Genomic DNA, 57,671 nt, shown 5'->3' on the forward strand with positions numbered 1-57,671 from the left:
AAAATTGGATTTATTGGTGCAGGCTCAATGGCCGAGTCTATGATTAAAGGTCTTTTAAAGAGCGGCATTATGTCAAATGAAGATATCATTGTCACAAATAAAACAAATGAAAAACGATTAGAAGAATTAAATGGACGTTATGGAGTCAAAACAGATTTCGCTCGTTCCTTTATTTATGAAGAAGCCGATATGCTGGTGTTTGCTTTAAAACCAAAAGATGCAGAAAGTGGCATTTCTGAAGTAAGGCCCCATTTAAATGGACAGCTGATTATTTCTATTTTAGCGGGCATTTCTATTGAAACCATTCAGCATTATGCTGGCGCAAAAACGGCGGTGGTTCGTGCGATGCCAAATACATCAGCAGCCATACAACAATCAGCTACTGGCATTGCTGTCAGTGATGAAGTCACAGAGGCGCAAAAGGAAAAAGCAGTTCAGCTGTTTGAAACGATCGGTCATGTGACGGTTTTAGATGAATCACAGCTGAATGCGGTCACAGCCATTGCAGGCAGCGGTCCTGCCTTTATTTATCATTTGATTGAAGGAATGGAGCGAGGTGCATCGGAACTTGGGATGGACCAAGAGACAGCGAAATTGCTCATTTGTCAAATGATTGCAGGCGCTGCAAATATGCTTCAAGATAGCGGTAAGGAACCTGCTGAATTGCGCAAAGAAATTACGAGCGAAGGTGGAACGACAGAAGCAGGACTGAATACCCTTGCTTCCTATCAATTTGAAGAAGCGATTGTCGATTGTGTGAAAACAGCGACAAAACGTGCAGCAGAATTAAACGATATGTTTTCAGCGAGTACGTATAAGTGATATGAAAAAGCACCTGTTTTGATGACAGGTGCTTTTTTTACATATGTCCATCTATTTTTCCTCGCTCGTCATTGAATTCAAGCAGTGTGATTGATCTTTTGGTTCTTTCTGTTCTTTATTTAAAGCGGCTTGTTCTATTAGATAATCACGCGCTTGATAAAAATGAACATCAATCAACAATTCTTGGTGCTTCATTGATTAGCACCTCCTCATATAGATGATTTGCTCATGGATAGGATGGCTTTTATTTGGGCGAGGTGATGATTTTCATGTAAAGCAATGGTTTCAGCTAAAATTTGGACTGTCATCGCCCCTTCTTCAGGATGAAAGCCAGAGCAATCCCATGTATCCTCGTGTAATAGCTGGAGTGTGTTGTTTCTGCTCTCTTTTAGGCGCTCAATCAAAGCACGAATCTCTTGTGCGGTGTACCTTTCATAAGCTCTTTCCTTCACATAAATCTCAGGATCATACGATTGGAAAGGTATGTTCTCATTTGAAAGTACCTGCTCTATCCGCTTCGACCAGACTTCCTCTGTATCATACAAATGGCCAGTGATTTGTTTAATAGTCCACTTGCCTTCTTCTAAAGATTGATCTAATGTGCGCTCATCACATGCCTGCACTAGCTCCTCAAGCTCACGAATACTTTCTCGAAGTGATGTGACGATTTCTGTTTTTGTTAATTTTCCGGTTTCCATTGCGTAATCAAAGTCTCCTTTATAGTGAATGCATTTCTCTTTTGGATTCATCTTGCTGTTTCTCTTTTAGTAACAATAAGTTGTTCATCAAACCAGCTAATATCACAAGACCTGCCATACACATAGCAATGACATGAATAGGAATCAGATCTCCGATGAACGCCATAATGATAAATCCACTAATATAAAATATGCGTGATAATGCAAGACCTGCCGAAAAAACCCGGGCTCTTAAATGACTGCTTGCATATGTCATAATATTTGTAGAGTACAAAACTTCGACTGGGCTGTATAATAGATTCGCTAATAAAACAACAAATAAAAATCCAATAAAATTTGTTTGTTGATAGGACAGTGCATGTAATATCGCTAACAATATGATCGATACCGTTGACCATCTTTTATAAAACTGAAAGGAGAATTTCGCTTTTTTAAAATAAGCTGCGAGTGTAATTCCTCCGATTATTTGTCCTAGTCCACTTATTGTATGTCCAAGGCCCAAGCCAAAATTCCCTTCCTTTGCTACTTCTAAAATGTACAAACTAAACATGACATAAACAATGCTTAAAGCGAATTCTCTAGACATCAATATCCATATGGCACTTTGAATTTTGGGTGACCCTTTGATTTCTTCAATGCCCTCTTTAAAGCTTTGAACATATGACACATACTCTTTTTTTTCAGATGTTTCTTTCGCTTTAATAGGGATTAGCAGCATTGCCGATAATAAGAATGTCATCGCATCCACCAAATAAATGGTGGAAACGGACCAGATTTCTGTGACCAACCCGCCTACACCTGTCGCAATCAGCATTGAGGCACTAAAAGACGTTGCCAGTATACTATTTCCCTTAGAAAGCTGCTCTTTATCTAGGATTTCAGGTATCATAGATGAACGAGCAGGCAAGTATATACCTGAAAAAGCACCATTTAACGCTAGTAAAAAATAAAGGATAAACGGTGTCACATTCAATGTAACTACTAAAACAAAGCCTAGTCCTATTATAAAGCGTGCCAAATCTGCAAAAATCACAACTTTCTTATAAGAAAACTTATCTATAATTGGGCTTAAAAGCATAGATGTTAAAATGAGAGGAAGCATTGAACAAATAAATAGAATACTTAGGTGGGTCGCTCTGCCAGTAAGTTCATAGATTAAGCCAATCGTAGCAATCGTTCTAAACCAATCTCCAAAAGCAGATAAGTTTTGTCCAATAAAGAAACTGACAAAGTTCTGATTTTTAAAAAGCGATGTCGTTTCTTTCTTTAAAATCATTAGAGGAGCACCTCTGTCGTCTCATACCAGCCTAATTCTTTTTGCATAAACTCGACGGCTTGATCATAATTAGCTCTTTCTTTTTCTGGTATAAGATCAACTAAAATCGCAGGATACCAAGGTTTCGCTTCTTCTTTTATCACAAAATATTGCTCCGCCTCCTCAACTATCCCTCTTAACATGAGTAATTCTAATTTACGATAAATCTCTTCACGCTTTGGCATTTGATTGAGATGTGCTTTTTCTATTTTCATTGTTTTAGGGAAAAAGACAAGTCTTCTATCAAAAGCATGATACTCTCTAGATTTGACGATAGGTAACTCTTGATTTGTCAGGTTTTCAATATATTTTTGGGTATTTGCTTCATTTGCCCAAATCATACCTTGCATGTACGAGATGGCACCTGTGCCCAGTCCAATATATTGATCTTCATAACCACCGTAAATCACTTCGCCATATTGAAAACGTTTATTTTGATGCTCAGGAGCCATAAATGTATAGACATAATTTTGATGCCAGCCCTTCGTTTTTAAGTGACGATAGAGTGTATCGCTAAACTCAAACTTTTCTTTAGGATTGGGAGGCATAGGAACTTTGCCTTTATTTATTTTTGATAACCATCCCTTTGAACATGCAATGTATTCTAATGGATACGTATCAATACTGGTGCTTCCTAATGCCATCACTCCATTTATGTCCTCTATCATCTCTTCTTTCGTTTGCCCAGGCAGCTGATATAATAAATCAATATTATAGGATTGGAAATGCCGCTTCATTAAGTCTACCGTCTGAGAGATTTGATCAAAACTAGCTGTTAAATTGAACATTTTCCGATAATGTTCGTTTAATGTTTGGACACCAAAGCTCCCTCTATTTGCTCCACCTTCAGACATGGCAGCGACTCTTTCTGGTGTAGCTGTCTTTGCTTCACACTCAAAAGTCCATTCATAGTCAGGTGATAATGTGAAGTTTTCTTTTATTGCAGTCGAAAGTCGATAAATCAGCTCAGGAGGCATAATGGAAGGCGTCCCTCCACCAACAAATACCACATCAAAAGTCATCTTTTGAATATTAGTTGATTGTGATAGAATGCGCATCTCATTGATTAAAGCATCAATATATTTTCCGATCATAGGCTCATATTTTGTGGATTTAATAAAGGGGCAGAACGAACAGATGGTATCACAAAACGGGATATGTAAATATAAAGCATTTTTCCCTTTTTGAAATGTTCGTTCTTTTTGGATGAATTCTGTCACACGAGATTGTGCTCCTTCTTGGCTAGATTGACCAAAAAACGGATAAAGAAAATTCCATAAAGGCGGATGCTCTTCATAATAATTTTTCATATTTGACAATTCTCTCACCCAACTCTCATCTATTTTTAGTCCTTATACAAATTCACAGAGAAGCTAAATCATTCGCTTCTCTGCGGTACACACTGTTTTGTAAGTATTCGGTAATTTTTTAGATCGCAATCCATTCGTTACGTTTCATTTAAATCACCTCCTTACAATTAGGATAATTGTAACTTAATTACATAATTGATTATAATAGACTTTTCTGAATATTTCAATCATTTTAACTATTTTTTGTTAGTTCTATCGTTTCACATTGCCATTTCCATCTATAACTTCTGGCATAATGAAGAATAAAAAGAATATATATTCACAACAAAAAGCCCTATCATCACGATAGGGCTTATCACCACATATGCTTACTCTTTCTCTAATAAAGCATGAATTGTTGATTGTAAGAGCGACGGCAAAACGCCAAAAGAGAATGGGACATGCAGCCGTTCTGTCCATTTGTGCGCATCCTTTCCTAATGGACCAACGTTGATGACAGGAACGTTAAGAGCTTCTTTTTCTCCTTGTGGTAACGAGTAGCCTTTTTGGTATAGCGGCATGTTGGCTGTATAATCGTCTATATCTTGATTTTCAAGCTGTAAGTAGCTTAAATCAGATAAACCAGGAAAATATTTGACTTCTTCTACTTCGATTCCATAGATCTCTTTTGCTTCTCTTTGAATCTTCTTTAAGGTCGTTTGAATATGCAGATCGTTTGTTGAAGAAACTGATGGGTAAAATGGCGGACTATAAAACAACACAATCAGTGCTCCATCTTCCTTACAAAGGGTCGTCAGTTCTGATACAATTTTGGTTGAAAAATCACGATCCCCAAGCTCACCCCGGTTGGCAAAGGCGTAGTTGACAATTCGCTCGACCTCCTGCTTGCCGGATCGTTCAGCAGCTTTTTCGTACAGCTCATGATACGTTAACACCGTGATGTTTGTATCGATGGGTGTAAAATGTTTAAAGCGTTGAAATGCAGCGGTTTTCTGTTTGAGATTGGCTTCGATTTGAGCTGCTGCTTGTTTCGCAGTTTCATAGAGGAGCCCGTGAAGCTCTTCACTAGAGCGGTTCATCATCAGCACATTAAATAAAGAAACAGCCGTGTGAGGCGTTTGAACAGAGTAAGCTTCTTTCAAATCCTTTTGCATCAAATTGGTCGGAGGCGGTGTCACTTCACCATCTACTTCCTCACAATAATCACTATTCAGTTCTAACAGCCTGTTTAATTCAGATACCATAAAATTTGCATTTAATCCTGAGAATGGCTCACCTACATGTGTTTCAATTCCTTTGCAGAAAAATCCCGCAAGTACCTTCCCTATACTACCTGTATAGATGTATTGGTGCGCATCCCCGGGATACTTTTCAAACATCGGCTCACTGTTTAAACAAGCGGTATACTCAAGGTCATACTTCTGCTTGAGCTCCTTTAGTTTCGGAACAGCCTCCAGCATCCCCTGTGAATTCACTTCTTCATCTGGCACTGTGACGAGCAGAATATTTCCTTCAAACCTCCCCGCCATCGCTCTTTCCAGCATGGAAAGCTGGACGGTCAGGCCTGCTTTCATATCCATAGACCCTCGTCCAAACAGCCAGTCACCTGAAGCTAAATCCTCTCTTGCCCTTTTTGGAAGAAGTGCACTTTTTTGAGAAAAGGACGCCATTAACTCTTCGGGCTTACACGCCATATTTTGAAATTCTCCGTAATCCTCTGTATCGACGACATCAAAATGGCTGAGGAGTAAAACAGTACGTGGCAGCGTACTTCGTTTGACAAGTGCCGTTAAAAAATACCGGCCATCTTTCATTGGATGCAAAGCCAAGTGATCAGGATGCTGCTCAAAATATGGCCGCTCCCTCAGCAAGTAATATAAATATTCCGCTAATGCGACTTCTCCCGTTGTACCAGATATGCTTTCATACTGCATCAGAGCTGTGAGTAGCTCCTTTAGTTCACTTTCCGTTTGCCATTTCATCCGTTTATCCCCCTTTGATGTCCATATCTTTCATTATACAAAATCATGTTCAAAAGCTATATGATTTGAGCACCTTTTATGACGAATGTTTGAATGACTGTTATAATCGGCTATACCATTCTATGAGGAGGCGAAGGTAATTGGAAACAAAGCTTTTTTCACCTTGGACATTAAAAGGTGTCACACTCAAAAACCGCATCGTCATGTCCCCGATGTGTATGTATTCATCCTATGACCGTGATGGAAAATTACAGCCTTTCCACTTTGCACATTATATTTCCCGTGCGCAAGGTCAAGCCGGATTAATTATGGTCGAGGCAAGTGCTGTTTCACCTGAGGGAAGAATTAGTGATCAGGACCTCGGAATTTGGGGTGATGAGCACATTGAAGGGTTTGCCTCATTAAACGAACAAATCAAAGCGTACGGAACAAAAACGGCCATCCAGCTAGCCCATGCAGGACGCAAGGCTGAGCTAGATGGTGACATTCTTGCTCCATCCAGCATTCCATTTGACGAGCAATCTAAAAGACCTCTTGAGATGTCTATCGATCAAATAAAAGACACAGTTCAGGCGTTTCAAGATGCCGCTGTCCGCGCCAAGAAAGCTGGATTTGACATCATTGAGATTCATGGTGCGCATGGCTATTTGATTAACGAATTTCTCTCACCGCTTGCCAATCACCGGACAGATGAATATGGCGGTTCACCAGAAAATCGTTATCGCTTCTTGAGAGAAGTTGTTGATGCAGTCAATGAAGTGTGGGATGGACCATTATTTGTCCGTGTATCCGCTTCTGATTACACAACAAAAGGACTAGATATTGCAGATTATATTGGCATTGCCGCATGGCTGAAAGAGCAAGGAGTCGATCTAATTGATGTGAGCTCAGGCGCTGTGGTGCAAGCCAGTATTAAAACATTCCCCGGCTACCAAGTCACCTTTGCTGAGAAAATAAGAGAAGGTGCCGGCATCCAAACAGCCGCTGTTGGTATGATCACATCTGGTGTACAGGCCGAAGAAATTTTACAAAATCAGCGTGCTGACTTGATCTTTATCGGCAGAGAATTTTTACGGGATCCGTATTTCCCAAAAACAGCCGCTAAAGAGCTTCGTACATCCATCGAAAGCCCGCGCCAATACGATCGCGCTTGGTAACATCTTTAAGCAAAAAGGTGTCTATTTTTTGAAATAGGCATCTTTTTTGTTTTTAAGAGAAACATCTTTGCCTTTTGTGCCGTCTTTTAGCTAAAGAACCACTTAGAGGAGATGGAAGAATGAACTCGGCATTGATTGAAAGAACGTATCATATAGATGGACATCACTTTTATACAAGGCATCGTCAAGGAAAAAAGCAAGCCACCATTATTTTTGAAGCAGGATATGGAATTTCAGGCGATACGTGGGCGAATATCGCTCGTGATATTGACCCAGAGCTTGGTGTTTTCTTATATGACCGTTTAGGTAATGGAAAAAGCAGTGAAAGCAAAGAAGGAAGAACTTTGCATAATCTTGCGGATGATTTAGATACACTCTTACATCAAGCCAATATTCAGCCGCCATTTCTCATTGTGGCGCACTCATTTGGCTCTCTTGTCAGCCGCTTATGGGCAAGCCGCAGAAAAGAAGATGTTATCGGTATGGTCCTTCTAGACCCAGCAAGTGAGGAGCAAGAGCAGGTCATTCTGCCGCTCTTATCAAAGGAAGAACGCACTTCATATATGGCGCAGTTCACAGCAGAATGTACACATGAGGACTTTGAGCAAATGCTGCGTACGATCAAAGAGGAGCAAACGCATTATGGGATGATGCCCCTTCTTGTCATTTCATCAGGCAAAAGCCGCTTGTTTCATCCAGCACATGAAGCTTGGCTCAGGCTTCATAAACGAATGCTCACATTGTCATCCCAAAGCGGATGGATTCAGGCGCAGAACAGCTCGCACTATATTCATCACGATGAACCACATATTGTGCAGCTTGCGATTTATGATGTGTGGTGTGCAGCAAAACAGCCTGTCTCTTATTATCAAACAGCTAACTAAAAACAAAAACTCCTTGACCGGACATCAGTCAAGGAGTTTTTTCATTATACCGTTGGTGCTGATTGACTTTTCTCAGACAGCAACTTTTCAATGCTGACAAGCTGAACGCATAACGTAAAGATGTCAATCGCCTGCTCTAGTTCTTCAAGTGTTGGGAACGTTGGCGCAATACGGATGTTACGATCAAGCGGATCGTTTCCATAAGGATATGTCGCCCCTGCACCTGTTAGTGTCACACCGGCTTCTTTCGCTTTTTGCACAACAGCTTTTGCACAATGATCGAGTGTATTTAAGCTGATAAAATATCCGCCATTTGGTTTGTGCCACTCAGCGATGCCTGTTCCACCAAGCTTTTCATCAAGGATCGAAAGAACGAGGTCAAATTTCGGCTTAATAATCGCTGCATGCTTTTTCATATGTTCCTTCAATCCTTCTGGATTCTTGAAGAAACGAAGGTGTCTTAATTGATTGATTTTATCTGGCCCAATGGTTTGAACTGATAGCTGTTTTTGAATAAAGCTGACGTTGTCCTGACTAGATGCCATCAGTGCAACACCCGAGCCTGGGAACGTAATTTTAGAAGTAGAGGCGAACATAAACACACGGTTTGCATGTCCTGCTTTGTCTACTGCTTGAAAAATATCTTTTAACGTATCAGGCGTATCTGTTAGATGGTGGACTGCATAGGCATCATCCCAAAAAATACGGAAGTCGTCTGCTTTAGTCTGCATGGAAGCAAGACGGTCAACAACCTCATCTGAATACGTAATGCCGTCAGGGTTACTATATTTCGGTACACACCAAATCCCTTTGATGGCTTCATCTTCTGCAACCAATTTTTCCACCTGATCCATGTCAGGTCCATCCGACTTCATATCTACCGTAATCATCTCTATGTTAAAATGCTCACAAATGGCAAAATGACGATCATATCCTGGGCTTGGTGCAAGGAATTTTACCTTTGGAAGCTCTCCCCAAGGTATTTTGCTGCCATATACGCCGTGAGTCATAGCACGTGCAATTGTGTCATGCATCATATTCAGACTAGAATTACCGCCAATGATGATTTGTTCTGGCTTCAGATTGAGCACACTTGCAAAAAATTTCTTTGTTTCAGGAAGGCCTGTCAAGCCGCCATAGTTTCGCACATCTGTACCATCCTCAGCTGTCATTGCATCCTTTGATGTCACGACATCGAGCATGCCCATAGATAAATCGAGCTGTTTTGGTGAAGGTTTCCCTCTAGACATGTCTAAGTGTAAGTTTTTACTTTTGTACGTTTCATATTCTTTTTGTCGTGCTGCATATAGGTCATTTAATTCTGCTTCACTTAACGCTGTAAAACCGCTCATCTTTGATTGTGCCTCCCGTATTCTTCATAGTGTAATTCGTCATTTGTTTTTTCTTCACCATTTTACCACTACCTGAAAAAGAGCGTCATCATAAATATCAAAAAAATCACACAACTTTTTTTGACGATTCATCCAATTTTTACAGGGTACGGTCAATAGGAAAAGAAAAGAAATCATGTGCAGCTTCAGTCAGCGGGAATATATCGCGGGCTTCTTTGAGTAATTGTTTCAGTGACTCTTCCCCTTGGTACCGTGCACTAATATGGGTCAAAATCAGTCTTTTTGCGCCTGCTTCCTGCGCTGTTTTTGCTGCCTGTTCTGTCGTACTGTGATAATAATTATAGGCTAGTTCTGCATCTTCTTTCCCAAATGTTGCTTCATGGACTAACACATCCGCATTCTTGGCAAGCCTTGTTATATTCTCGCACAAACGGGTATCTCCTGAAAATGCAACGATTCTCCCTTTTTTAGGGGGTTCCAAATAATCGGTTCCATCAATCATTCTTCCATCTTCGAGTGTAACGGTTTCCCCATTTTTCAACTTCTGATACAAAGGTCCAGGTTTTACACCGATTTTTTTTAGGTCTTCGGCTTTTAATGCGCCTGGTACATCTTTTTCCACGACCCGATAACCGAAAGCTGGGATCCCATGAGACACTCGTCTTGCTTCTACTTGAAAGGTCTCATCTTCAAAAACGATCCCTTCCTCTATTTCTATGATATGCAGCGGATAAGTCAAATGCGTTTGTGTCGCTGAAAGTGCCGCGTTTACAAAAGCTTTAATGCCGCTTGGACCATATATCGTCAATTCATCTTCTCCGCCTTGAAAGGACCTGCTGCCAAGCAGACCCGGGAGACCATATACATGATCACCGTGCATATGCGTGATAAAGATCTTCTCAATTTTTCTTGGTTTAATCGTTGTATGTAATATTTGATGCTGCGTCGCTTCTCCGCAATCAAAAAGCCACACGGCTTTTCTCTCTTCTAAAAGCTTCAGCGCAGTGCAAGTGACGTTTCTTGTTTTTGCAGGAATGCCTGCACCTGTTCCTAAAAAGAGCAGTTCCATTACGATTTCCTCCTACAGCCGGTATACAATCTCTTCATTCATATAGAATACATGAAGACAGGATAAATGTGAATTCAGCGGAATTTTTGAAAAAAGTCAAACTCGAGCAGAAAAAGTCGAATCAAATGTTTGCTTTACGAACAATGAACCTTTAAAATAAAGAAAATGTACATACATTCTCGGTTTTTACAACAATGCTACGAATAAAGTGAGGTACTTTTCGTGAATACAGAAACTAACTATCCAAAAGCAGTCATTGTCATTTTTGGCGCAACAGGAGACCTTGCAAAACGCAAGCTCTACCCTTCTATACATAGACTTTATCATAGCGGAAAGCTTGGAGATCAATTCGCCGTTGTAGGTGTTGGACGTCGTCCTTGGTCTCATGAAGACCTAAGAGCTGTGGTAAAAGAATCGGTCTCTTCTGATGATGCAGAAGCAAAAGCAGAGGAATTTATTTCTCATTTCTATTACCATGATTTTGATGTCTCAAGCCCTGCTTCCTATCAAGCACTGAACACACTTCTTTCTGGTCTTGAAGATACATACAGTATCCCGAATAACCGGATGTTCTATTTAGCGATGGCACCAGAATTCTTCGGAACGATTGCGAAGTTTTTAAAAAGTGAAGGCGTATCAGAAACGACTGGATGGTCTCGACTTGTTATTGAAAAACCGTTTGGTCATGACCTGCCTAGTGCCAAAACATTAAATGAAGAGATCCGAGATGCATTTACAGAGGATCAAATTTATCGTATTGACCACTACCTCGGTAAACAGATGGTGCAAAACATTGAGGTGATTCGTTTTGCGAATGCGATCTTTGAACCGCTTTGGACAAACCGCTATATTTCAAACATTCAAATCACATCGAGTGAATCATTAGGTGTCGAAGACCGTGCGAGATATTACGAGAGTTCTGGTGCACTGAGAGATATGGTACAAAACCATATGCTTCAAATGGTTGCACTACTAGCCATGGAGCCACCGATTAAGCTCAATACAGAGGAAATCCGTAGCGAAAAACGGAAAGCATTGCGTGCGCTTCGTCCATTCTCGAAAGATGAAGTGGATCAATTCTTTGTCCGCGGACAGTATGATGCAGGAACGATTGATGGCAATATGGTTCCTTCCTATCTTGAAGAGCAAAATGTGGACCCAAACTCCAACACAGAAACATTCGTTGCAGGAAAACTTCTCATCGATAACTTTAGATGGGCCGGGGTACCATTTTACATTCGTACAGGAAAACGTCTAGAAAAGAAATCCACTCAAATCGTGGTGCAATTTAAAGACATTCCGATGAACCTGTACTACGGAAACGGGAATTCCATGCATCCAAACTTACTGGTGATTCACATTCAGCCAGACGAAGGCATCACCCTTCACCTGAATGCTCGCAAGCTTGATGGCGGAACGTATGCTAAACCAATTAAGCTTGACTATCAAACAAATTACAACGACATCATGAATACACCAGAAGCGTATGAAAAGCTAATTCATGACTGTTTGCTAGGTGACGCAACAAACTTTGCCCACTGGGATGAAGTAGCACTGTCTTGGAACTTTGTTGATCCAATTTCAGAAAAATGGGCTGAAACCAAAACGTTAAAACCAAATTATCCTGCTGGTTCTATGGGACCAAAAGAAGCAGATCAGCTTCTTGAAAAAGATGGATATCACTGGTGGAATATATAAAATCAACAAAAAAAGAGCAGTCTCCCGATTGAGGGGGTTCTGCTCTTTTTTTAAAGTCGTGTTTTCGTAATTTCAACCGTTGAAAAATCAAATTTATCATAGCGATGATGGCTAAAGGAATATTCAAACGGACGGCCTGTGTTTAAATAAGCCACCTGCTCCACTTCTAGCACCGGATCCGTAGGGTCACAGCCTAAATATTGCTGATCAAGCTGATCTGATTTAGCCGCTCTAATTTTTTTGTGCGCTCCTGCTACTTTTAATTGCAGTGTGTTTGTAATGTAGCTATAGATGGAACCCAATAAAACCTCTTCATCTATTCCCTTAATGACATTGACAGGCATAAAGGTTTTTTCTAATACATATGGCTCTTCTTCTACCAAACGGAGCCGAATAATGTCATAGACAGGTGTGCTTGAGTCAATGGATAAATGAGCTGCCACCTCTTCACTTGGAAAATGCACATCAAAGCGAATGATTTGGCTCGTCACGTTTTTATCTGCCATCACTTTCGTGAACCCTTTATTTTCATGACCTGATACGTTGATCGCACCTTGATTTAGTGCTGCCTTCACAATAAATGTGCCATGACCTCTTTTTCTAAAGAGCAGACCTTCCGCCACTAAAAGATCGAGCGCACGCTTCATCGTCATTCTGCTGCATTTAAATTCAGCGGCAAGCGAGTTTTCATCTGGAATGGGTTGATCTTCTGGATAATATGCTGTTCCTATTCTTTTTCTAATTTCTTCTGAAATGAGTTCGTACTTTGTCATCTCACACCACCAACTGACTTGTTTTTTCATATCCTATTATAGCGCTTTCTAGCCTTCCTCTCATTCTACACTAAGCCTAGTGCGCTTAAAAGGTTCGAGCCACTTTCATTTCACCCCTTTCATCTTTACATAAGAAAAATACTTGCCCTTTTCAAGGAAAGAGCAAGTATCTTGATTAGAAACCATTATTCTCTGAAACCGATTGAAACCAATAGCCACTTTTTTTGATGGTACGTTTCCCGTCTTCCTCAAGGTCCACTGAGACAAATCCATAGCGATTTTTATAGGCATTCGACCATGACCAATTATCCATAAACGTCCACAGATGATAGCCTTTTACATGACTTCCTTCTTGAATGGCTTGATGCACCCATTTAAGATGCTCAGAAATAAAATCAATGCGGTAATCGTCATGAATCATTCCTTCTTCATCCTGAAACCGCTCTTCTCCTTCAACACCCATTCCATTTTCAGAAATAAAGCATTCAATATTCCCATAGTCTGTCTGGACTTTTTTCAATATATCGTAAATACCCTTTTCATAGATTTCCCAGCCGCGGTACACATTCATTTTTCTGCCCGGCATTTCAAAAGAATCAAAATAATGATCTGGCATAAATGGTGCATCAGGGTGAGGCATATGTTCCTTTGCTTTCACTCTTCTTGGCTGATAATAGTTGATGCCGAGAAGGTCGATCGTGTTCTCTTGAATGAGTTCAAGGTCTCCTTCCTCCATAGCCGGCATCAATCCTTCTTTCTTTAACACGTCCACTAGCTTCTCAGGGAAATGTCCTTTCACTGCTGGATCTAGGAAGGACCGGTTAAAGAAGGCGTCAGCCATCTCAGCTGCTTCGACATCCCGCGGATTCTGGCTTCGTGGATACGAAGGAGTAAGGTTCAGGATAATGCCTATTTTCCCATCCTGCTTCATCTCTTTATAAGCCGCAATGGCCTTAGCATTTGATAAAATCTCATGAAATCCAACTTGCACTGCCTTTTGGAAATCAACTTCGTTTGGATAATGGAAGCTATACATATATCCACCCTCTACAGGGACAATCGGCTCATTATGGGTAAACCATTTTTTCACTCGGTCGCCAAATAGCTGAAAACACAATGTCGCATAGCTGACATAATCGTCTACAACCTGCCTGTTTACCCATCCTCCCGTCTCCTGCAACGCCATTGGCATATCAAAATGATACAAGTTCACAAACGGTTCAATGTCACTCGCTATCAGTTCATTGATCACATCATTGTAAAAAGCCACAGCTTCTTCATTAATAGCCCCTTTTCCCTCAGGTAAAAGGCGTGACCATGAAATAGATAGACGAAACGAGTTGTGCCCAATCTCCTTCATGAGTCGGATATCCTCTTTGTATTTACGATAAAATTGTGAGGTTACACCTGGACCGACGCCCTGAAAAAAACGATTCGGCTCTTTTTCAAACCAGTGATCCCAAATGTTCGGTCCCTTTCCATCTCCTGGATAACTGCCTTCTGTTTGCGTAGCAGAGGCAGAAGATCCCCACCAGAAACCTTCTGGAAATGTATATGATTGACTGTTAGTTTCCATCGACATGTATTGAGTCTCCTTCACCTTTGATGTTTGTTTGTTTCGTTTTTTCTGTCGTGACTATTTTTTCATTTTTCACATTCATACGATCAATAAATTTTAGGAACGGGAACCAAATGACAAACACAATCATTAAATTAAACAGCTGAAGCAGACCGCCCGCTAATGAATTTGTTGCCATGACTCCGCTAATAAAGATCGGGACTGTCCAAGGAATATTCACGCCTGTCGGAGGCGGCACAATACCTGCGGCCATCGCAAAATAAGAAATACAAGTAATCACCATTGGCGCCAAAATCCACGGAATGAGAATAAGCGGGTTCATCACAATCGGTAAACCGAAGATAATGGGTTCATTGACGTTAAATAAACCTGGTCCTAAGCCGAGCTTTGCTACTTGTTTCAATTGCTTACTTTTAAGAAAAATTAAAATCGTAAACACAACAGCTAGCGTCATACCGGTTCCACCCATACCCACTGTATAGATTTCGATAAACTGCTTGCTGATGATGTTCGGAACCTCACCTGTTTTTGTGTAGCTTTCTAGATTTTGAATGGACAATGTATTCCAAATCGGGTCCATGACAGAGTTGATAATAATTTGGCCGTGGAGCCCAAAGAACCAAAGAATTTGTATAAAGAAAATAGCGATCAAGGTCGGAATGATACCGCTTCCAAGTCCGACAAGCGGCGCCTGAATCGCATTGTAAATCAAGTCATGCATGTTGGTTTTGAACCCTTGTGTAATGATGATATTGATCAGTAAAAAAGTTGTGAGTGTCAAAGTAGCCGGGATGAGTGCAGCAAAAGACTTAGAAACAGCTGGCGGAACCCCTTGCGGCATATTGATGACAAATTTCTTTTGGACAAAATAGCGATAAATTTCAGCCGACAAAAAGCCTGTGATCATTCCAAGGAACATTCCCTTTGCGCCTAAACGATCGACTGGGATGACGCCTGCAATGGATGCACCGCCCTCTTGTTCTAGTAAAAATGGCGTAAGGAGTAGAAAAGAGGCTAAAGCGATCACACCGCCAAAGACAGCTTCCACATCATAGCTTTTCGATAAATAGTAGCCAATCCCAAATACAACAAACACACTCATAATGCTGATGGTCGCACTCGGTGCGATATTCAGTGCAGACTGAACACCTTCCAGTGCTGTTTGACTCATGATCTTATCTAAAAATGGCAAATTCATTAATACGACCATGATGGAACCAAAAATTGTTAATGGGAACGCAAGCATAAAGGCATCCCTTAATACCCCTAGATAGCGATTGTTGTTCAATCTCCCAGCAATCGGAACCAAAATCGCACTTATTTTATCAAACATTGGTTTCCCCCCTTGTTTACACCCTTTATTGTTTCAGTGATTGCAATATCGGTAAGAGCTCTCCCACAAGCTCTTTTATTGTCAGCGTTGACATGAAATGATCTTCGGCATGCATGAGCAGCAAGGAGAATGAAATCGTTTCTCCGCTTGCCTCTTGCTGTACCATCTGAAAATGGATATCATGTGCATTCCGCAAGTCATCTTCCGCTTCTTTGAGAAGGTCAGATGCTACTGTTTCATGACCTTCTCTAAATTGTTTAAGAGATTGAAGCAATTTGCTTCGTGCATTTCCGCTGTGTAAGATCAATTGAAAACTGATTTGTTCTTCCGTGAGTCCTTCGAGTGTTTTCTTTTCCATCCTTTAAGATTCCCCCATCAATGAAACCGCTTGTTCATACGCTTTTTGTCCATCTGCTAGCCCATACGCCTGCATATCGATGACCTCTACTTCAATCCCATATTTTTGAGCTTCTTTTTGAAGATCCCCTTTTAAAAAGCTCATTTGCGGTCCAATTAATACAACATCGGCATGTGCCATTTCTTTTTTCGCTTGGTCTTGTCCGACTGCCCAAATCTCTGCTTCTTCCCCTATAGACTCAGCATGTGCCTTCATCTTTGTGACTAGTAAACTCGTAGACATACCTGAACTGCATGCTAATAAAATACGTTTCATTTCTCTCACCCCATTGTTGTAATAAAAGCGCTTCCAGTTAATATTATATATTTTTATTTTTAAATGTCTAGACATTTAATTTTATATGTATGTATTTTATTTTAAAAATGACCGTATCATTATTCATAACAAGCTTTCAGAACAAAAGAGATCTCATCCAGATATGAACGAGACCCCTTTTCTTTTAAAAAATACTCTCCGAATGAACCATAAAGTAGCTTCTTCTTCAGAAGACAGTCTTTGAGAACTTTGTTAAAATAAGTGCTAATGACTTAGCTCATTCAAAAATCCATAAATCATGAGAAGTAACTGCCCCGAGATGGAAACAGATGCTATTCCCACTCAATTTGATGGATAGGTAAACGTCTTTTGCTGCTACTTTTCGAATCTATTCATATCTTTGCAATCAAAATTTGTGTAAAGCCTGTAAAAGAAACGAGCATATTTGAATAGGGCGTATAAACGGATAAAAGCGTGTGAATGTTTATACACACGCTTTTCACTAGTCTTCACATGCACATACTAGATCATAATTTGATGTTGTGTTATCCTCTGGGCCCAGCCCGTGATCATCACGATTATCCTTTTCCTGCTTGGAATCCAGGGTACTTGGTCATACCGCCGTCTACATATAACGTCAACCCTGTCACATAGCTCGCCTCTTTTGATGCAAGCCAGACAGCACATGCTGCCACTTCTTCCGGTTTTCCGATATAACCAATCGGTATCAGCTCAATGACGCCCTTTTTCAATGCTGGATCATCAAATTTTTCGGCATTGATCGGGGTATCAATTGCGCCTGGTGCAATGCTGTTTACGCGAATTTTTTTAGGGGCATATTCTAGTGCCAGCGTTTCCGTCAAAAGCTTGGCGCCTCCTTTACTTGCTGCATAATGGACAAAATGAGGCCACGGAATTTGCTGATGGACCGACGACATATTAATAATCGACCCCTCGATCCCGTGTTCTGTCATATACTTTAATGCATCACGGCACCCTAAAAACATACCTGTTAAATTGGTGGACATCACTTTGTTCCAGTTATCTAGCGTCATTTCAGTTGAAGGAACTTCATTTTCGATTCCTGCATTATTGATCATGACATCAAGACTGCCATATGTATCAACAGCTTGATCAATCATCGCCTTCATATCCTCTTCTTTTGAAACATCCCCTTGAATTTTGACAGCCTGTCCGCCACTTTTTTGAATCTCAGCAATCGTGTCGTCCGGGTTTTCTTTATCTGAGAAATAATTGATCACTACATTGGCTTTTTCTTGTCCAAACCGGCGTGCCATCGCCTGACCTATCCCTGTACCTGCTCCTGTGATGAGAACTGTTTTTCCTTCCAAATCTGGATACATTCGCTTAAACCTCCTATTTTGTAAAACCTAGCAACACACCGCCTGCGATAATCATCAAGCAGCCTGCAATGACAAAGCTTGTTTTTGATGCTTTCTCTTTTAATAAATAAATACCGCCTAAAGTCGAGATGACAATTCCTGTTTGAGACATGGAAAAACTTACTGCTACGCCAATGAGTGGAATCGCCAAAAGAAGTCCTAGATTTCCTGTGGACCACACAAGACCAGCAATGATATTTCTGAACGTATATTTGCTAAACGGGTCTTGCTTTAGACTAATCGCTAACGATGAAAGCAGCATGCCGACAGATTGCGGAACGAGCGCAGACCAGCCATCTATATGAAACCATCTTAAAATGACGACGTATCCGACGTAGCCTACGGTTGAGATGAGCAAAATGATGATTCCCTTTTTAAAATTGCCGCCTTCGTTCCCGCCATTCTTTTTTTGACCGAGGGATGTCATGACAACGCCAGCAATAATAAATAAAATGGCACAAGAACCAATAAGTATGACCGTCATGGTCTGCCATTCTTTGAAGACGATGACACCAAATAATGTCGTGCTCACAAGCTGCATACCCGTTGATAAAGGAACAGCCTTTGACACCCCTAGAAAGGCGACACTTGATAGCTGATTCATTTGCCCAATACTCCAAAAGATCCCAGAGATAACGGAAACCGCAAAAATAAGCGGTGTCAGTTCCGGCATTTTGATCAAATAGGCGCCGATTGAAAACAAAAAAGCGCCGAGGGTAATGCCGAGTGTTTGCTGATAGGCATTCCCGCCAAGTTTGACACTGATGAGAACAATACTTCCCCAAAATATCGCTGGGAGAAGTGCATATAAAATGCCCACTTCTATCCCTACTTTCTGTTCTTTTTTACTTAGCATCCCTCTTTTTCGGATTTTTAGCCGAATAGATATAAACACAAAAAAGACCTTACCAAAGGTAAGGTCACAGCGTGTAGACAAACCCTCGCATTCGTTGTCAGTCCTGCGTGCTGGTGCTCACAAATGTCAAATTCGCTCCGCTCCAGGACTCGGCCTTCCTAGCGTGCAAAGGTTTTCTATCACGCTTAAAAGAAGACAAAGGGCTAAAATCAAGTTCATTTTAGCCCTTTGTCAACAATCTAAGACCTTACCAAGGTAAGGTCTTTTGAGGTTTTATACTTATTTCATCCATTCAGTATGGAAGACGCCTTCTTTATCTGTGCGCTCATACGTATGTGCGCCGAAGTAGTCACGCTGTGCTTGAATTAAGTTAGCTGGAAGGACAGCTGTACGATAGCTATCAAAGTAAGCTAGTGCACTTGAGAATGAAGGAACAGGAACACCTTGTTCTACTGCAAGTGAAATCACTTTACGAAGTGATGATTGATAGCTTTCTACGATATCCTTGAAGTAAGGATCAAGCAATAGGTTTTTCAATTCAGGGTTACGGTCATATGCTTCTTTGATTTGCTGCAGGAAGGCTGCACGAATGATACATCCACCGCGGAAGATCATCGCAATTTCACCGTATTTCAAATCCCAGTTATACTCATCAGACGCTGCTTTCATTTGCGCAAAACCTTGTGCATATGAGCAGATTTTACTCATGAAGAGAGCTTTTCTAACAGCTTCAATTAATGCTTGTTTATCTTCAGCTGATTGAGTTGGCTCAGGCCCTTGAATTAATTGACTTGCTTCCACACGCTCATCTTTCATCGCAGAAATAAAACGAGCGAAAACAGACTCCGTAATGATTGGAAGCGGGACACCTAAATCAAGTGAGCTTTGGCTTGTCCATTTTCCAGTTCCTTTTTGGCCAGCTTTATCTAAGATGACATCTACTAGCGGCTGGTTCGTTTCCTCATCCACTTTTGTGAAAATGTCAGCTGTGATTTCGATTAAGTAGCTGTCAAGTTCGCCTTTATTCCACTCTGAGAATACTTCATGAAGCTCATCTGCTGATAAACCAGCGACATGCTTCAAGATAAAGTATGATTCAGAGATCAATTGCATGTCTCCGTACTCGATACCGTTATGAACCATTTTGACATAATGTCCTGCTCCATCTGGACCGATATACGTTGTACAAGGCTCACCATCTACTTTCGCAGAGATGGCTTCTAAAATTGGTTTCACTAGCTCGTGCGCTTCTTTTTGACCGCCAGGCATGATAGAAGGACCTTTAAGTGCGCCTTCTTCACCGCCAGAAACACCTGTACCAATGAAGTGAATACCACTTTCCGCAAGCTCTTGGTTACGTCTTTGTGTATCCTTGTAATATGTATTTCCACCATCAATTAAAATGTCACCTTTCTCTAGATGAGGCAGTAATGATTGAATGGTTGCATCTGTTGCTGCACCTGCTTTTACCATTAAAAGAATTTTACGCGGCGTTTCAAGCGATTGAACAAATTCTTCAATGCTGTATGTGCCTACAACGTTTTTCCCTTTTGATTCTTGAAGAAACTCTTCTGTTTTGCTGCTAGATCTGTTATAAACGGACACGGAGAAACCGCGGCTTTCAATATTTAGGGCAAGGTTTTTTCCCATAACGGCTAGTCCAACGACACCGATTTGTTGTTTTGACATAATTCTGACGTCCCTTCTAACACACTATATTGATTACTGCTGAAATGATGTACCCTTTGAAATTACCACAACATCACCTCTTTTATCAAGTTTTCAGGCTAGTCATTTCCTCTTTCGTCCTGAAAAAAGTCTTTATTAAAACTTGTACCACTTGTTTTGCTCTCTTTTTCCTTAATGGTCACTCCTCTTTGGATGAGTGGTTTACCATATTTTTCTTTCAGTCCGTCTAAAAGAGATTGGAGCGGTTCGTCTTTTGCATCTTCTGTATAAGAGAATAAATCAAGCTGCTTGACGGCTGATTTTCGTTCCACAAGATCGGTCCCCGTCACACCTAAAAGTCTTACTGGCTGGTCATTCCAATGCTTTAGGAATAGCTGCTTTGCCGCCTCAAATAGATCTTCCTTTCGATCAGTAGGATTCGTGAGTGTGACGCTCCGTGTGATATTTTTCCAGCTTGCATACCGAATCATAATGAGCAGCCGGTTTGCCATCACTTCTTTTCTTCGTAATCTGGCACTCACCGATTGGGACAGTTTCTCTATTAATGAGACGAGTTCATCTGTATCATCAGAATCGTGAGGAAGAGTGGAAGAATTGCCGACAGATTTAAATTCGTATATTCTTTCTGGGTCGACAATGCCGTCATGCTCTCCGTTTGCCTTTTGCTTTAACCTCGGTCCATTGATGCCTAATAACTCTTTTAGCGCATATTCATTCGCTTTCGCTAAATCTTCAATTGTATGAATTCCGATGGTTTTCAGCTTATCTGCCGTTTTCTGTCCAACCCCATGCATGTCACCTGCAGGGAGCGGCCAGAGCATTGTCGGGACATCTCGTTTACGCAAAATGGTAATGCCCATTGGCTTTTTCCAATTAGACGCCATCTTCGCTAGAAATTTATTTGGTGCAATGCCAATACTCGAAGGAAGCATGAGCTCTTCTACGAGCCTCGTTTGAATATCATGAGCGGTTTTCACGGCATGCTCAGCATAAGGTGTATCGGTTAAATCAATATAGCCTTCATCAATTGAAACGGGTTCAACTAAGTCACTATATTCTCTTAGTATGGTAAACATTTCTTGTGAGGAGCTGCGGTATCGGTCGAAGTTGGGTGTACGCACAATCAGTCCCGGACATAGCCGCTTCGCTTCCCAGAGTGGCATCGGCGGCTTCACCCCGAGTGCTCTTGCCTCGTAGCTGCAGGTCACAACAATCCCTTTGCGCTCTTTTGCATTTCCGCTAATGGCTAAAGGTTTCCCTCTCAAAGAAGGATCATACGCCATTTCTACCGATGCATAAAAACTATTCATATCAATATGAAAAATGATTCGCCCCTTCTTTTGAGAATCAGCCATTTGCTTGCCTCCTTAGGTGATCTACTTTCCTTCACTTCACCGTGATTTCACCTGTTTGTTCCATTAGACATTTCATATGGTGTATAGTACACTGTGAGTAATGAAATGGATGTGATAATCATGATTATTGATACATTCAATGAAGTCTTTTTCCTTGTTGAATTCTTTACGATTATTCTTCCAGCGCTGACCGCCATCGGTATTGCTTTCTTATTAAAAGACTGCCGAATGAACGAGCACCTCGGAGGACATCGTTTAGAAGAGTTGGATGCATCTTGTTTGAATCGAACAGACTTTCTGTTTATCATATATGATCGCATTACAACTTGGATTAGTAAAGTCATTCGAATGAAAAGATCATCAAATGATGATGAAGACCATTCGCTTCCTCTCTCTTATTAGATTTTATTATTGAGGAGGAAATGAATTGAAACGTTTATTAACTATTTGTACGACTTTATTTTTGATGATGGTAGCGTCACCGGCATTTGCTGCAAGTGCGCAAACAAATACAAGCTCTGATGGGTTTTTCCATCATTATTTTGTTCAGCCTTTTTCTGAGTTGATTATCTGGCTTGCGAACTTTTTCCATGATGACTACGGTTTATCTATTATGTTCGTGACATTGATTGTCCGGCTGCTTATTTTCCCGCTTTTTGCAAACCAATTTAAAAAGCAGAGAGTGATGCAAGAGAAAATGGCACTCGTTAAACCTCAGATTGACCAAATACAAAGCAAATTGAAAAAAACGAAAGAACCTGAAAAACAAAAAGAACTGCAAATGGAAATGATGAAAGTATATAAAGACAACAATGTGAACCCGCTGGCAATGGGCTGTCTGCCGATGCTGATTCAAATCCCAATTGTTCTTGGCTTTTACTCAGCAATCCGCTCAACACCTGAGATCGCAACACATTCGTTCTTATGGTTTAACTTAGGACAAACTGATCTTTTGGTGGCGATCTTTGCAGGGGCCATGTATTTCTTGCAATTTTATGTCACACAAAAATTCGCAAAGCAATCAGGCACCCAAACAGAAGCCGCACTGAAACAAGCAAAAATCATGGGCATGATTTTCCCAGTCATGATGCTGTTTCTATCAATTAATGCTCCCGCTGCACTTCCTTTATATTGGATGACAAGTGGACTTTTACTCACCATTCAAACGATTATTTTAAATGTGATGTACCAAAAATCAAAAACAAAAGCTGCGGCAAACGATTCAATTAACCCAGCAGCTGAATAAATGATAGCCCCCTTACCCGAACATGATAAGGGGGCTTTATTTGTCTTCTGTAGAGCGCAACAAATAAAAGATGCGTGATCTCCGGCACGCAAAATGACCCCTTATCCATGGATAAGGGGCCTTTGTTTATGCCAATTCCTCTTTCAATCGCTCAGGCAATTGATCAAGATCCTCAATTTTCCCTAGAAACTTATTAGGGTCCACTTGTAAAATCATCTTGTTCTCTCTCTCAACGACGCCGAAGAAATATTCAGATGCTTTTGTGTTCATATGAAATGGCTTGATCTCACTTAGCTCGATATCAATGATATCTTTTGCATCAGAAACAAGGCAGCCAATCATTTGATCGTTTAATTCAAATAGTAGAACCTTAGACTGTTCGGTTACATCCAGAGGTTTTCCGTGCAGCATGACACCTGTGTCACTGACTGGAATGACCTCTCCTCTTAACGACATGAGTCCTTTAATCTCTTTTGGAAGGTTCGATACTTCTTGTAAATAAGGGACCTTCTCAATTGAGCGTATATGTTCTACGCTGATACCAAAATCCTCTTGTCCCACTTGGAAAATAATGATTTTTTGCGTGCTCACAGAGTCTCCTGCCTTTACGATGGATTTGTCGTTTCTTCGATAATGGCCAGAACCATTTCAGCTGTCTTGACTAATTCTTCAATCGGCATTTTCTCATTTTTCGTATGAATATCTTCATATCCAACAGCTAGGTTGACGGTCGGGATGCCGTTTCCAGCAATGACGTTTGCATCACTGCCTCCCCCGCTTGTCTGTAGTTCTGAAGGACGGCCAATTTTCGCAGCCGCTTTTTTCGCCACTTCAACGACTTGATCGCCGTGTGAGAATTTAAAGCCTGGATACATGATGTCAATTTGTACATCGGCACTTCCGCCCATTTCTTTAGCGGTTTTTTCAAAGGCTTCTTTCATTTTCGCTACTTGCGCTTCCATTTTTGCCGGTTCTAAAGAACGTGCCTCTGCCAAAATATCCACTTGATCACAGACAATATTCGTTTGTGTTCCGCCTTCAAAGCGGCCGATATTCGCCGTTGTTTCTTCATCAATACGGCCAAGCGGCATGCTCGCGATCGCTTTTGATGCAATCGTAATCGCAGAGACGCCTTTTTCAGGTGCCACACCTGCGTGAGCTGTTTTTCCGTAAATGGTTGCACGTACTTTCGCCTGTGTTGGCGCAGCCACGATGATGGTACCGACCTTGCCATCTGAATCAAGCGCATAACCATATTTTGCTGTCATCAGTTTCGGATCTAACGCTTTTGCTCCTACAAGTCCTGATTCTTCACCAGCTGTAATGACAAATTCAATCTTGCCATGCGGTACATTTTTCTCTTTTAGGACACGGATCGCTTCAAACATTGCAGCAAGCCCTGTTTTATCGTCAGCACCAAGAATGGTTGTGCCATCTGTCTTGACATAACCGTCTTCAATGACTGGCTTGACACCATTACCTGGTACAACTGTATCCATATGAGAAGTAAAATAAATCGTATCTGCCTCTTGATTCCCTTCAAGTGTGCAAATAAGATTGCCTGCTCCATGACCGGTTGTCTCTTTTGAATCATCTTCGACTACATTAAGCCCTAAACCAGTAAATTTCTCTTTTAGGACTTCAACAATTTTTTCTTCATGTTTCGTTTCTGAATCGATTTGAACAAGTTCTAAAAATTCGTCTAATAAGCGTTTCTCATTGATCATGATGATGTTCCTCCTCTTATAGCGGCATGTTTCCATGCTTTTTTAACGGTCTATCTTCTTCCTTACTGCGAAGCAGGTCAAATGAGCGAATGAGCCGCTCTCTCGTTTCATCTGGCATTAAAATATCGTCGATTAATCCTAATTGTGCTGCCTTCATGACACTAGGTTCATTGTCCACCTCACGCAAAGCAGGATGAACAATTTCGTCTGCAAACGATTTTCCCATGACATCAATTTCTGCCTCTGGCCATGCATACACAAAGTCAGCACCTAAGCCCTTACTATTCATCGCAACGTATGCACCGCCAAATGCCTTTCGCAAAATCACAGTGATCTTTGGAACGGTCGCCTCAGCGTACGCATACAGAAGCTTTGCGCCGTGGCGGATAATGCCTGCATGCTCAGCTTTCTCACCTGGCAAAAAACCAGGAACGTCCACAAGGGTTAAAATGGGAATATGAAATGCATCGCAAAATCGAATAAACCGAGCCGCTTTATCAGCAGCATTGAGGTCAAGGCTTCCTGCCAGCACCTTAGGCTGATTGGCTACAAGACCAATGGAAGACCCTTGTAATCTGGCAAAACCTGTGACGATATTTTTGGAGAAACAACGCTGCGTTTCAAAAAATGAGCCGTGGTCGGTGATCGCTGTCACCACTTGTTTGACATCATAAGTACGTGATGGCTCCTTTGGCAAGATGTTCCCAAGATCGCTCGCATCATGCTTTTGCACCTTACGATGAATGACAGGCCGTCGTTTCGTTGGTATGTACGTTAAAAGCGTTCGAACTGCTTTTAACACGTCTTTCTCATCTTTCCCTGTATAGTGCACATTCCCGCTTGTTTGATGCTGAACCGCTGCACCTCCAAGTCGGTCAGGACAGACCGTCTCTCCTGTTGCTTTTTCTATCACTTTCGGACCAGTTAAAAACATATGAGCTGTTTGCTCCGTCATGAATACAAAATCCGTCAATGCAGGTGAATATACTGCACCTCCCGCACAGGAGCCTAAAATAACGGATATTTGCGGAATTTGACCAGAGTACAGCACATTCCGTTTAAAAATCTGACCGTATCCCTCTAATGATACCACACCCTCTTGAATTCTCGCACCACCTGAGTCTTTTAGACCGATAACAGGCATTTGATTTTTAGCAGCCAAATCCATTAAAGCCGCTATTTTTTTCGCATGCATGTCCCCTAGCGAACCCCCGTACACGGTCGCATCTTGTGCATAAACGCCTACTTGTCTCCCATGAATCAGTCCCGTCCCAGTGACAACGCCATCCCCTAAATGTTCTGAGCGGGAGCCTTTAGCAAATGACTGGATTTCCATAAAGCTGCCTTCATCAAGAAGTTCATGAAGCCGCTGACGAACAGTCAGCTTTCCTTTGTTTCGGTGAGCCGCTGCTCGTTTTTCACCGCCTCCCCTTAAAGCTTTCTCGCGCCATTCAGACAAGTCATTGAACGATTCATGCATCTTCCTGTTTCTCTCCTTTCAAAGGCTCACACAATTCAATTAGCACACCTGACGTTTCTTTTGGTGAAATAAACGCAATGCGCTTTCCGTTCGCACCATTTTGTGCGCCTTTTTGAATGAGCTGTACACCGAGCTCGTCAAGTTGACTGAGATCAGCCTGAATGTCACCTGACTTTAATGCAATATGATGAAGCCCCTCTCCTCTTTTTATTAAAAAGGTATGTAATGTGCTGTGATTTGACATCGGTTCAATCAACTCAATGTGCAGATCACCTAGGGAAGCAAAAGATACTTTGACCCCTTGATTCGGAAGTACTTCTATGTCTGAAAATTCCCAGTTAAACAGCCTAGAGAACGTACGTGCTGTTTTTTGAATAGAAAAAACGGCAATGGCTATATGATCGATTTGATTCATCCGTTCACTTCCTTTGTACATCACTTGTCGCCTGCGTAAAAACGAGCTAGAATAAAGAAAGGTGCGCTCGTCGCAAAAACATTTGATTATAGGGGTGCGATATGTCTCAGAAATTCATGAAATTTATGGTATTGCTCATGATTAGCTTACTGTTAATTTCTTCACTTTTAGCAGGAGCGGCAGCCTTTTTATAAAGTGTTGATAAAAAAGCAGACAAGCAGGTGATTCGTTTTTTAACGAATGGCCTGTTTGTCTTTGGCCAGCTTTTCAAATGCATCGCTTGATGTCGTGATCCATACCTTTGTACCAACTGGAAGCTGATCAAATAGCCGTTCTACATCTTGATTATGAAGACGTACACAGCCTGCCGTAATAAATTTCCCTATCGATGTCTCATCACTTGTTCCATGAATGCCATAGGTTCTCCCGTCGGTTCCTCGCGCATCAAATCCAATCCACCTTCGGCCGAGTGGGTTATTCTTTGCGCCGCCTTCAATATTTTTTCTTCTGTAATAAGGATCTTTCGCTTTGATCATAATCGTAAATTCCCCTTCTGGCGTTAAATCAGCTGTTTTGCCAGTAGAAGCCGGGTAGACTTTTTGAATTTTCCCATGATCAATATACGCAAGCTCGTTCGTTTGTTTATTAATAATGACATACGGATCTCCTGGAAGCGGGTTTTGCCCGAGCGGCCAGATGGGTGAAAGGGACATGGTCAGCACAGTATAAAATAAAAGACGCATAGGCTCCTCCTTTTTCATTAGATTGACCAATGAAGGAGGAACTCATGCGTCTTTATTCTTTCATCCCTTTAAAATAGCTTTTCAGTACCAAATATTGTTCCATTTCCCCGAGAAAATGAAAGAGTGCGGCTCTAGCTTCAAATTCTTCACGTGTTTGTGGAAGCGGCAGTGCATCAAACTCTTCTTTCATATCAATCAGGCGTCTTAAGAACTTATGCGCCGTGTTCCCTGGGTGAATATGTTCTCGTAAATCTCTAATATATTCTGCAATGATTTGCCCATGCTCCGTTGTAACAGATATGGACGTAATTTTCGGAAGCACCCGCTCAATGATTTCAAATTGCTTTTGTCTCATGTTGAAATAATGATAATACAGATTTTCATGTCTTAAGACATGATTTTCAACATCACGGTATGCAAGAGCTTTCGCTTCTTTAATCAATTGATGCGTCTCTGGAATTTCTTTTCCTGTCCAGTCTTGTTTTCCGGTCATTAAATATTGCTCGATTTCTTCAAAGATTTTCGCAAAATTCGCTTCAATTTGTTCACTGTATTGTTTCAGCTTTTTATCAACGCTAGGCATATACAGGTTCATAATGAGTGCGACCCCTACACCGATGGTGATGAGTAAAAGCTCATTCCAGATGAGATGAAGCGTAATGCCTCCAGACATATACAAATGAAGGATGATCACTGAACTTGTGACAATCCCTTCTTTAATCCGAAGCAAGACCGTTGTTGGAATAAAGACGAGCAGCATCAGTCCAATGACGAAAGGATGATACCCAATCAGATCAAAAAACAAATAAGAAAATAAGATGGCAAGACTGCATGCAGCAAAGCGGGCCCCCGATGCGAGGAGTGACCTTTTTTTCGTCACCTGAATACAAAGGATCGTAATAATGCCGGCAGCTGAATAGTTTTGCAGACCGAGCATTTGTGCAATATAAATGGCTAGAGCTGTTCCTAATGCTGTTTTCAGCGTTCGGTAGCCGATTTTAAACATGATGTGATTCACTCTTTTCTGTCTACTTTTGTGAAATGATGAACTTTTTTTACTTTCCCCATTATAATCAAAAAAAGAAGGAGATGTTAAGTCTCCCCCTCGTTTTTTTCATTATAATATTTTTTGCAAGAAATCTTGAGCACGCTGTGAAGACGGAGATTCAAAGAATTCTACAGGATTTGCATCCTCTACAATTTTCCCATCATCCATAAAGATCACACGGTCTGCCACTTCTTTTGCAAAGCCCATTTCATGTGTGACGATCATCAGCGTCATCCCAGATTGAGCGAGCTCTTTCATGACCTCTAATACTTCCTTTACCATTTCTGGATCAAGAGCAGACGTCGGCTCGTCAAAAAGCATGATGTCTGGTGTCATCGCAAGGGCACGTGCAATGGCGACACGCTGCTTTTGACCACCTGACAGCCGGTTCGGATAATCATCTTTTTTCTCTAAAAGTCCGACCTTTTTTAAAAGATCCTCTGCCTGCTTGATGCTGTCTTCCTTCGATTGGTTCTTTACATTCATCGGCGCATACGTAATATTTTCTAGCACTGTTTTGTGCGGGAATAAGTGAAAATGTTGAAACACCATACCAATATTCTCGCGCACTTTTAGTGCATTTGTTTTTGGATTGGTAATTTCCGTCCCCTGAATCGTAATCACTCCAGAAGTCGGCTTTTCAAGTAAGTTAATACAGCGAAGAAATGTTGATTTTCCTGAACCAGACGGCCCGATGACAGCTACCACTTCGCCTTCTTTAATCGTGGTATCAATCCCTTTCAACACTTCATTTTTACCGAAAGATTTTGTGAGTTTCTCTATTTTAATCATTTGATTTTAACTTCCTTTCCACCGATTTGCCGACGAAGGTAAGAATAAGCACGATGACATAATAGATGAGACCCGCAAAAATAAGCGGTTCAAGATAGTTATAGGTGACGGCACCTGCTTGATAGGCTCGTCTCATGACATCGCCCAGTCCAATGACTGTGACAATCGCTGATTCTTTTGTCAGTGTAATCGTTTCGTTCACTAGTGCTGGGGAAATATTTTTGAATGCTTGCGGAAGCAATAAGTCCTTCATCATTTTAGCATACGGGATACCTAAAGCAACGGCTGCTTCTTTTTGCCCTTTATCAATGGCATTGATTCCCGCACGAATGATCTCAGAAACGTACGCCGCCGAGTTTAGTGAAAAGGCGGCTACAGCTGCCCAGTATTGATCAATTTGAAAGCCGAGCAGCTGCGGAAGACCGAAATAGATGATCAAAAGCTGAAGCACAAGCGGTGTGCCTCGGAAGATTGACGTATAAAAATCGGCTAGCCAGATAAGCGGCTTAAACACACTAATTTTACAGAGCGTTAATAAGATTCCTAAAATAAAACCAAGGAACAGTGATACCACAACAATAGAAAGCGTTACTTTAAGACCTTCTAAAATAAAGGGCATCTGAGGTATTACATCTTTAAAATCCATCATGATATTCTCCTTTTTTTCCTTCAGATAAAATCAAAGAATAAACAGGAAAAAAGTTCAACACATGTTGAACTTTTCAGCGCTTTCTACTTGATTTTCATGAATGACGCTGATCCTTTTCCTGACTTACTTTTCATCAGCAAACCATTTTTTAATGAGTTTATCAAGTTCGCCATTATCCTTCATTTCTTTTAATGATTTATTGAATTTCGCTGTTAAGTCGCTATTTTTTTTGAATGCAATGGCTGAACCTTCGTTTGAGCTATTCAATCCAAATGCTTGGAAATCTTTTTCCTTTTTCAAGTAGCCAGCCGCTACTTTATCTTCAATAATGGCTGCATCAAAACGGCCTGCTTTAATTTCTTGAATGATATCAGAGATTTTATTACGATCTTCAACCGTTAAGTTATATTTCTTTTGCAATCCGTTTGCTTCATCTTGCTGGATAGAACCTAATTGAACGCCAACCGTTTTGTCTTTTAAATCTTTCTCTGTTTTTATACCGCTAGATTTTTTTGATACAACCAAGTTTTCAGCATTGTAGTAAACATCTGAGAAATCAACTTGTTTTTTACGCTTTTCAGTAGGTGTCATGCCTGCAAGCACAATATCAGCTTTATTTGTTTTAAGAGCTGACACGAGGCTTGCAAAGTCCATATCTTGAATTTCTAGCTTATAGCCGTTCTTTTTCGCTAGAGCTGTAGCAAGGTCGACATCAAAACCGATAATTTTATCACCGTCTTTTGATTCAAATGGCGGATAATCTGCTGAAGTCGCCATAATGAGTGTTTTGTCGTCTCCTGATGCGTTTGAATTATTAGAAGAAGTTCCGCATGCTGCTAGTGCAGCTGCAAGACCAGCTGTCATAAGTAATAATAACCACTTTTTCATATGATAATGCCTCCTAGTATTTAAAATCATGAGTAGATTTGAATATTTATTCACTATAATGTATTTTAAACACTTTCTTTTTGATATGCAATAGTATTTTGCTAAAATTATTTTGATTCGTATGTCATATAAAACAAAAAAAACAGACCGATCAAAAGACCGGACTGCCTCTAAATGATTCATTCAAAAGTAACATGTTACACTTCTTCGCAATACTCATCGAAAGCGGCTTGAAGTTTTGACACCACTTCCATCGGTTCATGTCCTTCGATTTCGTGACGTTCGACCATTTTAATGATTTTCCCGTCTTTTAATAGAGCAAATGATGGTGAAGATGGCGGGAAGCCTTCAAAGTATTCACGTGCTCTTGCGGTTGCTTCTTTGTCCTGTCCAGCAAACACTGTGAGCAATTGATCTGGACGCTTATCGTAATGAACAGAATAACCAGCCGCTGGTCTAGCAATACCGCCTGCACAGCCGCACACTGAATTCACCATGACAAGTGTCGTTCCTTTTTTCGTCAGTGCTTCATCGACTTCTTCAGCTGTAGTCAGTTCCGTATAACCTGCCTGTTTAATCTCTTCTCGTGCTTGTTTCACAATATCATTCATAAATAAATTAAAATCAATATTCATAACCGTCCACTCCTTCTACGTACCAAACCATTTTAACTACATCATATCAAGGAAAACGCCGGCGGGCAAATGTCTTGTTTCGCCCCCTTCACTTTTTTCAAACGTCGTTTATGACCTGTGGAATTGGGGAAAAGTGATAGTAAAGTGATGAAAGGGAGAACTGCGTGATGGCACAATTCAAAAAAGCGATACTCATTTATAACGGAAATGCTGGACAAAAAAACATGGAAAAAACACTAGGTCAAACAGTGCCTCTTCTTTCTTTACATATTGATGAACTCATCCTTAAGCCTACAAAACAGCCGAATGATGCCTATCATTTCTGCCGTGAAATGGATGAGTCGGTTGAATTGCTGATTATACTAGGCGGAGACGGAACCGTCCATGAATGTATGAATGGAATTGGCGGTTTAGAAAAAAGGCCGACTGTAGCGATCTTACCTGGCGGGACGTGCAATGACTTTTCTAGAACGCTGGGCATCCCTCAGCAGATGCCAAAGGCCGCTCAAATGGTGATAGATGGCACTGAAAAAAAAGTCGATTTAATCAAAGCAGAGGATCGATACCTTTTAAATTTTTGGGGGATTGGTCTCATCGCAGATACCTCAAACAATATTAATGATAAAGAAAAAGCTGTCCTCGGAAAAATCAGCTACTTCACGAGCGCTCTTCGAACCCTTCAGCAGACAGAACGTTTCTACGTACGCATTGAAACCGAAGAGGAAAACTGGGAAGAAGAAGCTGTGATTGTCCTTGTCATGAATGGGCACTTTATCGGTACAAATAAAATAGATCTGCCAAATGCTTCAATTGATGATGGAAAAGCCGAAATTTTAATTTGCAGAAATACGAGCTTCTCTGCTTTAAAAGAGATTTTTTCAATGAACCGTGAAGAGCTAGAGGATTTTAAAGGTGACCTGTCTCTTATTCAAGCATCCCGCATTCATATCCATACAAAAGAGGAAATGGATGCAGATACAGATGGTGAAGTATACATGACCGCTCCTTCTTCCCTTGAAGTATTAAAACAGCATTTGACCTTTATTGTTCCACCAGAATAAAAAAGCGCCTGCATCATTTCGATGCGGGCGTTTTTTTGATATAGCGTCTGTATAAATATTCAAGTGCATACCCTAGCAGTGTACCTATCAGAAGGGAAATGCCTAATAAACTATTGGCGACTCCTTTAAATCCTCCTATCATCAACAAGCAATAGGCGATTTGAATGATTGAAACGATCGATATGATGAGCAGTAAGCGTTCAGGATGATTGCGTGATTTGGAAATATACCGAAGAAAAGCGAACGCAATGGCTGTGATAAACATCAGACCGATCGTAAGAAAAGCAAAAAAATCTAGTCCAGACATCTCATCGCTCCTTTCTGATTGATATGGAAATCCCCCTCTCATTGTGAGAAGGGGACATATAAATGAGCTTAATAGACGGACGTCTCTTCGTCAATGCCTTCTAGAATTTGTTTGATTCTTTGCAGGAATCTACCGCATACAAGACCATCGAGTACTCTATGATCTAATGAAAGACAAAGATTCACCATATCTCTTGCGGCAATCATTCCATTTACAATCATCGGGCGCTTTACAATAGATTCTACTTGTAAAATGGCTGCTTGCGGATAGTTAATAATCCCCATTGATTGAACCGAACCAAATGAGCCTGTGTTGTTCACAGTGAAAGTGCCTCCTTCCATGTCACTTTGCTTCAGTTTGCCTTGTCTGACCTTGAAAGCAAGTTCATGAATTTCTTTGGCGATTCCCTTAATCGTTTTCTCATCCGCATCTTTAATCACTGGGACAAAAAGAGCGTCATCTGTCGCAACAGCTATGGAGACATTGATCGCTTTCTTTTGAACAATTTTATCACCAGCCCACATGCTGTTCATTTCAGGGAATTCTTTTAAGGCCTGAGCCACTGCTTTGACAAAGAATGCAAAGAACGTCAAATTAAAGCCTTCTTTTGCTTTGAATTGATCTTTTAGCTGATTTCTTCTTGTCACAAGGTTTGTCACATCCACTTCCATCATCGTCCAGGCATGTGGAATTTCATGCTTGCTTCTTAGCATGTTTGCGGCAATCGCCTGTCTAATCGGAGTGACCGGCAGTTCAACATCTCCAGGCATTGAAGAGATGGAAGGAGCCGCTTTTGCTTGTGACGGTTGCGAAGGTTCTGTTTGACCCGCACCTTCACTCACAGGTGCTGCCGTTTCTTTTACGCCTCCACTTTCGATAAGCTTCAGCAAATCTTTTCTTGTGATTCTGCCGCCAGCTCCCGTTCCTTGAACAGCCGTTAAATCAATTCCGTGTTCATCTGCTAAACGCAGGACTGCCGGAGAGTATCGTTTCTTTTGACTCTGATCCACATTTGTTTGGTCAGGTTCTGGTGCTTCATCTTGCGCAGGCGCCTCTTCTGCTTTCGCACTCTGCTGCGCACTGCCTTCTACTTCAATTTCACAAAACACTTCTCCTACTTGAAGTGTATCACCCTCTGCAGCCGCTAGTTTAGTGATTGTTCCTGTAAAGGATGACGGAACCTCTGCATTTACTTTATCTGTCATGACTTCCGCAATCGGATCGTATTTATTCACATGATCGCCAGGTGAAACGAGCCATTTGCTAATGGTTCCTTCTGTTACACTTTCACCAAGCTGAGGCATTTTCATTTGTTCAGTTGCCACTTTGAAACCCTCCTCTTTCTTAAAACGCCGCTAGTTCTCTCATTTCAGCTTCTACCTTATCCGGATTAACCATGAAGAATTTCTCCATTGTCGGTGCATAAGGCATTGCAGGGATATCAGGTCCTGCTAGACGTTTAATAGGCGCATCTAAATCAAACAAGCAGTGCTCTGAAATGATGGCAGCTACTTCACTCATGATGCTTCCTTCTTTTGTATCTTCTGTTAACAAGAGTACTTTCCCTGTTTTTGATGCCGCTTCAATAATCGCTTCTTGATCAAGCGGGTACACTGTACGTAAATCAAGAATATGAGCAGAAATTCCGTCCTTCGCAAGGCGCTCTGCTGCTTGGAGGGCAAAATGAACACAAAGGCCATATGTAATGACCGTAATGTCATCGCCTTCTCGTTTCACATCCGCTTTTCCAATAGGGAGCGTATAATCCTCTTCAGGCACTTCTCCTTTAATGAGACGGTATGCACGTTTGTGTTCAAAGAACAATACAGGATCTGGATCACGCACTGCGGCTTTTAACAACCCTTTGACATCATAAGGTGTAGAAGGCATCACAATCTTTAAGCCTGGCTGATTGGCAAAAATGGCTTCGACCGATTGTGAATGATAAAGCGCCCCGTGTACGCCGCCCCCGTAAGGAGCACGAATGACCATTGGGCAGCTCCAATCATTATTGGAACGATATCTAATTTTTGCAGCCTCTGAAATGATTTGGTTGATGGCTGGCATAATAAAATCCGCAAATTGCATCTCCGCGATCGGACGCATTCCATACATAGCAGCCCCAATACCTACACCTGCAATCGCTGATTCGGCAAGAGGTGTATCCATGACGCGCGCTTCTCCAAATTGCTCGTAAAGACCCGCTGTCGCTTTAAATACGCCGCCTTTTTTCCCGACATCCTCTCCGAGCACAAACACTTTCGGATCTCGCTCCATTTCTTCTTTCATCGCTAGTGTAATAGCGTCTATATATGACATTACAGGCATTTTTCTTCCCCCTTACTCCGCATACACGTAACGAAGTGCGCTTTCTGCATCGGCATAAGCTGCGTTTTCCGCTTCATCAGTGGCTTCGTTTACGATTTGCATGATTTCTTTTGTCATCTCTTCTTTCATTTCAGAAGTCATGACATTTCCTTCGATTAAGTACGTTTCATATTGAATGAGCGGATCTTTCTTTCTTGCTTCGAGCACTTCTTCTTTTTCTCGATAGCTAGAATCATCGTCATCACTTGAATGCGCAGTTAACCGGTAAGAAATGGTTTCGATCAATGTTGGGCCTTCGCCTCTTGCCGCACGGTCTCTCGCTTCTTTGACCGCTGCATACACTTCAAGCGGATCATTTCCATCAACCGTCACACCAGGCATTCCGTACCCTATTGCACGATCTGAAATACGCTCACATGCCACTTGTTTGTCATACGGGACAGAAATCGCATACTTATTGTTTTCACACATGAAAATAACAGGCAGCTTATGCACCGCAGCAAAGTTGGCGCCTTCGTGGAAGTCTCCTTGGTTTGAAGAGCCTTCACCGAACGTGACAAAGCTAACAAAATTCTTTTGCTCTAGACGCCCGGCAAGTGCGATGCCAACCGCATGAGGAACCTGTGTTGTCACAGGTGATGATCCAGTCACAATTCGGTTTGATCTTTGCCCAAAATGACCTGGCATCTGTCTCCCGCCTGAGCTTGGATCGTCTTTTTTCGCAAAACCAGACATCATTAAATCTTTCGCCGTCATCCCGAATGCAAGGACAACCCCCATATCACGGTAATAAGGTAAAACGTAATCCTCTTCCCTATTGAGGGCAAAAGCGGCACCGACTTGCTGCGCTTCCTGTCCTTGACAAGAGATGACGAATGGAATTTTTCCAGAACGGTTTAAAAGCCACATCCGTTCATCAATTTTTCTTGCTAAAAGCATGGTTCTATATATGTCAATCGCTTGTTCATCTGATAATCCTAATTCCTGATGACGCATGTTACTCATCATGTTTCCCTCCTTGATTAAAAATGGATCGCCTTTCCGTCAACAGCCAGTGCTGCCTCGCCAATTGCTTCTGACAAGGTTGGGTGCGGGTGGATCGTCTGTCCCACTTCCCACGGAGTTGCATCTAGTACTTTGGCTAATCCAGCTTCAGATATCATATCTGTTACATGAGGACCAATCATATGAATCCCTAAGATATCATCTGTCTTTTGGTCAGCAATGATTTTGACAAATCCATCAGACTCTCCAAATACAAGCGCTTTTCCGATGGCCATGAAGGGAAACTTCCCAATCTTGACTTCGTAGCCTTGCTCTTTTGCCGCCTGTTCAGTCAGTCCAACACTAGCGGTTTCTGGGTGAGAGTAAACACATTTAGACACGAGCGTTTCATCAAGTGGCTTTGGATCTTGACCAGCCATATGTTCCACTGCAATCATGCCTTCATGTGATGCGACATGTGCCAGCTGAAGACCGCCAATGACATCACCTATTGCGTAAATATGCGACTCTTTCGTTTGATAATGCTCATTCACGACAATGCCTTGCTTTTCTGTCTGGATGTCTGTGTTTTCAAGTCCTATGCCTTCCACGTTTGGCACTCGGCCAACTGAAAGAAGCAGTTTCTCTGCTTCAAACGACTGAGTGTCTCCACCTTGTTCGACTTGGATCTTGACGAGATTCTCATGCTTTTCGGCAGTATCTGGCAGAACCTTCGCATTTGTCACTAAGGTGATGCCCTTTTTCGTTAAAAGCTTTTCCATTTCTTTAGAAATATCTTGATCCTCTGTTGGCAAAATGCGATCTGCAAATTCGATCACTGTGACTTTTACGCCAAAATCGTTAAGCATGGAAGCCCATTCGATCCCAATCACGCCTCCGCCGACAATCAGCATGGACTGAGGAAGTTCTTGCAGTTCAAGTGCTTCGTCTGATGTAAGGATGTGTGTTCCATCCGCTTCAAGCCCAGGCAGGACGCGCGGTCTTGACCCAGTCGCAATGATGACCTGCTTTGGAATCAGCATTTCATTTTCATCGCCATTCGCCATTTCTACCGAGATGGTGCCTGGCATTGGCGAAAAGATCGAAGGGCCTAGGATACGGCCTATTCCTTCGTATACATCAATTTTCCCTTGTTTCATTAAGTGTTTGACGCCGCCTGCTAATTTGTCGACAATCTCTGTTTTTCTTTTTTGTACGTTGGCAAATTGTAAGGCAATTCCGCTTGCTTCAACGCCAAAATCAGCGGCACGTTTGACCGTTTGATAGACTTCTGCACTTCTAAGAAGCGCTTTAGATGGGATACAGCCTTTATGAAGACATGTTCCACCGAGCTTTGATTTTTCTACGACTGCTGTTTTCAATCCAAGTTGAGAGGCACGAATGGCCGCTACATAGCCGCCTGTGCCTCCACCAAGAATGACGAGGTCATATTCAGTTGCCATGACTTGTCACTCCTTTCTCCGCCTTTTGATCATTTGGGTATTCTTTTGGTGATTCTTCTTCTTTTAAAATGCGAAGCGCCCCTTCTGCTAAGGATTGCAATTCATTTTCACCTGGGTACACAACAACATCTGAAATCCAGTCAATGTATCCTCTAATGCTTGACGTAATTTGTTTGCTGTACGCAAGGCCACCTGTTAACACAATGACGTCAACAGCTCCTTTTAAAACCGCACTAGCCGCACCGATTTCTTTGGCAATTTGATAGCACATCGCTTCATAAATAAGCGCCGCACGCTCATCGCCTGCTTCAATCATGCGCTCTACTTTTACTGCATCTGTCGTACCAAGATAGCCCGCAAGACCGCCTTCGCCAATAATACGTTTGAGCATTTCCTCTTGCGAATATTCACCAGAAAAGCATAAATTAACAAGGTCACCTGTTGGAAGAGTACCTGCCCGCTCTGGGCTGAAAGGACCCTCGCCATGAAGACCGTTATTCACATCAATGACTTTTCCTTTTTGATGTACACCAATCGTAATTCCACCGCCCATATGGGTAATGATCATGTTTAAATCTTCGTAACGCTTTCCAAACGAAGCAGCCGTTTTTCTTGCGACTGCTTTTTGATTTAACGCATGAAAAATGCTTTTCCGCTCAATTGTTGGCAGTCCTGAAATACGAGCAATCGGCTGCAGTTCATCTACGACTACGGGATCAACAATAAAAGCTGGGATGTTAAGGCCAAGTGCAATTTCTCGGGCAATAATTCCGCCTAGATTAGAGGCGTGCTGGCCAGCATACCCTTCTTTTAGATCTTCAACCATTTGCTCATTTACTTCATATGTGCCACCTTCAATCGGACGAAGAAGACCACCGCGTGCGCAAACTGCATCAAACTTTGAGATGTTCATCCCCTGTTCATGCAGTGTTTTCAAAATGGTTTCTTTGCGGAATGAAAATTGATCAATGATATGAGGAAACTGCTTGATTTCCTCATCTGTATGTCTTAATGTCGTTTCAAAAATAGATCGTTCATTATGAAACACACCGATTTTTGTTGAAGTAGAGCCAGGATTAATAGTGAGAATACGCCATTCTTTTGTCAGCAAAAACAAAACCTCCGTTTCAACTCATTCATCCATTTAGCGACGACTTAAAATATGTTGACCATTTTGCAGGAATTGGCTTCTTGATTTGCGCATTCTTTCAATTCGCTCTTCAGCCAATCGGTCTGCCGCTTTATAAGTTGGAATGGCATCACGGTTAGAGATTTCAATCACTCGCTCAATGTTTTGGTAAATGCCTTCTACTTTTTTCATTGCACGATCTGCATTATAGCCATAAAGCTCATCTGCAACGTTAATCACACCGCCTGCATTGATCACATAATCCGGTGCATACACAATGCCCATTTCATGAATAAGATCTCCATGATGTGTTTCTCTCAGCTGGTTATTCGCTGCACCTGCGATGACTTTTGCCTTTAATTTAGGAATTGTCACATCGTTAATGGTTGCACCGAGTGCACATGGTGCGTAAATATCACATTCTTGATCATAAATATCATCAGGGTCTACCGCTTTTGCACCGAAGTCTTCTACAGCTCGCTGAACTGAGTCTTTGTTGATATCAGTGACGATGAGCTGTGCGCCTTCTTCATGCAGGTGTTTACATAGGTTGTAAGCCACGTTTCCAACACCTTGAACGGCAATTGTTTTTCCTTCTAATGAATCTGTACCGAATGCTGCTTTTGCAGCTGCTTTCATCCCTTTATATACACCGTAAGCAGTCACTGGAGATGGATTTCCTGAAGAACCAAATGCAGGAGAGATGCCTGTGACAAAGTCTGTTTCTTCATGGATAAGATCCATATCTTCTACCGTTGTACCGACATCTTCAGCGGTGATATAACGGCCATTTAATCCTTGAATGTAACGGCCAAAAGCACGGAACATTTCTTCATTTTTTTCTTTTCTCGGATCACCAATGATGACCGTTTTACCGCCGCCAAGGTTAAGCCCTGCCGCCGCATTTTTATAAGTCATACCTCTTGCAAGACGCAAGGCATCTTCGATAGCTGCTTCTTCATTTTCATATGTCCACATTCTTGTTCCGCCGAGTGCTGGCCCAAGTGTTGTATCATGAATAGCAATGATGGCTTTTAAACCAGACTGTTCATCCTGACAAAATACAAGCTGTTCATAATCGTACCGTTCCATATATTTAAAAAGTTCCATTTTCTATTCCTCCTAATACTTTCACTTAATTTGATGTACAGATGGCAAGTGCAATTGAATAGAGCTTGCTTTCAGCTGAATCAGACCGACTTGTTAAAGCAATCGGTGCTTTCGCTCCTGCCACCACAGCTCCCACTTTTGCATGAGCAAAGTAGATGAGAGATTTATAAAGAATGTTGCCTGCTTCAATGGTTGGCACAAGCAAAATATCTGCATGACCAGCCACATCACTCGTAATATTTTTATGAGAAGCTGCCGTTTGAGAAATGGCATTATCTAAAGCAAGCGGCCCATCAATCAGACAGCCAGAAATTTGACCTCTTCGATTCATTTGCGCAAGGCTTGCAGCTGTGAGCGTCGAATCCATCGCTGGGTTTACGACTTCTACCGCTGATAATACCGCCACTTTGGGCATATCATTTCCGACAGCTTGTGCGACTTGAACGGAATTCACCGTAATTTCTTTCAGCATATTTAAATCAGGCGCAATGTTCATCGCAGAGTCCGTCACATAGATAAAACGGTCAAAGCCAGGTACTTCGAAGGCTGCAACATGTGAAAGGACACTCGCTGTCCGAAGCCCATATTCTTTATTTAGTACAGCTTTTAACAGTACGGCTGTCGGGACATGACCCTTCATGAGAATATCTGCATGATTTTCACTTACTGCCTGAACGGCAATTTTGGCAGATTCTTCGGGTGAATCTGAATGAATAATATCTATCCAGTCTTCATTAATCTCATGCTGTTTGACTAGCTCCTTTAGGTTGCGTTTGTTTCCAACCAGCAGGAAGCGAGCGACTTTTCGTTCGATTGCCATTTTGATGGCATGAAGCACTTCTTCGTCTTCTGCATGAGCCACAGCCGCTGTTTTATTCTGCAGCTGCGAGGCTTTGATAATCAGATCGTCAAGCTTCATACTTGCCCACCTTTCCTTGTGCTCGGTTCCTCTTTTTATATGCAAGTTCCGTGCCAGCTTGAAATGTGTGAAAAATAAGCCTTTTTGCAAAGAAATTATGCAATTTCTTGCAGGTTACGTGCATGTTACTGCATGCTATCTTTTGCAAGCTGATACTTATCCATTTTATAGTAAAGATTTCGAATGCTGATCCCTAACGTTTTCGCTGTTTTTGTGCGATTGAATTGATGTTTTTCAAGGGTTTGTTTGATCAACTGAGCTTCAAATGCTTCTACAGCATCCGAGAGCGTCTCCCCCTCAAATTGACTAACAGCCAGTTCCTGCTGCTCTTTTTCCTCATGCTCGTCTGACTCCATGAAGGCGATATGCGCTTCATCGATCCATTCTTCTTGCGGATTCAAAAAGATCATCGCTCGTCCAAGCACATTTTCAAGCTCTCTCACGTTGCCTGGCCAGCTATATGATCGAAGTCTATTAAGTGCACGATCTGTTAAGCCGCTGACGTTTCGCCCATAGTCTAAATTGATCTTCTGGATGAGGCGTTTACTTAATGATTCAATATCTTCGAGACGCTGTCTGAGCGGTGGGATCGATATCGGGTATCTGTTCATTCGATAATATAAATCCTCTCTGAACTTCCCTTCTGCCATCGCCTTTTCAATATTGACATTTGTCGCTGTGATCACACGCACATCGACCGGTATCGCTTTCGTTCCGCCTACCCGAACAATTTCTTTTTCCTGCATGACACGCAGCAATTTCACTTGTGTACTTGGCGTCATTTCACCAATTTCATCTAAAAAGATGCTGCCGTGATTGGCTTCTTCAAACAGCCCTTTTCTCCCTCCGCGCCTCGCACCAGAAAACGCTCCTTCCTCGTAGCCAAACAGTTCTGACTCTAAAAGAGTTTCTGATAAGGCAGCACAGTTGACACGGACAAAGCGGTTGTACTTGCGATCACTTTCATTGTGAATGGCATGCGCAAACAGCTCTTTCCCAGTACCTGATTCTCCGCGGAGTAAAATGGTTGCCGGCGTTTTTGCACCCAGCTTTGCCTGCTCAAGTGCGACAAGCATTTGTTCACTTTCTCCAATAATGTCTTCAAATGTGTACTTTGCTTCAAGTGTTCGAATGAGCTGTCTTGCTTTATTTAATTCATTCGTCAATGATTGAATTTCGGATACATCGTGAATGACCCCGACACTGCCTTTTAGAATGCCGTCAACAATAACAGGTGCTACATTGACGATGACATCTTTTTTATTTGGACCAACCTTCATTCTGACGCCTCGAACAGGTCTTCTTGTTTCAAGCACCTTTAAGTGCATGCTTTCCCCTTCGGAAATATCAGCTCCTGCTGGTTTACCCACGACCTCTTTATCCGTTAAACCGGTCATTTTCGTATAAGCACGGTTGATCAAAATACCTTTCCCCTGCTCATCGACAACCGATATGGCTTCATCTGATGATTGAATAATAGCCTCAAGCATCGTTCTTACTTCTTTGAGGTTCGTTACTTCCTCCGCAAGCTCCACCGCATCTGTAATGTCTTTAAAGATGGATAAAGCACCTAACATTCTCCCCGCGTCATCAATAATCGGCAGACGGGTGGTCACAATTTGAATTTGCTGATTCAAAAATTGCTTTTGGTTAAATTCTGGCTCCCTTGACCTTAATATATCGGGAAGTTTCGTGTTCGGAATCACTTCTCGAATGTGACGGCCAATCGCATCCTTTTGCGAACACCCCACCATTTTGGCAGCCGATCGATTAAATAGGACCACTTCTTCATCCATATTAATAAAAATCATGCCATCATTCGTTGCATTAAAAATGCGGTCATGTTTATAGGTTTGTTCCTTCAATATTTGAATAAGCTGTTGTTTCTCTGCCATTAATTCTGAAATGACGTATGCCATCGAGCTTGGCACAATCACAGCATGCTCTGGTTTTTGTTCAATTAATTCTTTCAGTACAGCAGAACTGCCTGTGGTTTCAATGATGATATCAATGTCATCTTTTATGTATTCTTTCCAATCCGTCGTCGTCTCAATTCCATTCTTTTTCGCTTCATCCATCCCCGGTGCCTCGAGATCAAGGTCGGCGATCGCAATGATTTGAACCGTATTTGTTTTCAGCAATGTTTCAAGCAGTGCTGATCCACCTTGTCCTGCACCGACAATCAAGACTCTCTGCATCCCGTTACCCCTTTATATGAAAAATTTTGCACACCATATTTTTCCGTTGCAAAAAATTGCACAACACCTATATTACCACGTTTTCCTTTCTTGACAAAATATTTTTTGAATTAGACAATGGAAGTAAATGACGTTTAAGGGGACATTTGATGGGGAGAATACTGGCATTAGTGATTATTTTAATACCTGGAGCCTTTGCAGCACTTGGCATTAAGCTGCTGCGTGACACTGTTTTCGGCATCATCATTGCACCATTTCCATATTTATGGCTGCAAGGAATTGCAGGGTTGTTATTTTTTGGGGGAGGTCTTTATGTTGTTGCAGGATTTATTTTATATAGGGACCGTAAACGAAATAAAGTAACAACTCGTTTTAAGCAAAGGTAATCATGAAAAAGACCCGCTGTTGATAGCGGGTCTTTATTTCATTTCTTCTCTTATTTTGACGGCTCGATCAGGAAAATCAGTAAAGATTCCATCAACACCCAATGTCAACATATTTTTTATTTGCTTCTCACTGTTTACAGTAAACGGTCTAATCACATGTTGGTCCGCATGGAGAGCGGCTACTACTTCTTTTGTCACCCCAGCGCCCTTTATATTCGGATGGTAGCCCTTAGCCGGGATTGTTTTTAAATACATGTCCGGCTGATGAATCACATCCATCGTGAGGACCGCCAGTTCAATGTGCGGCATCAGCTTGTGAAAAAGAGCTAAACTGCCGTGATGAAATGATGAGACAAGTACTCGATCCTCTATTTGAAAGTGCTCAATTTGCTCTTTTACTTTTTCTTCAATCCCTGGATATCGATAAATAGAGTTTTTTAATTCAATGTTGATCATAAAGGATGATCTCTGCGTCACTAGCTCTAATACTTCTTCTAAAAGAGGAATGGAGACCGCACCCGTTTCTTCATAGAAAGAATGACTGGCATCTCCTCTTTTTAACTCTTCATATGTATAGTCTTTCACTAACCCTTTCATATTGGTCGTTCGGTTCAGCTTTTCATCGTGAATGACAGCTAGTCTGCCGTCTTTGGTGAGCTGAACATCAAGCTCAATCCCATCCGCTCCAGAATGGAGTGCGTGCTCAAAGGCAATCATGGTGTTCTCTGGATAGTTTCCTTTAAAGCCTCTATGTGCAAAAATTTTCGTCATATGCCACCTCTAAATATGATGATTACCTATATTATGACGTGTCTTTTTTCGTTTTGCCAGTTTGAGCACATAAAAAAACCTCTTCTAATAAGAGAGAAGAGGTTGACAGGTAAATTCGATCACGTAATCGCTCTGATGGCTTGCTCTGTCGTCTCTGCGTCAAGAGCAAAAAGGGAAGAAACAACTGCGACTGCTGTAACGATTGTTACACCTAACAACAACTTTTTCATAAGATAACCTCCACTTTCTTTTGAAGTATTTGTGCATCGAATTTCTTTTCAAGAAAACGAATGGCATTTTGATAATCATTTCGTTCCTTGAAGTATTTCGATATTTGTTCAGACAAATCCTCAAGCTCCACATATAATCTATTTTTTTCTATGTAGTCTAATTTTTCAGAGAATACGTCTGCTGCTCCACTATTTTCGCACATCAAATCCAAAATTTCAAATTTTACTATATATTCATTATTTTGGATATCACAGCTATATTGAATCCCCTCTTTAATATATTCTTTCGCCTCATGATCTCCTAAATGAACTAAGGCATTTGCGAGAACATATAAAGATTGGATGAAATAATGGCTATTGTCGCGATGAATTTGAATGCCCATCCCTTTTTTGGCGTATTGCGCGCTTTTTTCATAATCAGGTTTTGCGTAATAAAGAACCGCTAAATTGTGATAGCACTTCCCAATCAGCACTTCATTGTTAATGCGCTTACTTTTCTCAAGTGCCTCTTGGTACTTTTCCTCAGCTTCATCAAATTGTAGTAAATCTATACAGTTGCTCGCATGCAAAATCAAGCTGTCAATCGCCTGTGCGGTATATTCCTCATGCGCTTTAAACGTATCAATGGCTTTTTTAATATGATTAATGGAAATGAAATTTTGCTTCAGTTCGTAATAAATGGAAGCGACTTTATGATGAAAAGTTCCTACTTCAAGATCTTCATTCACACGTTTTAGCCGCTGCTCAGCAATCTTATAAAAACTAATCGCCTCATCATATTTTTTGACATAGGCAGCATATTGACCTTTATAAAAGTAAAAATAAAAATTAATAATGTCATCTGCTTTTTCATCCAGCGTTCCGACACTTTTCATAATCTGATTGGCTTTTTCAATATTTCCAAGTAACATTTCATGTCTGCCGTCGACTAGCTGATAATAAAGAAGAACTTCTCGATCCTCATCTGTATTTTTTAGCAAATTCTGAATTTTCTCTTTATAGACAGCAGATTTTTCTAGGTCATTCTGAGAAATGACCCTAGTCCACTTGCTAATTTCGTTCGCAACCTCAGCAGAGTGGATTTTCAGCTTTCCCATAACCTCACCCTCTTCTTTTCATTATTATAGCATAGTAAAAGAATGTGAAAATTATTAAATTCGACAATGGGAATATTCAGTTCAAATGGCACAATCTCTAAGAAGCCAGTGACTTTAAAACGCCAACCAATCAGGTCAATAGAAATAGAACTTTCGATCTCATTTACTTTATTTACTAATTACATAAGACCTTTTCCTCTCATCCTTTTTCTTACGAATGAGCGTTTTCTTCTTCTATAAGCCAATTGATTAGCGTAGCTGATTACCACTATTTTATGTCCTATTCATTTCTTTCATGCTTTATTTTTCATTTTATTCTGAAAATAAAGCGACCCGTTTGTCCAATTTAAACATTAAAGATGATTTTATCAACATAACCATTTTTTAGCAATATTTTACAAAAATAAAAAAACGCCTCATTGAAGAAACGTTTTTTTATGGAAGGTGACTTAGCTTGCTCTATGCTCTAAACGCAGACGATCAGCCACCATGGCAATAAATTCGGAATTGGTCGGTTTGGCTTTTGACATGCTGACTGTGTAACCAAAGAGTGACGAAATGGAGTCAATATTCCCTCTGCTCCAAGCCACTTCAATGGCATGACGAATCGCTCGTTCTACCCTGCTGGCTGTCGTGTTAAATTTCTTTGCAATGTCTGGGTACAACACTTTTGTAATACTGCCGAGTAGTTCAATATCATTGTACACCATTGAAATGGCTTCTCTTAAGTATAAATAGCCTTTAATATGAGCTGGCACGCCAATCTCATGAATAATCGTCGTAATGCTCGCATCTAAGTTCTTACGTTTCGGTTCAGGTTTGCTGCGAAGGACACTGTTTTGGATAGATGAAGATCGATGGCTGACTTGTGTGCCGTTTCCACTGACTTGACGAATATGACCTACGAGGTTTTCCATATCGAATGGTTTCAAAATGAAATAGGATGCGCCCAAATCGACTGCTTTTTTCGTTACGTCTTCTTGTCCGAAAGCCGTCAGCATAATGACACTTGGCTGTTTGGTCATTTCATTGTTTTCACGGAGGCGTTCCAGTACAGCAAGACCGTCTAAATGAGGCATGATAATATCTAAGAGGAGAACGTCGGGCTCTTTATCTTTAAATAATGTCAGACATTCCTGACCATTATACGCCACGCCAAGTACTTCCATATCTTCCTGTCCCTCAATATACTCTGTCAAAAGGCCAACAAGTTCTCGATTGTCATCAGCTACACACACTTTAATTTTCTCCACGTTCTTTCCTCCCCAATGTCGATTCCTTAGTCTTTTGCATTTCTCTTCTGAGTGTTCAATTCGACAAAACCATGCTATCCCCTTTAAAAAAGTTTAATTTTCCGAATAATAGAGCATTATCTAGCTTTTTCTACGTTTTTCTTAATGAATCGACGATTATTGCAATTTGACAACACACTGTTTTCCATTTTGTCGAAAAATCTCTTTTTCCTTATTTTATAACATGATGGAAGAGAAAGAAAGGGTAGAAAAAAACTGCCGGAAGATTCGCGGCAGTTTTTCATCAGCTTGCTTTTTTGTTTTTTTGATAAAGATCAATTCCTGCTTCTGACAGCATCCATTCAATGTGTACGCCGTATCCGCTTGTCGGGTCATTGACGAACACGTGAGTGACCGCTCCAATGACTTTGCCATTTTGGATGATCGGACTTCCGCTCATTCCTTGAACGATCCCGCCCGTTTTGCTTAATAAGCGTTCATCTGTTACTTTAAGCACCATTCCTTTTGTTGCCGGGAATTTTTGCGGTGTTGTGCTGACGATTTTAATATCAAATTTCTCTACTTTATCATGGTCCACAACCGTTAATATTTCGGCTGGACCTTCTTTTACTTCACTTGATAATGCGACTGGAAGTGGTTTGTCTGCTACATGATTTTCAAGTTTTTCGGTTAACGTACCAAATATACCGAATGGACTGTTACGTGAAATATCACCTATCGTTTTTCTTTCGGAAGAAAACCTGGCCAATTTTTCTCCAGGGTTGCCTCCTGTCCCTTTTTCAATGGATGTGACAGTTGATCTGACAATTTCACCATTGTCGACCACGATTGGTTTTTTTGTATCCATGTCAGAAATCACATGCCCAAGGGCGCCATATTTTTTAGAAGATGGTTCAAAGAAGGTCATCGTCCCGATTCCTGCTGCGGAATCACGAATATAAAGACCGATTCGATAAGTACCTTCACTTGCATCTTTAGCGGGTGTTAATGTCGTTTGAAAGGTTTTATGGTCTCTTTTTATGAGTAAATGAAGGGTTTCCCCCGTTTTTCCTGCTTTCTGAATAAATGGGGTGAGGTCGTTCATCTTCTCCATTTTCTGACCATTGATCTCAATGATCATATCCCCTGATTGAATGCCTGCAGCTTCACCTGGTGATTTTTTGCCGTCTGCTGTTGTGATTTGATGAAAACCGACAACGAGAACTCCGACAGAATGGAGTTTGACGCCAATGGATTGTCCTCCAGGAATGACTTTTAATTCGGGAAGAACATCGACTTTTGTTTTCTTAATAGGAAATCCTTTAAAATCATAAACAATTTCGGCTTTTCCCGCCTTTTGTCCCGTTACTTCAAGTTGATTCTTTTTCTCTGAAAGACTAAAGGCTGGTGAAGAAGCATTGGCTGACGCTTCAATGGATGTATCAATCGAATGCTTCTCGTGTTCAAATACTGCGACAGTTGTTGGAATGCTGATATATTCCTTCACTATGCTCATAAACCCTGTACTTATTAAAGAAACAAGGAGAATCACACCAATGGCTTTTCTCATCTTTTCGGGCATTCATTTTTCACTCTCCTCGCTCCTTACCCACACCAGAACATTAATGTTTTGGCTACATCTTTACTTTTGCCTTCTTAGCGAGGATTTATAACCGACACCTTTAGAAAATGATTGGATAAATTGATAAAAGAAAAAGACGATTTCATGCGTATATACGGCGAATATGAGACAATATAAAAAAGGCAGCTGTTGTTTCAGCTACCCTGTCGTTTTGACATCATTTGCTTGGTGCAGTAATTCTTTTGCATGCTGTTTTGTGAGCTCAGTGACTTCTACACCAGCAATCATTCGGCCAATTTCACTCACTTTTTCATCATCACTGAGTGGTTTGACGTTCGTCATTGTTCTACCAGCTTTAGCGCGTTTTGAAATAAAAAGATGTGTATCAGCCATTGCTGCAACTTGCGGCAGATGGGTAATACAGAGTACTTGTGAGCCTGCTGCTACTTTATAAATTTTTTCAGCAATGGCTTGTGCGACTCTGCCGCTAACACCCGTATCCACTTCATCAAATATAATGGACGTCACTTCTTGTTTCGCTGAGAAAATACTTTTCACTGCCAGCATGACACGTGAAATTTCTCCTCCAGATGCTACTTTTGACAAAGATTTCATCGGTTCACCCGGATTTGTAGAAATGACAAATTGAGCTTGATCTATGCCATTTTTCCCGAGCTGTACGGGTTTTCCATCTAAAAGCGGGCAGTCCGTACTGCCAAAAGGTGCATATCGAATCGTAAAAGCGGTATCAAAAGAAGACTTCTCCATATATAAATCCTTCAATTCAGCTTGAATGTGCTTCGCCAGTTTTTTCGCCCATTTTTTACGGAGCTCTGACACGTTAAGCGCTTCAAGCAATGCATCCCGGCTTATCGCATCAAGTTTGTTTTTAAGTGTCTGCAAATGGCTGTCTCGATTTTGGATTTGGTCTATCTCCTCTTCAATCTTAGCCCCATATTCTAAAATTTCCTCAACGGTTGTGCCGTACTTTCGCTTCAGCTGCTTCATTTCATTTAGCCTAGACTCAATAAAATCAAGACGGGCTGGGTCAAATTCTAATTGATCAAGCATGCTGCGCATTTGAAAAGTAGAATCTTCTAATAAATAATAGGAGTTTGACACTTGCTCAGAGAGCTTTTTCAGATCGTCATTGATCTCAGAAACTTGCTCAAGCTCGCTTGAAGCCATCCCAACCCAATCAAGTCCTCCCTGCTCATTACGCAGAGCATTATACGCGTTTTGAAGCGAGGAAAAGATTTTTTCAAAATTGCTGATTTGATGACGTTCCTCTTGAAGCTTCTCATCTTCCCCAGGCTCTAATTGTGCCGCTTCAATCTCTTCTAGCTGAAATTGCAATAAGTCTAACCGGTGAACCATTTCTTGTTCATTTTCAGACAGCTGTTTGAGTTTTTGCGCCGTCTTCATATATTGATCATACGCTTCTTGATACTGCGAGAGAGCAGGTGCAATTTCTTCTGCTCCAAATTGATCAAGCAAATGCAAATGATTTTCATCCTCCATTAACAGCTGATTATCGTGCTGTCCATGTATATCAAGCAAAAGCCGGCCAACTTCTCTTAAAAGCGAGATGGTGACAAGCTTACCATTAATGCGGCAAATGCTTTTCCCGCTTTGATTGATATCACGGCGAAGAATCATCATTTCATCAGATGCATCAATGCCTTGCTCCTCACAAAGGGCAAATACAGGATGATCTGCTGGTACAAGAAAAAGACCTTCCAGCTCTGCTTTTTTTTCGCCATAACGGACAAATTCGGATGATCCTCTTCCCCCTACGAGAAGTGAGACAGCGTCAATCATGATTGATTTTCCGGCACCTGTTTCCCCTGTTAGAACTGTGAGTCCTTTTTCAAACGAAACCGTTAACTCCTCAATGATTGCAAAGTTTTTAATGGTTAGTTCTGCTAACACTCATTTGACACCTCTTTTTGTAAACCTGATCTCTTTATAGAAGCTCTAAAATTTTGGACGAAACGGTATCCGTATCATCTGGCGTGCGGCAAATGATTAAGATGGTATCATCCCCACAAATGGTTCCCATAATTTCTTCCCAATCTAAATTATCCATTAAAGCACCGATGGCTTGAGCGTTCCCAGGCATTGTTTTTAAAACGATTAAATGACTGGCAGCATCCATTTTAATAAATGCGTCCATTAAGGAACGCTTTAATTTCGATAGCGGGTTAAACCGCTGATCTGCAGGAAGGCTGTATTTATATGTTCCGTTATTTGTTGGCACTTTGACTAAATGCAGTTCTTTGATATCTCTTGATACGGTCGCCTGTGTGATGTTATATCCATCCGCTTTCAAAATATCGACTAATTCGTCTTGTGTTTCGATTTCTTGGCTTGCGATAATTTCTCTAATCTTAATATGTCTTTGACCTTTGTTCATTTTGACCCCCCTAGGCGTTAGAATCTCAGTTTGTCTTTACGTTCTATGTTATATGATGCACACTTCAAAAAACAAGCATTACGTGAGAAACGGTCAATTCTGATCTTTTGACCATGTAAAAAGGAATAATAGCGAGCTATTATTCCTTTTGTTTCAATAATTCATGTGTCAGCCGGCTCAGGACTGTTTTTCTTTTCTTTCAATACGGCATGGGCTTCTTTGACGACTTTTTCAAGTTCAGATACTGGAAGTGCCGTATTCTCTTCTTGATCGGGATGCAGGACCAAGTGGAGGAGAAATTCGATATTTCCATCTCCGCCTGTAATCGGCGAAAACGAAACATCCTTTACATCATAGCCTTCTTTTGCAGCAAATTGATTCATTTCTTCTAGCACACCAAGGTGTACAGAAGGTTCTCGCACAATGCCTTTTTTTCCAACAAGCTCTCTGCCCGCTTCAAACTGCGGCTTCACTAGTGCAATACAGTCGCCGCCTGGGATAAGAATATGCTTTAGTGCGGGAAGAATGAGTTTGAGCGAGATAAATGATACATCAATAGATGCAACCTCTGGTAATCCTTCGGTGAAATCTGCCGGAACAGAATGGCGGAAGTTGGTGCGTTCCATGACGATCACCCGATCATCCTGTCGTAATTTCCACGCAAGCTGATTGTAGCCAACATCCACAGCATAGGATTTGACTGCTCCATTTTGGAGTGCGCAATCTGTAAATCCCCCTGTTGATGAGCCGATATCAATTAAAAGCTTTCCTTCAACGGTTAAATCAAATTCTTGAAGTGCCTTTTCGAGCTTTAGCCCACCTCGGCTGACATATTTCAGCGGATTTCCCTTCACAGTCAGCGGGGTATCACGAGCGATTTTTTCTCCTGGCTTATCCAAACGGTTTTCATTTGAGTAAACGATCCCTGCCATAATGGCGCGTTTTGCTTTCTCTCTCGTTTCCATTAGTCCTTGTTCGACTAATAAAACGTCAAGTCGTTCTTTCTTTGATGTCATGATCCAATTCCTTTTCTTGGTGCTGCGGGAAGCAGGTCACGTAATGTTTCAGCAACCTGTGTTTTCGTCAGTCCAATTTCCTCAAGTAGCGCATCGACACTTCCATGCTCAATAAATTCATCTGGAATGCCCATACGTTCTACTTTTATATGAGACGCTTTTTTGTCGTGAATATATTCTAATACGCTGCTGCCAAATCCACCCTGAAGCACCGCTTCTTCTATTGTTAAAATTGGCAAACCTTCAGACAGTATCTCATTTAACATGCCTTCATCAAGAGGCTTAATGAAACGTGCATTGACAACACGGATTGATTTACCTTCTTTTTGCAGTTCTTCTGCTGCCTGCAGCGCCATTTTAATGGTTGTACCGAATGTTAAAATGACAGCATCTTTCCCGGGACGAAGAACTTCCCAAGAACCAATTGGGATGGTTTTCAGCTGTTCATCCATTTTGACGCCTAGTCCATTTCCACGCGGGAAGCGCATCGCGATTGGACCATCATCATATTGAATGGCTGTGTTGACCATATGCTGTCCTTCATTTTCATCCTTTGGCATCATGAGAACCATATTCGGCATATGACGCATGAAAGCAATGTCAAACACACCTTGATGTGTTTCTCCATCTGCACCGACAAGACCTGCACGGTCAATTCCAATGAACACATTGAGATTTTGACGGCAAATATCATGCAGCACTTGATCATAGGCTCTTTGAAGGAACGTTGAATAAATCGCTAAAAATGGCTTCATGTCCTGTGTAGCAAGTCCGGCTGCCATTGTTGCAGCGTGCTGCTCTGCAATTCCAACATCAAACATTCGCTCAGGGAATTCTTTTGCAAACCCTTCAAGCTTTGAGCCAACAGGCATTGCAGGTGTAATCGCGACAATCCGCTCATCTTCCCGTGCCAGCTTTCTGACGGTTTCACTGACGAGACCACTCCATGACGGTGCAGCTGCTGTCGGTTTTACAAAGTCACCTGTGTCGATTTTGTATGGTCCTGTTCCGTGCCATGTGCCGATCTTATCAGATTCGGCCGGCTTATAGCCTTTTCCTTTTTTCGTGATGACATGAAGGAGAACCGGGCCTTTTGTTTTCTTTGCGTATTCAAGATTCTCAAACAAATCTTCATAGGAATGTCCATCTACTGGTCCTAAGTAAGTAAAGCCCATTTCCTCAAAGAACATACCAGAGACAAGCAAATATTTCAGACTGTCCTTGATACGTTCTGCTGTTGCAGCAAGCTTCCCGCCTACTGCTGGGATACGCTTGAATAAGTATTCAAGCTCATCCTTTACCCATTGGTATTTACCAGCTGTACGTAGTCTGCCAAGCATTGTATGGATCGCACCAACGTTTGGCGCAATACTCATTTCATTGTCGTTTAAGATCACAATCATGTCTTTTTTTTCATCCCCGATATGGTTCAGTGCTTCTAATGCCATACCGCCGGTTAGTGCACCATCGCCGATAATCGGGAGAATGTATTCATCTGTTCCTTTAATGTCACGCGCTGCTGCCATTCCCATTGCACCAGATAATGAGGTTGAACTGTGTCCAGTCTCCCAAACATCATGTTCACTTTCATTTCGTTTAGGGAAACCGCAGAGCCCTTTATATTGACGAAGCGTATCAAACTCGGCGCCTCTTCCAGTTAACAGCTTGTGAACGTAAGACTGATGTCCAACGTCCCAAAGAAATTTGTCTTTCGGGCTGTCAAATACTTTGTGAAGTGCAACAGTAAGTTCAACGACACCAAGGTTTGGACCAATGTGCCCACCAGAGTTCGCTAACGACTCAATTAAAAACGTGCGAATGTCCGCACTCAGCTCCTCTAATTCTGCATTTGACATTCCTTTTAGAAACGTTGGATTTTTTATTGATAAAAGATCCAATCAGGATCAACTCGCTTTCAACAAAATTTCTATCTACATATATAATGCCTTATTCCTATGAAAACCAATTCAGGAATAAGAGTTGTCTCATCATGATAAACTGTTTACAGTTTACCACAATTGCTCGAGGACCCTCAAATCTAGGCTGTTTTTAGTGATCTCGTGAGGCAATCAGATCGCATAAATCATGCAGCAAGTTTTGCTCCAACTCAAGATTTGAGACAATTTCTTTCGCACGAGTGATATGTTCATCCAGCTTTTCTTTTGCTCCTGAAAGCGTTAATAAAGAAGGATATGTCGACTTTTCATTTGCTGTATCGGAGCCGATCCGCTTTCCTATTTTCTCTTCGCTGCCTTCAAGATCTAAAATATCGTCACGGATTTGAAAAGCAATGCCAATATGATAGCTGAATTCTCTCAGCTTTTCGATCTCATCATCAGATGCACCTGCCAGTATCGCACCTGCAACCACACTAAAGGTGAGTAGCTTTCCTGTTTTGCGGGCATGAATCGATTCTAATTCAGAAAGAGGGATTTGTTTCTGTTCTGCTTCCATATCATCAAATTGCCCGCCAACCATTCCGAGTGCACCTGCTGATGTAACAAGTTCATCGATGATTCTAAGCTTTTGATCAGCAGGTACATCGTCAGATAATTGCGATGTAATCAGACGGAAGCTTTCAGTGAGCAGCGCATCACCTGCAAGAACGGCTGTTGCCTCGCCGTATACTTTATGGTTGGTCGGCTTTCCTCGGCGCAGATCATCATCGTCCATACAAGGAAGATCATCGTGTATCAAGGAATATGTATGAATCATTTCCACTGCACAGCCTACTGGTATACCCTCTTCTTCCCTTTTTCCATACGCATTTAAAAGAGCAAGAACAAGCACAGGACGCAGTCTTTTCCCGCCAGCTTTTAGAGAATAAAGCATAGAAGATTTCAGCTCTTCTGGAATAGACAATTCCTGCACATATGTAAATAAATAGTCTTCAATTGCTTGTTTTCGTGTTGTTAAAAATTCGTTTAAGTTACTTGTCACCAGCATCTGCCTCCTTCACAGAAAAAGGAGCCAGTTCACCGTCCTCTTTTAAAATGAAATCCATTTGCTTTTCAACATGCTGTAATTTTTCATGGCAAAGTTTTGAGAGCGTCATACCCTCTTGGAAATAGTGGATAGCTTGTTCTAGCGGTACATCGCCTTCTTCGAGCTTTCCCACAATCTCTTCAAGTCCTTTCATGGCCTCTTCAAATGTCATTTGTTCTTCTTTTTGTTTATTTGATTCTGTCATGATGATTGCCCTCCTTCTCAATAACCTCACAAATCAGACGTCCATCCTTCATTGTAATCGTCAGTTGATCCTTCGTTTCTACTTGATTCACACTTTTAATGAGCTCATCTTCTTTATAAGCTAAACTATAGCCTCTTTCCATGACTTGAAGCGGATTTAATGCATTTAGTTTACCAAGAACCGATTGGAACTGCGAATGAATTGTTTTCATTTGCACATTCATGCTCCGAATAAGCTGTTCTGTTTCATTGGCATGACGTTTTTTCGCCTGAAGCAGCTGCTCTTTTGGATGAAGCGGCTTCAGTCTATAAGTTTGGCGGTCAAGTTGACTGCGTTTTTGTTCCATTTGTCTTGTCAGCTGTTTTTGAAAACGATCAAATACCATATCGAATTGCTGCTCTTTTTGCTCTTGTAATCGTTTTGGAAAACGGAAAGCATAAGACGATTGAAGTGCCACAAGACGGTCTTTTGCTTGTGACGTTCGATTTTTTACTGCTCTTGTTAACCGAATGTCGATTGATTTGATTCGTTCAATTAAATCAGCGGTGCTTGGAACAGCTAGTTCTGCTGCTCCTGTTGGTGTGGGTGCTCTCATGTCTGCAGTGAAATCACTAATGGTAAAGTCTGTTTCGTGCCCAACTGCAGAAATGATTGGAATGTCTGATGCGAAGATCGCTCTTGCGACTGCTTCTTCATTAAAGGCCCAAAGTTCTTCAATCGATCCTCCGCCTCTCCCGACAATCAAGACATCACAAAGCTGTTTTTCATTGGCTTCTTTAATCCGTTCCACAATCGAACGAGGAGCATTTTCTCCTTGGACTAATGCCGGGAGCACAATGATCTTGCCCTGCTGATAGCGCCGATTGATCGTGGTAATGACATCTCGAACAGCTGCTCCTGTTGGGGATGTAATGACACCAACAACCTCTGGATATTCAGGAATTGTTTTTTTATAGCGCTCATCAAATAAGCCTTCTCTTGCTAGTTTCTTCTTCAGCTCTTCATAGGCAAGATGAAGAGCACCAACACCATCAGGCTGCATTTCTTTTGCATATAATTGATAGCTTCCGCTCGGTTCGTAGACTTGAATTCCGCCACGTACGAACACTTTCATTCCGCTCTTTGGTGAAAAAGGTAGCTTGGACGCGGAGCGCTGGAACATAACAGCTTGCATACGTGCATTTTCGTCCTTTAAGGTGAAATAAACATGACCTCTTGAATGAATCTTCACATTTGATAACTCACCTTTGATCCAAATATCTTCTAAATGAGGGTCAACATCAAATTTTCTTTTTATGTATTTTGTAAGGGCTGTGACCGTCACAAAGGCTTTTTCACTCATGACGTATTCCTCCTCTTCAAAAACGCACATTCATCCACCGGCAGCACGCAGGTGGATGAATGGATCAAGCTTATGATAATGTACGTTTTGCTGATTTAACCGTATTGTGTGCAAGCATCGTAATTGTCATTGGACCCACTCCGCCAGGGACTGGTGTGATGTAAGAAGCTTTTTCTTTTGCTGCTTCAAAGTCAACGTCCCCTACAAGTTTCCCTGTTTCTAGACGATTGACTCCTACATCAATGACAATAGCGCCTTCTTTAATTTGGTCAGCTTTAATAAAGTTTGCTCGACCGACGGCAACAACTAAAATGTCCGCTTTTAACGTATGTTCTGAAATGTTCGCCGTTCTTGAATGACAGTAGGTGACAGTTGCATTTTCGTTTAATAGCAATTGTCCAACTGGTTTGCCGACGATATTGCTTCGTCCTACAACGACCACTTCTTTGCCAGAGAGATCCACACCTGTTTTGTTCAATAATTCAACAATACCTGCTGGTGTGCAAGGGAGGAATGTGTCTTCCCCAAGTAGCATTTTCCCGATATTCAGCGGATGAAAACCATCTACGTCTTTCTCTGGTGAAATTCGTTCAATGACGGCTTTTTCAGAAATATGTTTTGGCAGTGGAAGCTGAACAAGAATTCCGTGGAATTGATCATTCGCATTGTACTGATCAATCATCTTTAGCAATTCCTCTTCTGTTAAAGAAGCATCTAAATGATCAAGCTGGAAATGCATGCCCATGGCTTCTGCTGCTTTTTTCTTCCCGCGTACGTAAGAAAGTGAAGCCGGATCATCACCGATTAGAATAACGGCAAGACCAGGTGTGACTCCTTTTTGTTTTAGCTCTTCTACTTCTTTTGCTAATTGTTCACGCTTTTCTTTTGCTGTTTCTTTCCCATCGATGATTGTTGCTGTCATGTCGAATCCTCCTATTGCTGCTTTAGGTCGTTTTTAATGTTTGAAAGTACACCATTTACAAATTTCGGCGCCTTATCGTCACCGAACAATTTAGCCAGTTCAATGGCTTCATTCATTGAAACACTCACCGGGATATCTTCTTGATATACCATTTCGTACACAGACAGCCTTAAAATGGCTCTGTCTACGTTCGCAATACGATCAAGTTTCCAATTCACAAGATGCTGTGAAATCATGTCATCGAGCTTGTCCTTTTGTTCGAGCACACCGAAAACCAGTTCCTCGAAAAAAGGATCTGATTCTTGTTCATCCAGCGCATGTGTAATGGCCTCTTTCGGATCAATATTGCTGACATCAATTTGAAATAATGTTTGTAGCGCCTTTTCTCTTGCAGTTCTTCTTTTCATTATTTACTCC

General features: G+C 41.4%; 57 protein-coding genes (1 of these 57 only partly in view). 9 read left to right on the forward strand and 48 right to left on the reverse strand.

The window, feature by feature from the left end; translation table 11 throughout:
- On the forward strand, positions 1-822 hold the 3' portion of the coding sequence (gene proC, locus NST24_RS11150) for a pyrroline-5-carboxylate reductase (RefSeq protein WP_216894653.1). The gene continues 6 nt to the left of window position 1, outside the view; 822 of the gene's 828 nt are visible here — the last part of the coding sequence; the start codon falls outside the window, past its left edge; its stop codon occupies positions 820-822.
- Between the two features lie 51 nt (positions 823-873).
- On the opposite strand, the gene NST24_RS11155 is transcribed toward proC, so the two are convergent.
- The 5 genes from NST24_RS11155 to NST24_RS11175 all read right to left on the reverse strand — a co-directional run bounded on the left by NST24_RS11155 (position 874) and on the right by NST24_RS11175 (position 6,127).
- On the reverse strand, positions 874-1,017 hold the full coding sequence (locus NST24_RS11155) for a hypothetical protein (RefSeq protein ID WP_017367548.1): 144 nt from the start codon (positions 1,015-1,017) through the stop codon (positions 874-876).
- 14 nt (positions 1,018-1,031) lie between these two features.
- Positions 1,032-1,571 (reverse strand): DinB family protein, encoded by a 540-nt coding sequence (locus NST24_RS11160; RefSeq protein ID WP_017367549.1) that lies wholly within the window; start codon positions 1,569-1,571, stop codon positions 1,032-1,034.
- A complete protein-coding gene (locus NST24_RS11165) occupies positions 1,540-2,796 on the reverse strand; it encodes an MFS transporter (protein WP_017367550.1) in 1,257 nt (418 codons plus the stop codon). Before NST24_RS11165 ends, NST24_RS11160 begins: the two co-directional genes overlap by 32 nt.
- The gene (locus NST24_RS11170; RefSeq protein WP_017367551.1) at positions 2,796-4,145 is read right to left on the reverse strand and encodes a radical SAM protein; all 1,350 of its coding nucleotides are present in this window, start codon (positions 4,143-4,145) and stop codon (positions 2,796-2,798) included. Before NST24_RS11170 ends, NST24_RS11165 begins: the two co-directional genes overlap by 1 nt.
- Before the next feature lie 368 nt (positions 4,146-4,513).
- The gene (locus NST24_RS11175; protein WP_342461779.1) at positions 4,514-6,127 is read right to left on the reverse strand and encodes a M20/M25/M40 family metallo-hydrolase; all 1,614 of its coding nucleotides are present in this window, start codon (positions 6,125-6,127) and stop codon (positions 4,514-4,516) included.
- A 140-nt stretch (positions 6,128-6,267) separates the two neighbouring features.
- Between NST24_RS11175 and namA the strand changes: the two genes are divergently transcribed.
- Entirely contained in the window at positions 6,268-7,284 is a 1,017-nt protein-coding gene (gene namA / locus NST24_RS11180; protein ID WP_342461780.1) for an NADPH dehydrogenase NamA, read from the forward strand.
- A gap of 119 nt (positions 7,285-7,403) precedes the next feature.
- Complete coding sequence (locus NST24_RS11185; protein WP_342461781.1) at positions 7,404-8,168, forward strand: alpha/beta hydrolase; 765 nt, start codon at positions 7,404-7,406, stop codon at positions 8,166-8,168.
- Positions 8,169-8,212: 44 nt separating this feature from the next.
- Here the strand turns inward: NST24_RS11185 and NST24_RS11190 are convergent, their stop codons facing one another.
- Together NST24_RS11190 and rnz are read right to left on the reverse strand one after the other, a co-directional pair.
- Positions 8,213-9,520, reverse strand: a complete 1,308-nt coding sequence (locus NST24_RS11190) for an aminotransferase class I/II-fold pyridoxal phosphate-dependent enzyme (protein WP_342461782.1) — start codon at positions 9,518-9,520, stop codon at positions 8,213-8,215.
- Between the two features lie 139 nt (positions 9,521-9,659).
- Positions 9,660-10,589, reverse strand: a complete 930-nt coding sequence (gene rnz, locus NST24_RS11195) for a ribonuclease Z (RefSeq protein WP_047945440.1) — start codon at positions 10,587-10,589, stop codon at positions 9,660-9,662.
- 222 nt (positions 10,590-10,811) lie between these two features.
- Between rnz and zwf the strand changes: the two genes are divergently transcribed.
- Positions 10,812-12,287: a glucose-6-phosphate dehydrogenase gene (gene zwf, locus NST24_RS11200; protein WP_008342269.1), complete on the forward strand. Its 1,476-nt coding sequence runs from the start codon at positions 10,812-10,814 to the stop codon at positions 12,285-12,287.
- Between the two features lie 50 nt (positions 12,288-12,337).
- Here the strand turns inward: zwf and NST24_RS11205 are convergent, their stop codons facing one another.
- The 9 genes from NST24_RS11205 to NST24_RS11245 form a co-directional block, all read right to left on the reverse strand.
- A complete protein-coding gene (locus tag NST24_RS11205) occupies positions 12,338-13,060 on the reverse strand; it encodes a GntR family transcriptional regulator (protein ID WP_008342268.1) in 723 nt (240 codons plus the stop codon).
- Between the two features lie 175 nt (positions 13,061-13,235).
- Entirely contained in the window at positions 13,236-14,642 is a 1,407-nt protein-coding gene (locus NST24_RS11210; protein ID WP_144668112.1) for a glycoside hydrolase family 1 protein, read from the reverse strand.
- Complete coding sequence (celB, locus tag NST24_RS11215) at positions 14,626-15,972, reverse strand: PTS cellobiose transporter subunit IIC (protein WP_007501108.1); 1,347 nt, start codon at positions 15,970-15,972, stop codon at positions 14,626-14,628. Before celB ends, NST24_RS11210 begins: the two co-directional genes overlap by 17 nt.
- Positions 15,973-15,997: 25 nt before the next feature.
- The gene (locus tag NST24_RS11220; RefSeq protein WP_342461783.1) at positions 15,998-16,330 is read right to left on the reverse strand and encodes a PTS lactose/cellobiose transporter subunit IIA; all 333 of its coding nucleotides are present in this window, start codon (positions 16,328-16,330) and stop codon (positions 15,998-16,000) included.
- A 3-nt stretch (positions 16,331-16,333) separates the two neighbouring features.
- Positions 16,334-16,645 carry a PTS sugar transporter subunit IIB gene (locus tag NST24_RS11225; RefSeq protein WP_017367558.1) on the reverse strand — a complete coding sequence of 104 codons (312 nt, stop codon included), beginning with the start codon at positions 16,643-16,645 and terminating at the stop codon, positions 16,334-16,336.
- A gap of 578 nt (positions 16,646-17,223) precedes the next feature.
- The gene (locus NST24_RS11230; protein ID WP_008342255.1) at positions 17,224-18,009 is read right to left on the reverse strand and encodes an SDR family oxidoreductase; all 786 of its coding nucleotides are present in this window, start codon (positions 18,007-18,009) and stop codon (positions 17,224-17,226) included.
- A gap of 13 nt (positions 18,010-18,022) precedes the next feature.
- On the reverse strand, positions 18,023-18,868 hold the full coding sequence (locus NST24_RS11235) for a GRP family sugar transporter (protein ID WP_342462631.1): 846 nt from the start codon (positions 18,866-18,868) through the stop codon (positions 18,023-18,025).
- Between the two features lie 315 nt (positions 18,869-19,183).
- A complete protein-coding gene (gndA, locus tag NST24_RS11240) occupies positions 19,184-20,593 on the reverse strand; it encodes an NADP-dependent phosphogluconate dehydrogenase (RefSeq protein WP_342461784.1) in 1,410 nt (469 codons plus the stop codon).
- A 98-nt stretch (positions 20,594-20,691) separates the two neighbouring features.
- Positions 20,692-21,948 carry a DNA polymerase IV gene (locus NST24_RS11245; RefSeq protein ID WP_007501120.1) on the reverse strand — a complete coding sequence of 419 codons (1,257 nt, stop codon included), beginning with the start codon at positions 21,946-21,948 and terminating at the stop codon, positions 20,692-20,694.
- Positions 21,949-22,068: 120 nt separating this feature from the next.
- On the opposite strand from NST24_RS11245, the gene NST24_RS11250 reads away from it, so the two are divergent.
- Together NST24_RS11250 and NST24_RS11255 are read left to right on the forward strand one after the other, a co-directional pair.
- On the forward strand, positions 22,069-22,350 hold the full coding sequence (locus NST24_RS11250; RefSeq protein WP_008342247.1) for a hypothetical protein: 282 nt from the start codon (positions 22,069-22,071) through the stop codon (positions 22,348-22,350).
- A gap of 25 nt (positions 22,351-22,375) precedes the next feature.
- Positions 22,376-23,194: a membrane protein insertase YidC gene (locus NST24_RS11255; protein ID WP_007501121.1), complete on the forward strand. Its 819-nt coding sequence runs from the start codon at positions 22,376-22,378 to the stop codon at positions 23,192-23,194.
- 126 nt (positions 23,195-23,320) lie between these two features.
- On the opposite strand, the gene NST24_RS11260 is transcribed toward NST24_RS11255, so the two are convergent.
- The 4 genes from NST24_RS11260 to mce are packed head-to-tail and all read right to left on the reverse strand — an operon-like array spanning position 23,321 to position 26,816.
- Positions 23,321-23,785 (reverse strand): chemotaxis protein CheW, encoded by a 465-nt coding sequence (locus NST24_RS11260; RefSeq protein WP_008342245.1) that lies wholly within the window; start codon positions 23,783-23,785, stop codon positions 23,321-23,323.
- Positions 23,786-23,799: 14 nt separating this feature from the next.
- Complete coding sequence (locus NST24_RS11265) at positions 23,800-24,921, reverse strand: tripeptidase T (RefSeq protein WP_035390776.1); 1,122 nt, start codon at positions 24,919-24,921, stop codon at positions 23,800-23,802.
- A 16-nt stretch (positions 24,922-24,937) separates the two neighbouring features.
- Entirely contained in the window at positions 24,938-26,401 is a 1,464-nt protein-coding gene (locus NST24_RS11270) for an acyl-CoA carboxylase subunit beta (RefSeq protein WP_342461785.1), read from the reverse strand.
- Positions 26,394-26,816, reverse strand: coding sequence for a methylmalonyl-CoA epimerase (gene mce / locus NST24_RS11275; protein WP_217967007.1), 423 nt, complete (start codon positions 26,814-26,816; stop codon positions 26,394-26,396). Before mce ends, NST24_RS11270 begins: the two co-directional genes overlap by 8 nt.
- 101 nt (positions 26,817-26,917) lie before the next feature.
- Here mce and prli42 point away from each other — a divergent pair, with 101 nt between their 5' ends.
- Positions 26,918-27,010 (forward strand): stressosome-associated protein Prli42, encoded by a 93-nt coding sequence (prli42, locus tag NST24_RS11280; RefSeq protein ID WP_017357951.1) that lies wholly within the window; start codon positions 26,918-26,920, stop codon positions 27,008-27,010.
- Between the two features lie 39 nt (positions 27,011-27,049).
- On the opposite strand, the gene NST24_RS11285 is transcribed toward prli42, so the two are convergent.
- The 6 genes from NST24_RS11285 to NST24_RS11310 all read right to left on the reverse strand — a co-directional run bounded on the left by NST24_RS11285 (position 27,050) and on the right by NST24_RS11310 (position 31,571).
- Positions 27,050-27,559, reverse strand: a complete 510-nt coding sequence (locus NST24_RS11285) for a L,D-transpeptidase (protein ID WP_008342241.1) — start codon at positions 27,557-27,559, stop codon at positions 27,050-27,052.
- A 52-nt stretch (positions 27,560-27,611) separates the two neighbouring features.
- Positions 27,612-28,565: an aromatic acid exporter family protein gene (locus NST24_RS11290; protein ID WP_007501130.1), complete on the reverse strand. Its 954-nt coding sequence runs from the start codon at positions 28,563-28,565 to the stop codon at positions 27,612-27,614.
- A gap of 111 nt (positions 28,566-28,676) precedes the next feature.
- Positions 28,677-29,399 carry an amino acid ABC transporter ATP-binding protein gene (locus tag NST24_RS11295; protein WP_008342240.1) on the reverse strand — a complete coding sequence of 241 codons (723 nt, stop codon included), beginning with the start codon at positions 29,397-29,399 and terminating at the stop codon, positions 28,677-28,679.
- Complete coding sequence (locus NST24_RS11300) at positions 29,392-30,051, reverse strand: amino acid ABC transporter permease (protein ID WP_024718895.1); 660 nt, start codon at positions 30,049-30,051, stop codon at positions 29,392-29,394. The genes NST24_RS11295 and NST24_RS11300 overlap by 8 nt, the downstream gene beginning before the upstream one ends.
- A 120-nt stretch (positions 30,052-30,171) precedes the next feature.
- The gene (locus NST24_RS11305; protein WP_008342238.1) at positions 30,172-30,936 is read right to left on the reverse strand and encodes a transporter substrate-binding domain-containing protein; all 765 of its coding nucleotides are present in this window, start codon (positions 30,934-30,936) and stop codon (positions 30,172-30,174) included.
- A 197-nt stretch (positions 30,937-31,133) separates the two neighbouring features.
- Positions 31,134-31,571, reverse strand: a complete 438-nt coding sequence (locus tag NST24_RS11310; protein ID WP_007501138.1) for a BrxA/BrxB family bacilliredoxin — start codon at positions 31,569-31,571, stop codon at positions 31,134-31,136.
- 167 nt (positions 31,572-31,738) lie between these two features.
- Here NST24_RS11310 and NST24_RS11315 point away from each other — a divergent pair, with 167 nt between their 5' ends.
- Complete coding sequence (locus NST24_RS11315) at positions 31,739-32,632, forward strand: YegS/Rv2252/BmrU family lipid kinase (RefSeq protein WP_342461786.1); 894 nt, start codon at positions 31,739-31,741, stop codon at positions 32,630-32,632.
- Positions 32,633-32,645: 13 nt separating this feature from the next.
- On the opposite strand, the gene NST24_RS11320 is transcribed toward NST24_RS11315, so the two are convergent.
- From NST24_RS11320 to NST24_RS11360, 9 genes are all read right to left on the reverse strand, one after another.
- Entirely contained in the window at positions 32,646-32,939 is a 294-nt protein-coding gene (locus tag NST24_RS11320) for a YesK-like family protein (protein WP_008342236.1), read from the reverse strand.
- 68 nt (positions 32,940-33,007) lie between these two features.
- Positions 33,008-34,264 carry a dihydrolipoamide acetyltransferase family protein gene (locus NST24_RS11325; protein ID WP_217967005.1) on the reverse strand — a complete coding sequence of 419 codons (1,257 nt, stop codon included), beginning with the start codon at positions 34,262-34,264 and terminating at the stop codon, positions 33,008-33,010.
- Positions 34,265-34,283: 19 nt separating this feature from the next.
- Positions 34,284-35,267 (reverse strand): alpha-ketoacid dehydrogenase subunit beta, encoded by a 984-nt coding sequence (locus tag NST24_RS11330; RefSeq protein WP_007501148.1) that lies wholly within the window; start codon positions 35,265-35,267, stop codon positions 34,284-34,286.
- 12 nt (positions 35,268-35,279) lie between these two features.
- Positions 35,280-36,272, reverse strand: coding sequence for a thiamine pyrophosphate-dependent dehydrogenase E1 component subunit alpha (locus NST24_RS11335; RefSeq protein ID WP_039165916.1), 993 nt, complete (start codon positions 36,270-36,272; stop codon positions 35,280-35,282).
- A 17-nt stretch (positions 36,273-36,289) separates the two neighbouring features.
- Positions 36,290-37,714, reverse strand: coding sequence for a dihydrolipoyl dehydrogenase (gene lpdA, locus NST24_RS11340; protein ID WP_113767104.1), 1,425 nt, complete (start codon positions 37,712-37,714; stop codon positions 36,290-36,292).
- The gene (gene buk / locus NST24_RS11345; protein ID WP_026050108.1) at positions 37,704-38,831 is read right to left on the reverse strand and encodes a butyrate kinase; all 1,128 of its coding nucleotides are present in this window, start codon (positions 38,829-38,831) and stop codon (positions 37,704-37,706) included. The genes lpdA and buk overlap by 11 nt, the downstream gene beginning before the upstream one ends.
- Positions 38,832-38,858: 27 nt before the next feature.
- Positions 38,859-39,953 carry a branched-chain amino acid dehydrogenase gene (bcd, locus tag NST24_RS11350; protein WP_024718888.1) on the reverse strand — a complete coding sequence of 365 codons (1,095 nt, stop codon included), beginning with the start codon at positions 39,951-39,953 and terminating at the stop codon, positions 38,859-38,861.
- 25 nt (positions 39,954-39,978) lie between these two features.
- Complete coding sequence (yqiS, locus tag NST24_RS11355) at positions 39,979-40,872, reverse strand: phosphate butyryltransferase (RefSeq protein WP_008342231.1); 894 nt, start codon at positions 40,870-40,872, stop codon at positions 39,979-39,981.
- A 125-nt stretch (positions 40,873-40,997) separates the two neighbouring features.
- Positions 40,998-43,070 (reverse strand): sigma-54-dependent Fis family transcriptional regulator, encoded by a 2,073-nt coding sequence (locus NST24_RS11360; RefSeq protein WP_342461787.1) that lies wholly within the window; start codon positions 43,068-43,070, stop codon positions 40,998-41,000.
- Between the two features lie 149 nt (positions 43,071-43,219).
- Here NST24_RS11360 and NST24_RS11365 point away from each other — a divergent pair, with 149 nt between their 5' ends.
- Entirely contained in the window at positions 43,220-43,456 is a 237-nt protein-coding gene (locus NST24_RS11365; protein ID WP_100325324.1) for a DUF2627 domain-containing protein, read from the forward strand.
- A gap of 33 nt (positions 43,457-43,489) precedes the next feature.
- Here the strand turns inward: NST24_RS11365 and NST24_RS11370 are convergent, their stop codons facing one another.
- The 13 genes from NST24_RS11370 to nusB all read right to left on the reverse strand — a co-directional run bounded on the left by NST24_RS11370 (position 43,490) and on the right by nusB (position 57,661).
- Complete coding sequence (locus NST24_RS11370) at positions 43,490-44,227, reverse strand: glycerophosphodiester phosphodiesterase (protein WP_342461788.1); 738 nt, start codon at positions 44,225-44,227, stop codon at positions 43,490-43,492.
- Positions 44,228-44,453: 226 nt separating this feature from the next.
- Positions 44,454-45,554 carry a Rap family tetratricopeptide repeat protein gene (locus tag NST24_RS11375; RefSeq protein WP_024718885.1) on the reverse strand — a complete coding sequence of 367 codons (1,101 nt, stop codon included), beginning with the start codon at positions 45,552-45,554 and terminating at the stop codon, positions 44,454-44,456.
- Between the two features lie 449 nt (positions 45,555-46,003).
- A complete protein-coding gene (spo0A, locus tag NST24_RS11380) occupies positions 46,004-46,807 on the reverse strand; it encodes a sporulation transcription factor Spo0A (RefSeq protein WP_008342226.1) in 804 nt (267 codons plus the stop codon).
- 283 nt (positions 46,808-47,090) lie between these two features.
- Positions 47,091-48,368 carry a SpoIVB peptidase gene (gene spoIVB / locus NST24_RS11385; RefSeq protein WP_008342225.1) on the reverse strand — a complete coding sequence of 426 codons (1,278 nt, stop codon included), beginning with the start codon at positions 48,366-48,368 and terminating at the stop codon, positions 47,091-47,093.
- A gap of 198 nt (positions 48,369-48,566) precedes the next feature.
- Positions 48,567-50,300: a DNA repair protein RecN gene (gene recN, locus NST24_RS11390; protein ID WP_342461789.1), complete on the reverse strand. Its 1,734-nt coding sequence runs from the start codon at positions 50,298-50,300 to the stop codon at positions 48,567-48,569.
- A 34-nt stretch (positions 50,301-50,334) separates the two neighbouring features.
- Entirely contained in the window at positions 50,335-50,784 is a 450-nt protein-coding gene (gene argR / locus NST24_RS11395; RefSeq protein WP_007501163.1) for a transcriptional regulator ArgR, read from the reverse strand.
- A 161-nt stretch (positions 50,785-50,945) separates the two neighbouring features.
- Positions 50,946-51,800 carry a TlyA family RNA methyltransferase gene (locus NST24_RS11400; protein ID WP_007501164.1) on the reverse strand — a complete coding sequence of 285 codons (855 nt, stop codon included), beginning with the start codon at positions 51,798-51,800 and terminating at the stop codon, positions 50,946-50,948.
- The gene (gene dxs / locus NST24_RS11405) at positions 51,797-53,698 is read right to left on the reverse strand and encodes a 1-deoxy-D-xylulose-5-phosphate synthase (protein WP_007501165.1); all 1,902 of its coding nucleotides are present in this window, start codon (positions 53,696-53,698) and stop codon (positions 51,797-51,799) included. The genes NST24_RS11400 and dxs overlap by 4 nt, the downstream gene beginning before the upstream one ends.
- Before the next feature lie 151 nt (positions 53,699-53,849).
- Entirely contained in the window at positions 53,850-54,740 is an 891-nt protein-coding gene (locus NST24_RS11410; RefSeq protein ID WP_041091760.1) for a polyprenyl synthetase family protein, read from the reverse strand.
- The gene (locus NST24_RS11415) at positions 54,730-54,990 is read right to left on the reverse strand and encodes an exodeoxyribonuclease VII small subunit (protein WP_003215880.1); all 261 of its coding nucleotides are present in this window, start codon (positions 54,988-54,990) and stop codon (positions 54,730-54,732) included. The genes NST24_RS11410 and NST24_RS11415 overlap by 11 nt, the downstream gene beginning before the upstream one ends.
- Positions 54,974-56,332 (reverse strand): exodeoxyribonuclease VII large subunit, encoded by a 1,359-nt coding sequence (gene xseA / locus NST24_RS11420; protein ID WP_144679362.1) that lies wholly within the window; start codon positions 56,330-56,332, stop codon positions 54,974-54,976. The genes NST24_RS11415 and xseA overlap by 17 nt, the downstream gene beginning before the upstream one ends.
- A 70-nt stretch (positions 56,333-56,402) precedes the next feature.
- A complete protein-coding gene (gene folD / locus NST24_RS11425) occupies positions 56,403-57,254 on the reverse strand; it encodes a bifunctional methylenetetrahydrofolate dehydrogenase/methenyltetrahydrofolate cyclohydrolase FolD (RefSeq protein WP_007501171.1) in 852 nt (283 codons plus the stop codon).
- Between the two features lie 11 nt (positions 57,255-57,265).
- Entirely contained in the window at positions 57,266-57,661 is a 396-nt protein-coding gene (gene nusB, locus NST24_RS11430) for a transcription antitermination factor NusB (RefSeq protein WP_012010530.1), read from the reverse strand.
- Positions 57,662-57,671: the final 10 nt, after the last annotated feature.

Source organism: Bacillus sp. FSL R5-0286 (genome assembly GCF_038593245.1).
Lineage (GTDB): Bacteria > Bacillota > Bacilli > Bacillales > Bacillaceae > Bacillus > Bacillus altitudinis.

Excerpts from the sequence above, each read along its gene's own strand:
- NST24_RS11175 (WP_342461779.1), bottom strand. The coding sequence starts at position 6,127 with ATGAAATGGCAAACGGAAAGTGAACTAAAGGAGCTACTCACAGCTCTG.
- NST24_RS11310 (WP_007501138.1), bottom strand. The coding sequence starts at position 31,571 with ATGAATATTGATTTTAATTTATTTATGAATGATATTGTGAAACAAGCA.
- NST24_RS11245 (WP_007501120.1), bottom strand. The coding sequence starts at position 21,948 with ATGGCTGATTCTCAAAAGAAGGGGCGAATCATTTTTCATATTGATATG.
- lpdA (WP_113767104.1), bottom strand. The coding sequence starts at position 37,714 with ATGGCAACTGAATATGACCTCGTCATTCTTGGTGGAGGCACAGGCGGC.
- NST24_RS11375 (WP_024718885.1), bottom strand. The coding sequence starts at position 45,554 with ATGGGAAAGCTGAAAATCCACTCTGCTGAGGTTGCGAACGAAATTAGC.
- NST24_RS11220 (WP_342461783.1), bottom strand. The coding sequence starts at position 16,330 with ATGGAAAAGAAAACACTCGAAGGACTCACGGAAGAACAAATCAGTTTT.
- NST24_RS11250 (WP_008342247.1), top strand. The coding sequence starts at position 22,069 with ATGATTATTGATACATTCAATGAAGTCTTTTTCCTTGTTGAATTCTTT.
- bcd (WP_024718888.1), bottom strand. The coding sequence starts at position 39,953 with ATGGAACTTTTTAAATATATGGAACGGTACGATTATGAACAGCTTGTA.
- NST24_RS11335 (WP_039165916.1), bottom strand. The coding sequence starts at position 36,272 with ATGAGTAACATGCGTCATCAGGAATTAGGATTATCAGATGAACAAGCG.
- NST24_RS11290 (WP_007501130.1), bottom strand. The coding sequence starts at position 28,565 with ATGTTTAAAATCGGCTACCGAACGCTGAAAACAGCATTAGGAACAGCT.
- NST24_RS11160 (WP_017367549.1), bottom strand. The coding sequence starts at position 1,571 with ATGAATCCAAAAGAGAAATGCATTCACTATAAAGGAGACTTTGATTAC.
- NST24_RS11315 (WP_342461786.1), top strand. The coding sequence starts at position 31,739 with ATGGCACAATTCAAAAAAGCGATACTCATTTATAACGGAAATGCTGGA.
- folD (WP_007501171.1), bottom strand. The coding sequence starts at position 57,254 with ATGACAGCAACAATCATCGATGGGAAAGAAACAGCAAAAGAAAAGCGT.
- NST24_RS11360 (WP_342461787.1), bottom strand. The coding sequence starts at position 43,070 with ATGCAGAGAGTCTTGATTGTCGGTGCAGGACAAGGTGGATCAGCACTG.
- NST24_RS11330 (WP_007501148.1), bottom strand. The coding sequence starts at position 35,267 with ATGCCTGTAATGTCATATATAGACGCTATTACACTAGCGATGAAAGAA.
- xseA (WP_144679362.1), bottom strand. The coding sequence starts at position 56,332 with ATGAGTGAAAAAGCCTTTGTGACGGTCACAGCCCTTACAAAATACATA.
- NST24_RS11165 (WP_017367550.1), bottom strand. The coding sequence starts at position 2,796 with ATGATTTTAAAGAAAGAAACGACATCGCTTTTTAAAAATCAGAACTTT.
- rnz (WP_047945440.1), bottom strand. The coding sequence starts at position 10,589 with ATGGAACTGCTCTTTTTAGGAACAGGTGCAGGCATTCCTGCAAAAACA.
- spoIVB (WP_008342225.1), bottom strand. The coding sequence starts at position 48,368 with ATGCCCGAAAAGATGAGAAAAGCCATTGGTGTGATTCTCCTTGTTTCT.
- NST24_RS11210 (WP_144668112.1), bottom strand. The coding sequence starts at position 14,642 with ATGTCGATGGAAACTAACAGTCAATCATATACATTTCCAGAAGGTTTC.
- NST24_RS11320 (WP_008342236.1), bottom strand. The coding sequence starts at position 32,939 with ATGTCTGGACTAGATTTTTTTGCTTTTCTTACGATCGGTCTGATGTTT.
- NST24_RS11155 (WP_017367548.1), bottom strand. The coding sequence starts at position 1,017 with ATGAAGCACCAAGAATTGTTGATTGATGTTCATTTTTATCAAGCGCGT.
- yqiS (WP_008342231.1), bottom strand. The coding sequence starts at position 40,872 with ATGAAGCTTGACGATCTGATTATCAAAGCCTCGCAGCTGCAGAATAAA.
- NST24_RS11285 (WP_008342241.1), bottom strand. The coding sequence starts at position 27,559 with ATGCGTCTTTTATTTTATACTGTGCTGACCATGTCCCTTTCACCCATC.
- NST24_RS11185 (WP_342461781.1), top strand. The coding sequence starts at position 7,404 with ATGAACTCGGCATTGATTGAAAGAACGTATCATATAGATGGACATCAC.
- NST24_RS11295 (WP_008342240.1), bottom strand. The coding sequence starts at position 29,399 with ATGATTAAAATAGAGAAACTCACAAAATCTTTCGGTAAAAATGAAGTG.
- NST24_RS11415 (WP_003215880.1), bottom strand. The coding sequence starts at position 54,990 with ATGACAGAATCAAATAAACAAAAAGAAGAACAAATGACATTTGAAGAG.
- NST24_RS11190 (WP_342461782.1), bottom strand. The coding sequence starts at position 9,520 with ATGAGCGGTTTTACAGCGTTAAGTGAAGCAGAATTAAATGACCTATAT.
- mce (WP_217967007.1), bottom strand. The coding sequence starts at position 26,816 with ATGAATCAAATCGATCATATAGCCATTGCCGTTTTTTCTATTCAAAAA.
- NST24_RS11305 (WP_008342238.1), bottom strand. The coding sequence starts at position 30,936 with ATGAAAAAGTGGTTATTATTACTTATGACAGCTGGTCTTGCAGCTGCA.
- NST24_RS11205 (WP_008342268.1), bottom strand. The coding sequence starts at position 13,060 with ATGACAAAGTACGAACTCATTTCAGAAGAAATTAGAAAAAGAATAGGA.
- NST24_RS11365 (WP_100325324.1), top strand. The coding sequence starts at position 43,220 with ATGGGGAGAATACTGGCATTAGTGATTATTTTAATACCTGGAGCCTTT.
- gndA (WP_342461784.1), bottom strand. The coding sequence starts at position 20,593 with ATGTCAAAACAACAAATCGGTGTCGTTGGACTAGCCGTTATGGGAAAA.
- celB (WP_007501108.1), bottom strand. The coding sequence starts at position 15,972 with ATGTTTGATAAAATAAGTGCGATTTTGGTTCCGATTGCTGGGAGATTG.
- nusB (WP_012010530.1), bottom strand. The coding sequence starts at position 57,661 with ATGAAAAGAAGAACTGCAAGAGAAAAGGCGCTACAAACATTATTTCAA.
- NST24_RS11270 (WP_342461785.1), bottom strand. The coding sequence starts at position 26,401 with ATGCATGAATCGTTCAATGACTTGTCTGAATGGCGCGAGAAAGCTTTA.
- prli42 (WP_017357951.1), top strand. The coding sequence starts at position 26,918 with ATGTCTCAGAAATTCATGAAATTTATGGTATTGCTCATGATTAGCTTA.
- NST24_RS11225 (WP_017367558.1), bottom strand. The coding sequence starts at position 16,645 with ATGAAACGTATTTTATTAGCATGCAGTTCAGGTATGTCTACGAGTTTA.
- NST24_RS11230 (WP_008342255.1), bottom strand. The coding sequence starts at position 18,009 with ATGTATCCAGATTTGGAAGGAAAAACAGTTCTCATCACAGGAGCAGGT.
- NST24_RS11265 (WP_035390776.1), bottom strand. The coding sequence starts at position 24,921 with ATGATCAATGAGAAACGCTTATTAGACGAATTTTTAGAACTTGTTCAA.
- NST24_RS11170 (WP_017367551.1), bottom strand. The coding sequence starts at position 4,145 with ATGAAAAATTATTATGAAGAGCATCCGCCTTTATGGAATTTTCTTTAT.
- NST24_RS11370 (WP_342461788.1), bottom strand. The coding sequence starts at position 44,227 with ATGACGAAAATTTTTGCACATAGAGGCTTTAAAGGAAACTATCCAGAG.
- argR (WP_007501163.1), bottom strand. The coding sequence starts at position 50,784 with ATGAACAAAGGTCAAAGACATATTAAGATTAGAGAAATTATCGCAAGC.
- NST24_RS11400 (WP_007501164.1), bottom strand. The coding sequence starts at position 51,800 with ATGACATCAAAGAAAGAACGACTTGACGTTTTATTAGTCGAACAAGGA.